The organism is Sphingobium sp. (assembly GCF_003248505.1).
In the GTDB taxonomy this organism is placed as follows: domain Bacteria; phylum Pseudomonadota; class Alphaproteobacteria; order Sphingomonadales; family Sphingomonadaceae; genus Sphingobium.
Genome location: NZ_QFOA01000007.1, coordinates 1 through 56,325, shown reverse-complemented (window position 1 = coordinate 56,325; position 56,325 = coordinate 1). Strand labels below are relative to the sequence as shown.

At 66.3% G+C, this 56,325-nt stretch carries 57 protein-coding genes (1 of these 57 only partly in view); 28 read left to right on the top strand and 29 right to left on the bottom strand.

What is annotated here, in order from left to right; all coding sequences use genetic code 11:
- From DI606_RS05070 to DI606_RS05045, 6 genes are all read right to left on the bottom strand, one after another.
- Positions 1–610, bottom strand: the 5' portion of a protein-coding gene (locus DI606_RS05070; protein ID WP_293980356.1) for an ROK family protein. It extends 281 nt beyond the left edge of the window; 610 of the gene's 891 nt are visible here — the first part of the coding sequence; the start codon lies at positions 608–610; its stop codon lies beyond the left edge, outside the window.
- Between the two features lie 11 nt (positions 611–621).
- Complete coding sequence (locus DI606_RS05065) at positions 622–816, bottom strand: hypothetical protein (protein ID WP_293980297.1); 195 nt, start codon at positions 814–816, stop codon at positions 622–624.
- Between the two features lie 69 nt (positions 817–885).
- Positions 886–1,503 carry an OmpA family protein gene (locus tag DI606_RS05060; RefSeq protein ID WP_293980295.1) on the bottom strand — a complete coding sequence of 206 codons (618 nt, stop codon included), beginning with the start codon at positions 1,501–1,503 and terminating at the stop codon, positions 886–888.
- Positions 1,500–3,335 carry a sodium:proton antiporter gene (locus tag DI606_RS05055; RefSeq protein ID WP_293980293.1) on the bottom strand — a complete coding sequence of 612 codons (1,836 nt, stop codon included), beginning with the start codon at positions 3,333–3,335 and terminating at the stop codon, positions 1,500–1,502. The genes DI606_RS05060 and DI606_RS05055 overlap by 4 nt, the downstream gene beginning before the upstream one ends.
- A 125-nt stretch (positions 3,336–3,460) precedes the next feature.
- A complete protein-coding gene (clpA, locus tag DI606_RS05050; protein ID WP_293980292.1) occupies positions 3,461–5,794 on the bottom strand; it encodes an ATP-dependent Clp protease ATP-binding subunit ClpA in 2,334 nt (777 codons plus the stop codon).
- 153 nt (positions 5,795–5,947) lie between these two features.
- Positions 5,948–6,145, bottom strand: a complete 198-nt coding sequence (locus tag DI606_RS05045) for a DUF1192 domain-containing protein (protein ID WP_293980354.1) — start codon at positions 6,143–6,145, stop codon at positions 5,948–5,950.
- A gap of 95 nt (positions 6,146–6,240) precedes the next feature.
- Here DI606_RS05045 and DI606_RS05040 point away from each other — a divergent pair, with 95 nt between their 5' ends.
- The 7 genes from DI606_RS05040 to DI606_RS05010 all read left to right on the top strand — a co-directional run bounded on the left by DI606_RS05040 (position 6,241) and on the right by DI606_RS05010 (position 12,865).
- Positions 6,241–7,245: an NAD(P)H-quinone oxidoreductase gene (locus DI606_RS05040; RefSeq protein ID WP_293980291.1), complete on the top strand. Its 1,005-nt coding sequence runs from the start codon at positions 6,241–6,243 to the stop codon at positions 7,243–7,245.
- A 111-nt stretch (positions 7,246–7,356) separates the two neighbouring features.
- The gene (locus tag DI606_RS05035; protein ID WP_293980289.1) at positions 7,357–8,229 is read left to right on the top strand and encodes a UDP-2,3-diacylglucosamine diphosphatase; all 873 of its coding nucleotides are present in this window, start codon (positions 7,357–7,359) and stop codon (positions 8,227–8,229) included.
- An 18-nt stretch (positions 8,230–8,247) separates the two neighbouring features.
- A complete protein-coding gene (locus DI606_RS05030; RefSeq protein WP_293980287.1) occupies positions 8,248–9,276 on the top strand; it encodes a glycosyltransferase family 1 protein in 1,029 nt (342 codons plus the stop codon).
- Positions 9,277–9,391: 115 nt separating this feature from the next.
- Positions 9,392–10,075 (top strand): DUF1013 domain-containing protein, encoded by a 684-nt coding sequence (locus tag DI606_RS05025; RefSeq protein WP_293980353.1) that lies wholly within the window; start codon positions 9,392–9,394, stop codon positions 10,073–10,075.
- A gap of 137 nt (positions 10,076–10,212) precedes the next feature.
- Positions 10,213–11,919 carry a long-chain fatty acid--CoA ligase gene (locus DI606_RS05020; protein WP_293980352.1) on the top strand — a complete coding sequence of 569 codons (1,707 nt, stop codon included), beginning with the start codon at positions 10,213–10,215 and terminating at the stop codon, positions 11,917–11,919.
- A 43-nt stretch (positions 11,920–11,962) separates the two neighbouring features.
- A complete protein-coding gene (gene msrA, locus DI606_RS05015; RefSeq protein ID WP_293980285.1) occupies positions 11,963–12,496 on the top strand; it encodes a peptide-methionine (S)-S-oxide reductase MsrA in 534 nt (177 codons plus the stop codon).
- Positions 12,497–12,601: 105 nt separating this feature from the next.
- Positions 12,602–12,865, top strand: a complete 264-nt coding sequence (locus DI606_RS05010; protein WP_293980284.1) for a hypothetical protein — start codon at positions 12,602–12,604, stop codon at positions 12,863–12,865.
- 31 nt (positions 12,866–12,896) lie between these two features.
- On the opposite strand, the gene DI606_RS05005 is transcribed toward DI606_RS05010, so the two are convergent.
- A complete protein-coding gene (locus DI606_RS05005; RefSeq protein WP_293980282.1) occupies positions 12,897–13,850 on the bottom strand; it encodes an L-threonylcarbamoyladenylate synthase in 954 nt (317 codons plus the stop codon).
- 110 nt (positions 13,851–13,960) lie between these two features.
- On the opposite strand from DI606_RS05005, the gene DI606_RS05000 reads away from it, so the two are divergent.
- Positions 13,961–14,779: a DUF815 domain-containing protein gene (locus DI606_RS05000; protein ID WP_293980281.1), complete on the top strand. Its 819-nt coding sequence runs from the start codon at positions 13,961–13,963 to the stop codon at positions 14,777–14,779.
- Here DI606_RS05000 and DI606_RS04995 read toward each other — a convergent pair.
- Positions 14,776–16,101 (bottom strand): sorbosone dehydrogenase family protein, encoded by a 1,326-nt coding sequence (locus DI606_RS04995; RefSeq protein ID WP_293980280.1) that lies wholly within the window; start codon positions 16,099–16,101, stop codon positions 14,776–14,778. The genes DI606_RS05000 and DI606_RS04995 overlap by 4 nt on opposite strands.
- A gap of 48 nt (positions 16,102–16,149) precedes the next feature.
- Positions 16,150–16,326 (bottom strand): hypothetical protein, encoded by a 177-nt coding sequence (locus tag DI606_RS04990; protein WP_293980278.1) that lies wholly within the window; start codon positions 16,324–16,326, stop codon positions 16,150–16,152.
- A gap of 232 nt (positions 16,327–16,558) precedes the next feature.
- Between DI606_RS04990 and DI606_RS04985 the strand changes: the two genes are divergently transcribed.
- A complete protein-coding gene (locus DI606_RS04985) occupies positions 16,559–16,768 on the top strand; it encodes a hypothetical protein (RefSeq protein WP_293980277.1) in 210 nt (69 codons plus the stop codon).
- 21 nt (positions 16,769–16,789) lie between these two features.
- Here the strand turns inward: DI606_RS04985 and DI606_RS04980 are convergent, their stop codons facing one another.
- The 5 genes from DI606_RS04980 to DI606_RS04960 form a co-directional block, all read right to left on the bottom strand.
- Complete coding sequence (locus DI606_RS04980; RefSeq protein ID WP_293980275.1) at positions 16,790–17,131, bottom strand: hypothetical protein; 342 nt, start codon at positions 17,129–17,131, stop codon at positions 16,790–16,792.
- 54 nt (positions 17,132–17,185) lie between these two features.
- The gene (argC, locus tag DI606_RS04975) at positions 17,186–18,130 is read right to left on the bottom strand and encodes an N-acetyl-gamma-glutamyl-phosphate reductase (protein ID WP_293980274.1); all 945 of its coding nucleotides are present in this window, start codon (positions 18,128–18,130) and stop codon (positions 17,186–17,188) included.
- Complete coding sequence (locus DI606_RS04970) at positions 18,127–19,035, bottom strand: C40 family peptidase (protein ID WP_293980272.1); 909 nt, start codon at positions 19,033–19,035, stop codon at positions 18,127–18,129. Before DI606_RS04970 ends, argC begins: the two co-directional genes overlap by 4 nt.
- Entirely contained in the window at positions 18,995–19,393 is a 399-nt protein-coding gene (locus DI606_RS04965) for a MarR family winged helix-turn-helix transcriptional regulator (RefSeq protein WP_293980270.1), read from the bottom strand. The genes DI606_RS04970 and DI606_RS04965 overlap by 41 nt, the downstream gene beginning before the upstream one ends.
- A gap of 61 nt (positions 19,394–19,454) precedes the next feature.
- The gene (locus DI606_RS04960) at positions 19,455–20,852 is read right to left on the bottom strand and encodes a M17 family metallopeptidase (RefSeq protein WP_293980268.1); all 1,398 of its coding nucleotides are present in this window, start codon (positions 20,850–20,852) and stop codon (positions 19,455–19,457) included.
- Positions 20,853–20,994: 142 nt separating this feature from the next.
- Here DI606_RS04960 and DI606_RS04955 point away from each other — a divergent pair, with 142 nt between their 5' ends.
- Entirely contained in the window at positions 20,995–21,195 is a 201-nt protein-coding gene (locus tag DI606_RS04955; RefSeq protein WP_293980267.1) for a hypothetical protein, read from the top strand.
- Positions 21,195–22,019: a DUF4163 domain-containing protein gene (locus tag DI606_RS04950; RefSeq protein ID WP_293980266.1), complete on the top strand. Its 825-nt coding sequence runs from the start codon at positions 21,195–21,197 to the stop codon at positions 22,017–22,019. The genes DI606_RS04955 and DI606_RS04950 overlap by 1 nt, the downstream gene beginning before the upstream one ends.
- Here DI606_RS04950 and rimO read toward each other — a convergent pair whose 3' ends face one another.
- The 4 genes from rimO to serS all read right to left on the bottom strand — a co-directional run bounded on the left by rimO (position 22,020) and on the right by serS (position 26,978).
- Positions 22,020–23,408, bottom strand: a complete 1,389-nt coding sequence (gene rimO / locus DI606_RS04945; protein ID WP_293980264.1) for a 30S ribosomal protein S12 methylthiotransferase RimO — start codon at positions 23,406–23,408, stop codon at positions 22,020–22,022. It abuts the gene before it with no gap.
- Positions 23,409–23,446: 38 nt separating this feature from the next.
- The gene (locus tag DI606_RS04940) at positions 23,447–24,460 is read right to left on the bottom strand and encodes a TrkA family potassium uptake protein (RefSeq protein WP_293980262.1); all 1,014 of its coding nucleotides are present in this window, start codon (positions 24,458–24,460) and stop codon (positions 23,447–23,449) included.
- A gap of 29 nt (positions 24,461–24,489) precedes the next feature.
- Complete coding sequence (locus tag DI606_RS04935; protein WP_293980260.1) at positions 24,490–25,590, bottom strand: M23 family metallopeptidase; 1,101 nt, start codon at positions 25,588–25,590, stop codon at positions 24,490–24,492.
- A 110-nt stretch (positions 25,591–25,700) separates the two neighbouring features.
- Positions 25,701–26,978, bottom strand: coding sequence for a serine--tRNA ligase (gene serS / locus DI606_RS04930; protein ID WP_293980258.1), 1,278 nt, complete (start codon positions 26,976–26,978; stop codon positions 25,701–25,703).
- A 94-nt stretch (positions 26,979–27,072) separates the two neighbouring features.
- Here serS and DI606_RS04925 point away from each other — a divergent pair, with 94 nt between their 5' ends.
- From DI606_RS04925 to DI606_RS04900, 6 genes are all read left to right on the top strand, one after another.
- On the top strand, positions 27,073–27,510 hold the full coding sequence (locus DI606_RS04925) for a host attachment family protein (protein WP_293980257.1): 438 nt from the start codon (positions 27,073–27,075) through the stop codon (positions 27,508–27,510).
- Positions 27,511–27,541: 31 nt separating this feature from the next.
- Positions 27,542–27,883 carry a hypothetical protein gene (locus tag DI606_RS04920; protein ID WP_293980256.1) on the top strand — a complete coding sequence of 114 codons (342 nt, stop codon included), beginning with the start codon at positions 27,542–27,544 and terminating at the stop codon, positions 27,881–27,883.
- 144 nt (positions 27,884–28,027) lie between these two features.
- Positions 28,028–28,417: a hypothetical protein gene (locus tag DI606_RS04915; RefSeq protein WP_293980255.1), complete on the top strand. Its 390-nt coding sequence runs from the start codon at positions 28,028–28,030 to the stop codon at positions 28,415–28,417.
- Positions 28,418–28,420: 3 nt separating this feature from the next.
- Positions 28,421–28,783, top strand: a complete 363-nt coding sequence (locus tag DI606_RS04910; protein ID WP_293980254.1) for a hypothetical protein — start codon at positions 28,421–28,423, stop codon at positions 28,781–28,783.
- Positions 28,784–28,948: 165 nt separating this feature from the next.
- A complete protein-coding gene (gene dksA / locus DI606_RS04905) occupies positions 28,949–29,413 on the top strand; it encodes an RNA polymerase-binding protein DksA (RefSeq protein ID WP_293980253.1) in 465 nt (154 codons plus the stop codon).
- Between the two features lie 68 nt (positions 29,414–29,481).
- A complete protein-coding gene (locus DI606_RS04900) occupies positions 29,482–29,853 on the top strand; it encodes a PilZ domain-containing protein (protein ID WP_293980252.1) in 372 nt (123 codons plus the stop codon).
- 145 nt (positions 29,854–29,998) lie between these two features.
- Here the strand turns inward: DI606_RS04900 and DI606_RS04895 are convergent, their stop codons facing one another.
- Complete coding sequence (locus DI606_RS04895) at positions 29,999–30,157, bottom strand: YdcH family protein (RefSeq protein WP_293980351.1); 159 nt, start codon at positions 30,155–30,157, stop codon at positions 29,999–30,001.
- Positions 30,158–30,326: 169 nt separating this feature from the next.
- Between DI606_RS04895 and DI606_RS04890 the strand changes: the two genes are divergently transcribed.
- From DI606_RS04890 to DI606_RS04860, 7 genes are all read left to right on the top strand, one after another.
- Positions 30,327–30,524 carry a DUF465 domain-containing protein gene (locus tag DI606_RS04890; RefSeq protein ID WP_293980250.1) on the top strand — a complete coding sequence of 66 codons (198 nt, stop codon included), beginning with the start codon at positions 30,327–30,329 and terminating at the stop codon, positions 30,522–30,524.
- Between the two features lie 110 nt (positions 30,525–30,634).
- Positions 30,635–31,114, top strand: coding sequence for a DUF1465 family protein (locus DI606_RS04885; RefSeq protein ID WP_293980248.1), 480 nt, complete (start codon positions 30,635–30,637; stop codon positions 31,112–31,114).
- A gap of 69 nt (positions 31,115–31,183) precedes the next feature.
- On the top strand, positions 31,184–33,277 hold the full coding sequence (locus tag DI606_RS04880) for an autotransporter assembly complex family protein (protein ID WP_293980246.1): 2,094 nt from the start codon (positions 31,184–31,186) through the stop codon (positions 33,275–33,277).
- Positions 33,277–37,473, top strand: coding sequence for a translocation/assembly module TamB domain-containing protein (locus DI606_RS04875; RefSeq protein ID WP_293980244.1), 4,197 nt, complete (start codon positions 33,277–33,279; stop codon positions 37,471–37,473). The genes DI606_RS04880 and DI606_RS04875 overlap by 1 nt, the downstream gene beginning before the upstream one ends.
- A gap of 1 nt (position 37,474) precedes the next feature.
- A complete protein-coding gene (locus DI606_RS04870) occupies positions 37,475–38,869 on the top strand; it encodes an L-serine ammonia-lyase (protein WP_293980243.1) in 1,395 nt (464 codons plus the stop codon).
- A gap of 172 nt (positions 38,870–39,041) precedes the next feature.
- A complete protein-coding gene (locus DI606_RS04865; protein ID WP_293980242.1) occupies positions 39,042–39,695 on the top strand; it encodes an outer membrane beta-barrel protein in 654 nt (217 codons plus the stop codon).
- A 101-nt stretch (positions 39,696–39,796) separates the two neighbouring features.
- Positions 39,797–40,219 carry a thioesterase family protein gene (locus DI606_RS04860; protein WP_293980241.1) on the top strand — a complete coding sequence of 141 codons (423 nt, stop codon included), beginning with the start codon at positions 39,797–39,799 and terminating at the stop codon, positions 40,217–40,219.
- Positions 40,220–40,232: 13 nt separating this feature from the next.
- Here DI606_RS04860 and ilvD read toward each other — a convergent pair whose 3' ends face one another.
- The gene (gene ilvD, locus DI606_RS04855) at positions 40,233–42,083 is read right to left on the bottom strand and encodes a dihydroxy-acid dehydratase (RefSeq protein ID WP_293980240.1); all 1,851 of its coding nucleotides are present in this window, start codon (positions 42,081–42,083) and stop codon (positions 40,233–40,235) included.
- Between the two features lie 215 nt (positions 42,084–42,298).
- Here ilvD and DI606_RS04850 point away from each other — a divergent pair, with 215 nt between their 5' ends.
- A complete protein-coding gene (locus tag DI606_RS04850; protein WP_293980239.1) occupies positions 42,299–42,961 on the top strand; it encodes a L,D-transpeptidase family protein in 663 nt (220 codons plus the stop codon).
- A gap of 34 nt (positions 42,962–42,995) precedes the next feature.
- On the opposite strand, the gene DI606_RS04845 is transcribed toward DI606_RS04850, so the two are convergent.
- The 5 genes from DI606_RS04845 to DI606_RS04825 form a co-directional block, all read right to left on the bottom strand.
- Positions 42,996–45,431: a TonB-dependent siderophore receptor gene (locus DI606_RS04845; RefSeq protein WP_293980238.1), complete on the bottom strand. Its 2,436-nt coding sequence runs from the start codon at positions 45,429–45,431 to the stop codon at positions 42,996–42,998.
- 165 nt (positions 45,432–45,596) lie between these two features.
- Positions 45,597–47,177 carry an alkyl hydroperoxide reductase subunit F gene (ahpF, locus tag DI606_RS04840; RefSeq protein WP_293980237.1) on the bottom strand — a complete coding sequence of 527 codons (1,581 nt, stop codon included), beginning with the start codon at positions 47,175–47,177 and terminating at the stop codon, positions 45,597–45,599.
- Positions 47,178–47,319: 142 nt separating this feature from the next.
- The gene (gene ahpC, locus DI606_RS04835; protein ID WP_293980236.1) at positions 47,320–47,883 is read right to left on the bottom strand and encodes an alkyl hydroperoxide reductase subunit C; all 564 of its coding nucleotides are present in this window, start codon (positions 47,881–47,883) and stop codon (positions 47,320–47,322) included.
- A gap of 187 nt (positions 47,884–48,070) precedes the next feature.
- Positions 48,071–48,280, bottom strand: coding sequence for a toxin-antitoxin system HicB family antitoxin (locus DI606_RS04830; protein ID WP_293980234.1), 210 nt, complete (start codon positions 48,278–48,280; stop codon positions 48,071–48,073).
- A gap of 8 nt (positions 48,281–48,288) precedes the next feature.
- Positions 48,289–49,173, bottom strand: a complete 885-nt coding sequence (locus tag DI606_RS04825; RefSeq protein ID WP_293980233.1) for an SPFH domain-containing protein — start codon at positions 49,171–49,173, stop codon at positions 48,289–48,291.
- 134 nt (positions 49,174–49,307) lie between these two features.
- Between DI606_RS04825 and DI606_RS04820 the strand changes: the two genes are divergently transcribed.
- On the top strand, positions 49,308–50,291 hold the full coding sequence (locus DI606_RS04820; RefSeq protein ID WP_293980232.1) for a threonine/serine dehydratase: 984 nt from the start codon (positions 49,308–49,310) through the stop codon (positions 50,289–50,291).
- Here DI606_RS04820 and DI606_RS04815 read toward each other — a convergent pair.
- The 4 genes from DI606_RS04815 to DI606_RS04800 are packed head-to-tail and all read right to left on the bottom strand — an operon-like array spanning position 50,288 to position 54,471.
- A complete protein-coding gene (locus DI606_RS04815) occupies positions 50,288–51,043 on the bottom strand; it encodes a TIGR02186 family protein (protein WP_293980230.1) in 756 nt (251 codons plus the stop codon). The genes DI606_RS04820 and DI606_RS04815 overlap by 4 nt on opposite strands.
- Positions 51,043–51,957, bottom strand: coding sequence for a sulfite exporter TauE/SafE family protein (locus DI606_RS04810; protein ID WP_293980228.1), 915 nt, complete (start codon positions 51,955–51,957; stop codon positions 51,043–51,045). Before DI606_RS04810 ends, DI606_RS04815 begins: the two co-directional genes overlap by 1 nt.
- Before the next feature lie 58 nt (positions 51,958–52,015).
- Positions 52,016–53,077 carry a hypothetical protein gene (locus DI606_RS04805; protein ID WP_293980226.1) on the bottom strand — a complete coding sequence of 354 codons (1,062 nt, stop codon included), beginning with the start codon at positions 53,075–53,077 and terminating at the stop codon, positions 52,016–52,018.
- Positions 53,074–54,471, bottom strand: a complete 1,398-nt coding sequence (locus DI606_RS04800) for a glycosyl transferase family protein (protein ID WP_293980224.1) — start codon at positions 54,469–54,471, stop codon at positions 53,074–53,076. Before DI606_RS04800 ends, DI606_RS04805 begins: the two co-directional genes overlap by 4 nt.
- Positions 54,472–54,737: 266 nt before the next feature.
- Between DI606_RS04800 and DI606_RS04795 the strand changes: the two genes are divergently transcribed.
- Together DI606_RS04795 and sucC are read left to right on the top strand one after the other, a co-directional pair.
- Positions 54,738–54,911 (top strand): hypothetical protein, encoded by a 174-nt coding sequence (locus DI606_RS04795; RefSeq protein WP_293980222.1) that lies wholly within the window; start codon positions 54,738–54,740, stop codon positions 54,909–54,911.
- A 531-nt stretch (positions 54,912–55,442) separates the two neighbouring features.
- The coding region (gene sucC, locus DI606_RS04790) for an ADP-forming succinate--CoA ligase subunit beta (RefSeq protein ID WP_293980220.1) at positions 55,443–56,325 on the top strand (883 nt) is incomplete at its 3' end.

Genomic DNA, 56,325 nt, shown 5'->3' with positions numbered 1-56,325 from the left:
CGGCGATCCGGTTGCCTGGCATCCCGAAGCGCGCGGCCAAAGCCGGGCCGCTCACCAGCCCCTCGATACAGTCGCCGTGAAAAGGGCAGGTTCCGGCAAAGCTGTCCCCCGGCGCGCGGCGCACCATGATATGGCCGATTTCGGGATGCATCGCCCCGTGCAGCGGTCGTCCGTTCACGACCAGACCGCCACCCACCCCGGTCCCGATGGTGATGTAGCAAAGCGAGTCGCTCGGTCGTTCCCCCTGCGCGCCCGCTCCCCAGCGCCATTCCGCCAGCGCCGCGCCGTTCACATCGGTGTCGACGGCGAACGGGCAGTCGAGCCCGTCGGTCAGCGCGCCGGCGATGTCCGCCCCGGACCAACCGGGTTTGGGCGTCGGGAGCATCACGCCGAAATCGGATGCCGCCGTGTCCAGCCGCAGCGGCCCGAACGACGCGATACCGAGCGCGGCGAACGGCTCCTCGGCATACCAGCGCTTGAGCGTCGATGCGGCCTCGCCCAGTGTTTCGTCCGGCCCCCTCGTCGGGATCGACACGCGGTCGACGATCGTGCGCCCCCGCGCCCGCAGAACGAACACCTTGGTGCCGCCCAGCTCCACACCGGCCAGCAAGGGTTCGGCGGTCACGACCGCACGATCCCGGCCCGGTCTTTGCCGAAGCGAGGGACGCCGAATGCCTCGTCGAAGGGGGAGGGCGATCCGGCGAAGGCAGGATAATGGCTGATGTCCGCAGCATCGCAGACATCGGAGGAATCGCGAGAGACCTTGACGGTGCCGCCGCCGCTTGTCTGCTTATCCCAAACAGGGTCGGACCTCACGACCTCATCACCCCTTGGCGGCACGGCACGGGGCTGAAAATAAAATAGTCGGACGCGGCACACGATGCGTCAGCGTTTTTCGATTTTGCCGTCCGGCGCTTTATCCTCGACCGGCGGCGGCGGCACATCGACACGAATTTCCACCCGGCGATTGCGTGCCTGACCTTCGGGATCTTCGGTGCCGTCGAGTTTGCGATTGGGCGCGATGGGCCGTGCTTCGCCCAGTGGGATCACGGTGATGCGCGACGCGGGGACGCCCTTTTCTTCCAGATAGGTTTTGACGGCTTCCGCCCGTCGGCGCGAGGCCGCCAGATTCTGCGCGTCGGAGCCGCGCGAATCGCTGTGGCCCCAGATGGTGATCGGCCCGCCCGCCCGGAAGAGTTCCCCGGCGATCAGCCCGTCGATCAGCGCTTTCCCGGCATCGTCGGGCTGCGCGCCGCTGGCCGGAAACGGCACCACGAGCGTGGTCGGCTCGGGCGTGGGCGCAGGTTCGGGGGCGACGTCCACGTCCGGGCGGATGATCGATTTCTTCTCCGGCTCCTTGTCGGCGGATGCGGCCGTGTTGGCGGCGTTGGCGACATTGTCGGGGGCCGCTACGGGCTGTTCGTCCGGTTTGCAGGCCGCCAGCGCAACCAGGCTCAGGCTCACGGTCGCCAACGTCGCTGCGCGATGGAACGGGACTTTCACAGGCTCGCCTCCTTCATGATGGCACGGCGCGATTGTTCCGCATCCGCGTGGCGCGAAGGGCCATAGGAAATAACCAGATCGCCCGGCTGCGGCGAGGGGCGCGACGCGTGCGTGAAGAAGCGGATGCGACCGTCCTTCTTCAGCACGAACAGCATGTCCGCCTCGTCGGGCAGGGCCGATTGCGCGTCGGCGAAATCGAACTGCTCGCTGATGCGCGTCTTGCGGAAGGTCCAGCCCGCCGCCTCACGTGCGCGAATGTCCTCCACGCCATGGCCGGACGTGAACAAAGCCCGCCCGCGCAATGCCTCGGGCAGGCTGCGATGATCCTCGTCGTCGCCATGGCCGCCCAGCTGGTAGACGAGGTCGCGGCCGATTTCCGGTGCGAATTCGCTGCACACCAGTGCGTTATAGGCTTCGTTCTCCGTCGTGGCGATCAGCACCTGGAACTGGGTCAGGTCCAGCCGGTCCTCGGTCGCTTCGGCCAGGATTTCGCCATGATAGGTTGCGATCCCCGCCTGCCGCGCCGCCGACAGCAGCTGCCAGCTCGTATCGGCAATCGTCACCGGCAGGTCGAGCGCCCGCACCTGCCGCGCCAGCGACAGGCTCCACGGCGTGCTGCCGACGATCAGCAGCCCCTTCTGCGTCGCGCCCGTGACCTTGAGCCATCGCGCCACATGGCGGATGCTGAACCCATGGGCGACGATGGTCGCCACCACCACCGCAAAGGACAGCGTGACAAGGATGCCGCCATCGCCATAACCCAGCTGGTCGAGGCGCAGCGCGAACAGCCCCGACACCGCAACCGCGACGACACCGCGCGGCGCGATCCACGCGACCAGCAGCCGTTCGTTCCACGGGATCTTGCTGAACGCCAGCGACACCAGCACCGTCGCGGGCCGCACGAGGAACAGCAACGCCAGCAGGAAAGCGAGGAAACGCCACTCGAACTGGCGCAACACGTCGAAATCCAGCGATGCGGACAGCAGCACGAACACGCCGGATATGAGCAGGACCGTCACATTCTCCTTGAACGGCTGGATGTCGCGGAGCGAATCCACCCGCATGTTGGCGATCGCGATTCCCATCACCGTGACCGCCAGCAGTCCGGTTTCCTGCTGGATGACGTTCGACAGCACGAAGGTACCGATCACCGCGACCAGCAGCACGGGGGCTTTCAGATATTCGGGCACATGCCCACGCGGGAAGGCCCAGGCTACCGCCCGCGCCGCGCCATAGCCGATGAGGCCCGCGACCACCGCCGCGCCCAGCAGCGACGCCACCACCGCGACCAGCGTCGCGCCTTCGTCGACACGCCGCAGATATTCATACGTGATGACCGCGCACAGCGCGCCGAAAGGATCGTTGACGATCGCTTCCCATTTCAGGATCGCGCGGGGGCGGGGGGCAACGTTGCTCTGGCGCAGCAGCGGGATGACGACCGTCGGCCCGGTGACGATCAGGATGCCCGCGAACAGGATCGCGACCGGCCACACCAAGCCCGCGACATAATAGCAGGCCATCGCGCCCAACACCCATCCCAGCGGAATGCCGATCAGCATCAGCCGCGCGACCGCGCCTTCGGTCTTGCGCAATTCCCGGAAATTGAGGCTGAGGCCGCCTTCGAACAGGATCAGCGCCACCGCGACCGATATCATCGGTTCGAGCAGTTCGCCGAACGTGTGTTCCGGTTCGATAAGGCCGGTAATGGGACCCGCGACCACGCCGGCGGCGAGCATCAGCGCGATGGCGGGCCAGCCCGTTCGCCAGGCGATCCATTGCGCGCCGATACCCAAAATGCCGATCAGCGCGAAGACGAGGGCGTGGTGCTCCATGGAGGAAGCCTAACCCGTCAAACCGGCAAAAGGTAGCGCGTTGCGCGGAAATTTTTGCCTGGCCTACGAAAAAGGGGCGACCCTTACGCAGGCCGCCCCTTTCGCAAAATGCAGTGAGCAAAGGCTTATTTGGTGCCTTCCGCCGCCTTCGCCTTGCCGCCCTTCTTGCCCTTTTTGGGCGCGGCGGGCGTGATTTCGAAGGCCAGCGCCGATCCGCCGCCGGCATCCTCCTTCATGTGGACATGGACTTCGCCGCCATGGACCAGCTTGCCGAAGAGCAGTTCCTCGGCCAGCGGCTGCTTGATCTTTTCCTGGATCAGGCGGCCCATCGGACGCGCGCCGTAAAGCTTGTCATAGCCCTTGGCGGTCAGCCATTCCTTCGCGGCATCGTCCAGCGTGATGTGTACGTCGCGGTCGGCCAGCTGCAGTTCCAGCTGGAGGACGAACTTGTCGATCACGCGCGCTACGATCTCGGTCGGCAGATAGCCGAACGGCACGATGGCGTCGAGGCGGTTGCGGAATTCCGGGGTGAAGAGCTTCTTCACCGCATCCTCCTGCACATCGTCGCGCGACAACTCGCCGAAACCGATGCTTTCCTTCGCCATGTCCGACGCACCGGCATTGGTGGTCATGATGACGATGGTGTTGCGGAAATCGACCGTCTTGCCGTGGTGATCGGTCAGGCGTCCGTTATCCATCACCTGCAACAGGATGTTGAACAGGTCGGGATGCGCCTTCTCGATCTCGTCCAGCAGCAGGACGCTGTGCGGGTTCTGGTCGACCGCATCGGTCAAAAGCCCGCCCTGGTCGTAACCGACATAGCCCGGAGGCGCGCCGATCAGGCGGCTGACCGAATGGCGCTCCATATATTCCGACATGTCGAACCGCTGGAGCGGAATGCCGAGCAACGTGGCCAGCTGGCGCGCGACTTCCGTCTTGCCGACGCCGGTGGGCCCGGAAAACAGGTAATTGCCGATGGGCTTGTCCGGATCGCGCAGGCCCGCCCGGCTCAGCTTGATCGCGCTGGACAGCACCTCGATTGCCTTGTCCTGGCCGAAGACGACGCGCTTGAGGTCGGTGGTCAGCGATTCCAGCACGCTCTTGTCGTCCGACGACACGGTCTTGGGCGGGATGCGCGCCATCGTCGCGATGACCTGTTCGATCTCCTTGGGGGTGATCGTCTTCTTGCGCTTGGACGGGATCACCAGCATCTGCATCGCGCCGACCTCGTCGATCACGTCGATCGCCTTGTCGGGCAGCTTGCGGTCGTTGATGTAACGGGCCGACAGTTCCACCGCGGCCTTGATCGCGTCGGGCGTGTATTTGACGTGGTGATGCTCCTCGAACGCGGAGCGCAGGCCCGCGAGGATCTTGATCGTATCCTCGACCGAAGGCTCGTTCACGTCGATCTTCTGGAACCGGCGCAGCAGTGCGCGGTCCTTTTCGAAATGATTGCGGAACTCCTTGTAGGTGGTGGAGCCGATGCAGCGGATCGTCCCGCCCGACAGGGCGGGTTTGAGCAGGTTGGACGCATCCATGGCCCCGCCGCTGGTCGCGCCAGCCCCGATCACCGTGTGGATTTCGTCGATGAACAGCACCGCGTGCGGCATCTTTTCCAGTTCGGTGACGACTGCCTTCAGCCGCTCCTCGAAATCGCCGCGATAGCGGGTGCCCGCCAGCAGAGCGCCCATGTCGAGCGAATAGATCACCGCTTCCTTGAGCACTTCGGGCACGTCGCCCTCGACGATCTTGCGCGCCAGACCTTCCGCAATCGCGGTCTTGCCCACGCCCGGATCGCCGACATAGAGCGGATTGTTCTTCGACCGGCGGCAGAGGATTTGGACGGTGCGGTCGACTTCGGCGGACCGGCCGATCAGCGGATCGACCTTGCCCCGGCCCGCCTTTTCGTTGAGGTTGACCGTAAACTGGTCGAGCGCGCTGTCCTTCTTGCCCTTGCCGTCCTGCACCTTCTTTTCCTCCTCGGCGGTGCCCTTGCTTTCCTGACGCTCGGGCTGGGGCGTGCCCTTGCCGACGCCGTGGCTGATGAAGCTGACGGCATCGAGACGGCTCATGTCCTGCTGTTGCAGGAAATAGACGGCATAGGATTCGCGCTCGGAAAACAGCGCGACCAGCACATTGGCGCCCGTGACCTCATCCTTGCCGGAGGATTGGACATGCAGGATCGCGCGCTGAACGACGCGCTGGAAACCGCTGGTGGGGGAGGGGTCGGACGCACCCTCCACCTTCAGGCTGTCGAGTTCGGTGTCGAGATAGTGGGTGACGGCATCGCCCAGTTCGCCCAGCTCGACGCCGCACGCCTGCATCACCTTCGATGCATGTTCGTCGTCGATCAGCGCCAGCAGCAGATGCTCCAGCGTCGCATATTCGTGCCTGCGCTCCGACGCATGGGTCAGCGCGTTGTGCAGCGTGGTTTCGAGAGCGGGTGCGAAAGATGGCATTGTCGTTCTACTCCTGGCCCCGGTGAGGGGCGGTACAGAACCGGATGTCGGCATTGCTCGACGCGGGATCAAGGGCCTGCCCCCGACCAGCGGAATTGCCTGACTGCCCAAGCCCGGAGAAGCCCTGACGGGCGACAGGGGCGGGGCGCGGGTTCATCGCCTGAATAGCGCCTCGGCACTTGCCTTATGGTTAACGGCGCTGTCTTTCTTCGCTCTGGTCCGCACGATCTCCGCTTCCAGGGCGGCGATGCGGGCGTCCAGTTCGGCAACGGACAATGGCCCCAGATCCTGTGTCATCAGGCGGGTCAGAGGATCGTCGCCCTTGCGCGGCAGATACTCGTCCATGTCCATGACGGGCAATGTTGACCCTGATCCCCACTCTGTCAATAAGGGCGCGCGTGCAGTCCGTCGATTTCTGACGCGGCGCAGCATAAGAGGGGCGGGCAATGGCAGACGGATTTACGATCCCGGATGAGATGACGGCGATCGGCATTGCGACGCCCGGCGGACCCGAAGCGCTGGTGCCGGAAACCCGTGCCGTTCCCGTGCCCGGCCCCGGCGAGGTGCTGATCCGCGTAACGGCGGCGGGGGTCAACCGGCCCGACGTGCTGCAACGGCAGGGGAAATATCCGCCACCGCCCGGCGCGTCCGACATTCCGGGCCTCGAAATATCGGGCGTCGTCGTCGCGCCGGGCAGCGGCGTGGACATGCCGATGGGGCAAAATGTCTGCGCGCTGGTCGCAGGCGGGGGCTATGCGCAATATGCCGTGGCGCCCGCGGGCCAGTGCCTGCCCGTGCCCGAAGGCTATGACATGGCGGAGGCCGCCGCGCTTCCCGAAACGCTCTTCACCGTGTGGACCAACCTGTTCGAACGGGCCTATGTGGTCGCGGGCGACACGGTGCTCGTCCATGGCGGAACCAGCGGCATCGGCACCATGGCGATCCGCCTCTGCAACCTGTTCGATATCCGGATCGCCGTCACCTGCGGGTCGGACGACAAATGTTCCCAGGCCCGCAGGTGGGGGGCGGACCATGCGATCAACTACCGCACGCAGGACTTCGTCGAGGAAGTGAAGCGCATCACCGACGGGCAGGGGGTGCAGGCGGTGCTCGATATGGTCGGCGGCGATTATCTGCCCCGCAACGTCGATTGCCTGGCCGAGGATGGCCGTCACGTCTCCATCGCGACGCTGGGGGGTGCGAAGGCGGAAGTCTTCATCCCCGCGATCATGCAGCGCCGCCTGACGCTGACCGGATCGACGCTGCGCGCGCGGTCGGTGGGGTTCAAGAGCCTGGTCGCCGACGAACTGATGCGCACCGTATGGCCGTTCGTCGGCGAAGGCCGGCTGCGCCCCGCGATGGACCGTCGCTTCGCCCTTGCCGACGCGGCGCAGGCCCATGCGCGCATGGACGCGGGCGAGCATTTCGGGAAGATCGTGCTGATCGTCTGACGCTCTTATGAGGGCGTGAAACCGTCGCATTTCCGTCATATCCGGCGCGGGATTGTAACATAGTCCGCGTAAGGAATCGTTCCCGAGGATGAAGGTCTTTGGGGACGACATATGAACGCCATCACGCGCCTGCCTTTCCTGAGCGATGTCGAGGATATCGCAGACGACCGCTTCCACATACCCGAACGCGAAGGGCAGCGCCGCCGCTATCGCAGCATCTGGATATCGGACATTCACCTTGGCACGCGCGGCTGCAACGCGACGATGCTGATCGACTTCCTCGATAGCGTGGACAGCGACACCATTTACCTCGTCGGCGACATCATCGACGGCTGGCGCCTGAAAAAGCGTTTCTACTGGCCCGCCAGTCACAACGACGTGGTCTGGCGCCTCATGAAACGCGCCAAGCGCGGCACCCGCGTCGTCTACATCCCTGGCAACCATGACGAAATGTTCCGCCAGTTCACCGGCATGAGCTTCGGCGGCGTGGAAATCCGGCGCAAGGCGATTCACGAGACGGCGGACGGGCGCAAGCTGCTGGTGCTGCACGGCGACGAATTCGACACCATCATGCTGGCCCATCGCTGGCTCGCCTTCGTGGGCGACGCCGCCTACACCATGCTGATGCGCCTCAACGTCGTGGTGAACGCGGTGCGCCGCCGCATGGGCCTGCCCTACTGGTCGCTGTCCAAGATGGCCAAGCACAAGGTCAAGAACGCGGTCTCCTTCATCTCCCGGTTCGAGGAGGTGGTGGCGCACGAAGCGGGCGCGCGCGGTGTCGACGGGGTGGTGTGCGGCCATATCCACAATGCCGAGATGCGCCGGATCGCGGGCGTCGATTATTATAACGACGGCGACTGGGTCGAAGGCTGCACCGCGCTGGTCGAGCATCGCGACGGCACGATGGAGGTGCTCCACTGGGCCGATGAGATCGCGAAGCGCGAAGCGGGCAAGGCGCCCTCGCGCGCGCAGCTCGCTGCCTGATCCGAAGGATCGCCCGTCATGCGCATCGCCATCGTCACCGACGCCTGGACCCCGCAGGTGAACGGCGTCGTCCGCACGCTCCAGACCATCCGCGCTGAGCTCGAAAACATGGGGCATCCGGTCGAGGTGATATCCCCCGATCTCTACGGCTCTATTCCCTGTCCGACCTATCCTGAAATCCGGCTGGCGCTGGTCCGTGCGAGCGTGGTGGGGCAGGCGATCGCCGCCTTCCGCCCGGACGCCGTGCATCTCGCGACCGAAGGGCCGCTGTGCCTCGCGGCGCGCCGCTGGTGCCTGCGCGCGAAGGTGCCCTTCACCACCGCCTATCACACCCATTTCCCCGATTATGTGGCGCAGCGCACCGGCCTGCCCGCCGCCTGGTTCTGGCGCTATATCCGCTGGTTCCACGGTCCTGCGCAGGCGGTGCTGGTTTCGACCCGGTCGGTGCGCGATCAACTGCGCGCCCACGGCCTTCCCAACGTGCGCCCATGGGGCCGGGGCGTCGACCTTGCCGCCTTCACGCCGCAGGCCCCCGCGCCCGCCGCCTTCGCGGGTCTTGCGCGCCCGATCCTGCTCTATGTCGGGCGGGTCGCGGTGGAAAAGAATATCGCCGCCTTCCTCGCCGCCGACCATCCCGGATCGAAGGTGGTGGTGGGCGACGGCCCCGCCCGCGCCGCGCTGGAGAAGGCGCATCCCGATGCGCGGTTCCTGGGGCCTCTGTTCGGCGCGGACCTGGCCGGGGCCTATGCCGGGGCGGACGCGTTCGTCTTCCCCAGCCGCACCGATACGTTCGGTCTCGTCATGATCGAGGCGCTCGCCTGCGGCACGCCGGTCGCGGCCTATCCCGTCACCGGGCCGGTCGACATCGTGACGCCCGAAACCGGCGCGCTGGGCGAAGACCTGTCCGCCGCCATCGCCTCTGCCCTGACGAAGGACCGGGGGGCCTGCGCCGCTTATGGCCGCAGCTTCAGCTGGGACCGCAGCGCGCGCGAATTTCTGTCCGGCCTCCACGCCATCGACCCCGATGTGATGGAAAGCGCGGCCTGACGCTTTTTCTTGCCGCTGGTGCAAGGATGTTCTATCTCTGATCCGCCGTGGCCGCCCTGCTTGGGCGGCCCTTATCGTTTTTACGCCGGAGAGAGTCCCCGTGTCCCAGCCCCTGATGCCCCACGCGACCGCCAGCTGGCTGGTCGACAATACCGCGCTCAGCTTCGACCAGATCGCGGAATTCTGCGGGCTCCACATCCTTGAGGTGCAGGCCATCGCCGACGATACCGCCAGCATCAAATATACCGGTCGCGATCCCGTCCGCGCACATGAAATCACGATGGACGAAATCCACAAGGGCGAAACCAACCCCGACTACAAGCTCAAGATGCTGAAGGGCCCCGAACCCGTCCGCCGCACGAAGGGGCCGCGCTACACGCCGGTCAGCAAGCGGCAGGACAAGCCCGACGGCATCGCCTGGATCCTGCGCAACCATCCCGAAGTCTCGGACGGCGCCATCGGCAAGCTCATCGGCACCACCCGCACCACCATCGCCGCGATCCGCGACCGCACGCACTGGAACATCTCCAACATCGTGCCCAAAGATCCGGTGACGCTCGGCCTTTGCTCGCAGCGGGAACTGGACGCGCTGGTCGTCCGCGCCGCGAAGAAGGCAGGCATCGAAGCGCCCACCGATTCGCGCCTGGACGGCGACCGCGAAGCGCTGATCGAGGAACTGCGCCGCGAGCGCGAGGACGCCACCCGCCGTGCGGAGGAAGCGCTCAAGACCGAGTCCGAATTCATTTCGGGCGCAGCCACGATCCTCGATCCGTTCAGCAGCAACAAGGGCGAGGTATAATGCCGTAGCGTCATCCGACGCTGCATCGAAAATTGCCATAAAGCGGCAATAATCCGGGGCCGCGCTACATGGGGGCGCGGCCTTTTTGCGTTTGTTGACGCTTGCGTAAAGTGCGACGCCCCCATACACTCGCCGCCATGGAGAGCGTAGAAAAAATCTGGCGAGAACGGTACCAGCACCCCACGGCCTGGGACCAGACATTCCCCCCCAAATCGATGGGCGAAATGGTGACGGAAAGCGCGACCGCGCATCCTGACGCCTTCATGGTCGATTTCCTGGGGCGCAAATTCACCTATGGCGATATGTTCGTCCAGATCCGCCGGATCGCCTGCGGGCTTCAGGCGATGGGCGTGGGGAAGGGCGACCGGGTCGGCCTCTACCTCCCCAACACGCCGCATTATGTCGCGGCCTATTATGGCGCGTTGATGGCGGGCGCCATCGTCGTCAACTTCTCCCCCCTCTACACCGCCGCCGAACTGGAGCATCAGGTCGAGGATAGCGGCACGAAGATCCTCTTTACCCTGTCGGCCAGGGCGCTGCTGCCCACCGCGCTCGAAGTGCTGGAACATAGCAGCCTCGAAAAGCTGGTCGTCGGGTCGGTGGCGGAGATGCTCTCGCCGGTCAAATCCCTGCTGTTCCGCTGGTTCAAGGCGAGCGAGAGCACGCCCATCCCGGACGATCCGCGCGTGCTGCGCTACGACCGGCTGGTCGCCAATCGCGGGGATTGCGTCGTGGCGGATATCGATCCTGTCAACGACATCGCGCTGCTGCAATATACCGGCGGCACTACCGGCACGCCCAAGGGCGCGATGCTGACCCACCAGAACCTGACCGCCAACGCGCGGCAGGCCCAGGCAATCGACCCGCACCAGCATGAACAGGACCGCATCATCGCGGTGCTGCCCTTCTTCCACGTCTTCGCCAATACCTGCACGCTCAATCGCACCGTGGTGAACGGGGGCGAGATGGTGATGCTGCCGCGCTTCGACGCGGCGCAGGTGCTGGCCGCCGTCCAGCGGGTGAAGGCGACCTCGCTGCCCGGCGTGCCGACGATGTTCCAGGCGCTGCTCGATCATCCCGCGATCCGCAACATCGACTTTTCCTGCCTGCGCGCCTGCATATCGGGCGGCGCGCCGCTCCCGCTCGAACTCAAGCAGCGGTTCGAGGCGGCAACGGGCGCGCAACTGATCGAAGGCTATGGCCTCACCGAAACCAGCCCGATCGTCTGCTCCAATCCCTATGAGGGGTTGAACAAGAGCGGCACCGTGGGACAGCCGGTTCCCGGCACGCGCGTCAGGCTCGTCGACCGGGACGACCCGACCAGGCCCCCGCCCGAAGGCGAGCCGGGCGAACTGCTCTTTGCCGGGCCGCAGATCATGAAGGGATACTGGAACCGCCCGGACGCCGATGCCGAAGTGTTCGTCGGCGACTATGTCCGCACGGGCGACGTCGGGATCGTCGACGAAGACGGTTATGTGAAGATCGTCGACCGGTTGAAGGACATGATCGCCGTCGGCGGTTTCAAGGTGTTTCCGAGCCAGGTCGAACAGGTCCTCTATCACAATCCCGCGGTCAAGGAGGCGCTCGTGATCGGCGTGCCCGACCGCTATCGCGGGGAACAGCCCAAGGCGTTCGTGACCCTGAACGAAGGGTTCGAAACGGACGGCGCGACGCTCAAGGACTGGCTCAATCCCCAACTCGGCAAGCATGAGCGGGTGTGCGATGTCGAAGTGCGCCTCAACCTGCCCCGGACGCTGGTGGGCAAGCTGTCGCGCAAGGAACTGGTGGCCGAGGAGCGCGCCAAGGCGGAAGCGGCGATGGCGGAGGCTGGAACCGTCGCCTGACCGTTCCTATCTGTGCGACAAGACCAGATATAAGGAGCCGATCATGGCGCAAGAAGTCGCAACCCTCGCCGGCGGATGTTTCTGGTGCACGGAGGCCGTGTACCAGAACCTGAAGGGTGTATCGTCCGTCGAGAGCGGCTATATCGGCGGGGCGCAGCCTGACCCCACCTATGAGCAGGTATGTTCGGGCAATACCGGCCATGCCGAAGCGATCCGCATCGCGTTCGATCCCGATGTGATTTCCTACGGCGACCTGCTCGACATCTTCTTCGCGACGCACGATCCGACGACGCTCAACCGTCAGGGCAACGATGTCGGCACGCAATATCGCTCGGCGATCTTCCCCCATTCGCCCGAGCAGGAGGCGCAGGCGCGTGCCGGGATCGATCGGGCGCAGGCGGATCGGTCGTCCCCCATCGTCACCGCGATCGAACCGGACGCTCCCTGGTATCCGGCGGAGGATTATCACCAGAAATATTGGGACCGGGTCGGCGACCGCAATCCCTATTGCATGGCTGTGATCCCGCCCAAACTCGCCAAGCTGCGCAAGGGCTTTGCAGACCGCATCGACGCCTAGCGTGCGGCCGGCCGACCGGATCCGCTCATATCATCGTTAGTGAGCGGTTCACGGTCGCTGTGCTAGGAATGGCCCCTGTTGCCACACGGTCGGGGGACCATGCCCATGAAGATGAAGCTCATTCTTGCCGCGCCGGTCCTGCTGCTGGCGCTGCCCGGCTGCGTCCGCACCGTCGCCAGTGTCGTCACCGCGCCCGTGCGCGCGACGGGCAAGGTGATCGACTGGACCACCACCAGCCAGGAAGAGGCCGATCGCAACTACGGACGCAAGATGCGCAAGCAGGAGGCGCGCGAGGGTCGTGAGATGAAGCGGCAGGCCAAGGAACGCCGCCGCCAGTGTCGCGAAGCGGGCTATCGCGACTGCGACTAGCGCGTCATGCGTCGCCGGACATAGCCATGGCTCAAGCCGCAGCCCGCCGCAGCCGGTCGTTGATCGCGACGCCGATCCCCTCCATAGGGACGGGCGCCACCGCGATGCGCGCCGCCGCGCTTGCGTCTGCCACATGGAGCGCCGCGAACAGCGCCGCCGCCGCTTCGCGCAAATCCGCCTCGACGCTCAGGTTCATGTGGCAGGGCATCAGGCCGAACCCGATCAGATATTCGTCCCGCTCCCCCCGCGTGGCGTTCAGCCGCACGGGCTTGGACGGGGCATAATGGCTTTCGAGCTGGCCGGGCGCCTCGATCCGTCCGCCTGCGCCCTCGACCACGGGCAGGCCGCTCGCCTCCTCCATCATCATCGCCGTGACAGGGCCAGGGCGCAACAGGCGCATGCGGTGGCTTTCGGGCGCGGCGATGGTGGATTCCAGCCCCTCGCTGGTCGGCCCTTCGTCCAGGATCATGCGGATCTTGCCGTTCAGGCTGGCAAGCACATGCTCGGCCCGTGTCGGGCTGATCGACCCGCTGCGGTTGGCGGAAGGCGCAGCGAGCGGGCAGCCGCTTTCGCGGATCAGAGCGCGCATCGCGGGATGTGCGGGCAGGCGCAGCGCGACGGTGGGCAGGCCCGCCGTCACCAGCGGCGACAGGCCGCTATCGTCCCGCACCGGCAGCACCAGCGTCAGCGGCCCCGGCCAGAACCGGTCGGCCAGCAGCGCCGCCGTCGGCGACACATGCGCCAGCCGCTCGGCCATCGCCCGGTCGGCGACATGCACGATCAGCGGGTTGAAACTGGGACGCCCCTTGGCGCTGTAGATCGCGGCGACCGCGCTGCTGTCGGTCGCGTCGGCGGCCAGGCCATAGACGGTTTCGGTGGGGACGGCGACGGGCTCTCCCGCCCGGATCAGCAGCGCCGCCTCGCGCAGCGCCTCGGCGCCATAGCGGCAGGATCTGGTGGAAAAGGTCGATTGAGCGATGGTCACGATCCTCGCGATATAGCCCCCGGTCGTCCGCAGTAAAAGTGCATTGCGTCACGACCGTGACAGGCGTGCGACCTTGCCGGGGCCGGGCGGCGGCCCTAAGCCCCTTTGCCATGACCGACGCTCTTCTCGCCCGCATCGCAGACGCTCTGGACCGTATCGCGCCGCCCCCGCCTGCGCCCGCCGATCTTGCCGCCGCGCCCGCCTATGTCTGGGACGGGCGCAGCGTGCGTGCGGTCGATCCGTTCGCGCCGGTCGACTATGCGCTGCTGTCGGGCATCGACGCGCAGAAACAGGCGCTGCTGGACAACACCCGCCGCCATGCCGCGGGCCACGCCGCCCATGACGCGCTGCTGTGGGGGGCGCGGGGCACGGGCAAGTCGGCGGCGGTGGCGGCGGTCGTCGGCCATGTGCAGGGGCAGGGGCAGGACATCGCGCTGATGCAGTGCGCGATCGACGAACTCGCCAGCCTGCCCGCGCTCTTCACCCTGCTGCGCACCACCGCGCGGCCTTTCATCCTCTTCCTCGACGATCTCGGTTTCGACGGGGAGGGCGGGGGGCAGGCGCGCGCGCTCCGTTCGCTGCTTCAGGGCGGCACGGCGGCGCGTCCGGCCAATGTCCGGCTCTACGTCACGTCCAACCGCCGTCACATCGTCCCCCGGAATCTGGCCGAACAGGACGATCCCATCAATCCGCGCGATGTAATCGACGACAAGATGGCGCTGTCCGACCGCTTCGGCCTCAGCCTCGGCTTCCACGCCATCGACCAGGACGCCTATGTCGCCATCGTGCGCGGCTATGCCGACCGCCTCGGTCTTGCCTTCGATCCGCTCGAGGCGATCCGATGGGCGACGCAGCGGGGCAGCCGCTCGGGCCGCGTCGCGTGGCAATATGTGGTCGAACTGGCGGGGCGGAACGGCCTTTCGGTCTAACGCGCTTTCGTCACGCGCCAGATCGTGTTGCCCACATCGTCGCTGACCAGCAGCGCGCCCTTCGCGTCGCCGGTTACGTCGACCGGGCGTCCCTGCGCGTTGCCGTCCTTGTCGAGGAAGCCGGTCAGGATGTCGACGGGCTTCGCCTTCCCGGTCTCGCCATCGGTAAAGCCGACATAGACGACCTTGTATCCCGCCGCGGGCTTGCGGTTCCAGCTGCCGTGCAGGCCGACGAACGCACCGTCGGTGTAGGGCGCGCCCAACTGCACCTTGTCGGTGAAGGCAAGGCCCAGCGCGGCGACATGGTTGCCCAGCGCATAGTCGGGCCGCTTGGTATATTCGCGGATTTCGGGGCGCTGCGGCTGGACCCGGCGATCCTCGTAACCGCCCCAGTAATTCCACGGCCATCCATAGAACGCGCCGAACTCCACCCGCGTCAGATAGTCGGGGACGAGGTCGCCGCCCAGCATGTCGCGTTCGTTGACCACGCCCCACAACGCGCCGCTCTTGGGTTCGAAGGCAAGGCCGACGGGATTGCGCAGCCCGGATGCGAAGATGCGTTTATACCCCGTCTTCGGATTGACTTCCAGCACCAGGGCGCGCCCGCGCTCCATCTCCAGCCCGTTTTCGGCGATGTTGCTGTTCGATCCGACCCCGACATAGAGCAGCCCCTCGGGGCTGGCCGCGAGGCTCTTGGTCCAGTGATAATTGGGTCCCTGCGCGGGCAGGTCGATGATCTTGCGGCCCTTGCCCTCAATCTTCGTCTCGCCCTCCTTATAGGGGAAGGCCATCAGCGAATCGGTGTTCGCGACGTAGAGCGTATCGCCGATCAGAGCCATGCCGTAAGGAGAGCGCAGTCCGGTGAGGAACACGCTCTTCACCTCCGCCCGGCCGTCGCCATCGGCATCGCGCAGCAGCGTGATGCGATTGGCTGACGGCACGCCTGCGCCCGCCTTCTTCATGAAATAGGCCATCACCCGGTCGACGATACCCTTTTCGGGCCGGGGCGGGCTGTTCGTTTCGGCGACGAGGATATCGCCGTTGGGCAGTTTCAGCATCGCGCGCGGATGCGCCAGCCCGTCGGCAAAGCGGGCGACGGTCAGCCCCTTGGCCGCTACCGGTTTGGCGTTCGCACCCCATGGCTTTACCTCGGCGATGTTGACCGTGGGCAGCATCTCGCTGCGCGGCGCGGTGAACACCGGCTCCGGCCCCGTGTCCGCGCCCGGCGGCAACTGGGCGGTGTCGCCCTGCGCCAGATAGAGGAAAGCGCCCCCGGCAAGGGCGATCGCAATGAGCGGCAGGGCGATGAAATGCTTCTTCATGCCGCCTATCTATGCGTCGCGGGGGCACGCGGCAAGCGGCAGCGCGCGCTACCCGTTGCGTTCGCGCAACCACAGCAGCACGGCGATGGCCACGCCCAGCGCAGTGCCGGTCAACAGGCCGATGCTCGGTTGTCCCATCAGGCCGCCGACGATGGTGCCCGCGATGATCGACAGCGCGATGATCGCGCCCGCGCCGGTGGGATTCTTGCTGTCTTTGCCCTTCATGCTGCGGCCTTGCCACGCCGCCCCGCGCGCGCGCAAGGGGCTTGCGCGCCGTGCCGGAGCGGGACGGGCGGTCCCGATGCAGGACAGTGCGTCCCTGCGCGGGACATGGCTAACCGCGCCTTCACTTTCGTATCCGGCTTTGGCCGCCAAACGCTTGATCTGGCATGAAAATTGATGCAGGTGCGGCGCTGGCAGGGTCGCGGTGGGGCGACGCCACGAGAGCGGGGTTTGCATGTATTTGCCTTATGTCGCGGATCGCCGCAGCTTCGAGGACGCTGCCGATCTCATGGCACAATTCGGTGCCAATGCGGGTTACGAGGCGGCGGCCCGTGCGGACAAAAGCCTCGACCTCGGCAACCACATCACCTTCTGCCACTGGCGCCAGATCGAGCGTCTGATCGTCGTGCTCGCGTGCCGGGAAGCGGTCGGCACGGTGCATTGATCGGTGGGCACGCGCCCGACGTTAGTCGTCGGTCTTGTCCCACGTCTTCCCGATCAGCCACAGGTGAAGCCATTGCGCCGCGACCAGCATCGTGCCGATGAGGACGGTGACAGGCAGCACCTGATTCTCCTGCCCCGGCCTTGGCCCCATCGTCAGCGCCATGACCGTGACGAACCCCATCATCCCGGCCGCCAGCACCGGCATCAAGCTGAGCGCCACGGCGCGCGGCGCGGTCCAGTTGACCTCGCCGCCGAGCGACCATTGCATCGGCAGGCTGTCGTGATGGCGCAGGCGCCGGTTGGCGCGCACCGCGAGGCCGGCTATCGTCAGGACGAACAGGGCGGAGAGGACGGCGACGATCATCGCGCCAGCCTTAGCACCGGACAGGCTTTGCAGCCAATCCCACCGCCCGGCGCGCTACAGGCGCAGTCCCGCCGTCTCCGGCAATCCCGCCAGAATGTTGAGGTTCTGTACCGCCGCGCCCGCCGCGCCCTTGCCCAGATTGTCGAGCGCCGCCACCAGCCGCACCTGGCCGCTCTGCGCGTTGCCGAACACGAAAAGCTCCAGCCGGTCGGTCGCGCCGACATGCTCGATGGCGACGCCGGTCATTGCGGCGCTATCCTCCATCGGGGCGACCGCAACTATGGGCGACCCGGCATAGGCCGCCGCCAGCGCGTCATGCACCTGTTCGACCGAAGGCGCGCCGGGCAGGGCGTGGAGGTGCAGCGGCACTTCGACGATCATCCCGCGATACGTGTTCGCGACCGCAGGGGCGAAGATCGGCGCATGGGCAAGGCCCGAATGACGCTGCATTTCGGGCAGATGCTTGTGAGCCAGCGTCAGGCCATAGGGGCGAAACGCGCTGGCATCGGCGTCGACCGCTTCATAATCGGCGATCATCGCCTTGCCGCCGCCCGAATAGCCCGATGCGCCGGATACCGTCACCGGCAGGTCTTCGGGCAGCAGGCCCGCCATCACCAGCGGGCGCACCAGCGCCAGGAAACCGGTGGGCCAACAGCCCGGATTGGCGACGAGGCGGCTCTGCGCCAGCCGTTCGCGATGGCCCGGCTCCAGTTCGGGAAAGCCATAGGTCCACCCCTCGCTTACCCGATGTGCGGTGGATGCGTCGATCACCCGCGTGGTGCCGTTGTCGATCAGCGCCACGGCTTCCCGCGCGGCATCGTCGGGCAGGCACAGGATGACGATATTCGCGCCGTTGAGCGCTTCGGCCCGCGCGCCCGCATCGCGGCGGCGCTCCTGCGGCACGGTGATGATCGACAGTTCGGGCCGCCCCGCCAGCCGCTCGGCAATTTCGATGCCGGTGGTTCCGTGCCCGCCGTCGATAAAGACCTTCGTCGTCATGCGCCTATCCTCCGCCGCGCAATGACCGGTTGCGCATGGGTGCCCGCCAGTCGCGCGACGACGTCGGCCAGAGATTCCTCGACCACCGCCATCCAGTGCGCGTTGGCGTGGAGCAGCGTCGCGCCGTCGATCATGATTCCGACATGGCCGGGGAAGAACAGGATGTCGCCCCGCTGCAACCCGGCTTCGCTGTCGATGGGCGATCCGATCCCTTCGCATTGCAGGTCGGTGTCGCGCGGCGCGGCGATGCCCGCGCTTGCCAGCGCGACCTGCACGAGGCCGGAGCAATCGATGCCGCGATGCCCGCGCCCGCCCCAGACATAGGGCATCCCGCCATAGGATTGCGCCACCGCTACCCAGTCCTTTGCGATGCTATCGACCGGCGCGATATGCCGCATGTGCAGCCATCCTTCGGCGCAGGCGAGGAAATCGCCCTCCGCTTCGCCCGATACCTGCGCACCGCGCGGCCAGTAGTCGGCGACGGGCGCCTTGATATCGGGCGCGCGGAACAGCGGCGCGGTCTGCGCGGTCACGCGGTGGGTCGTCGTCTCCCACACGTCCAGCGCCTCGCGCCGCACATAGCCCACATAGCCGTCATGACCGCAAAAGCCCCAGGCCCAGTCGGTCGTCACGTCGAGCGCGTGAAAGCTTTCCCCGCGCAGCAATTCGCTGACGGCTTCGGCGGTGGGCGATGTGGAGGACAATAGCGGCGTTCCTGCCGCGACGCAGGTCAGCGGGACGGCGCGCGCATAATGGGCGGAGAAAAGCGTGCCCGCGAGCGACAGGTCGGCAAGGTCGCCGCGCGCCGCATGAACCCGGCGGTCGAGCGCTACCGACCGGCCATCGAGGTGGAAACGGGTTCTTTCAGGCGGAGCGGTCCGCAGCGGGTCTTGATTGCCTTTCATCGCGCGCGGTTCCTGCGATGAAATGGTGAAAGGCGTCAAGGAATTCCGCCCCCTTGCTCGTCCGGGTGATGAAAATATTGCGGCGATCCGCCGCATCCCTTTCCCGTCGAAGATAGCCGAGCGCCGACAGCTTGTTCAGCGCTCGGGTGATGACCGGTTTGGATACATGCAGTTCCTCGGCCAGGCCACGCACGGTGTGCGGTCCGGAACCGATATAGACCGTCATCATGAGGGCCATCTGCCGGTTGGTAAGGTCGGGCTTGCCCGATCGGACATAATCGACCAGCGTACGCATCCACTGGCCCAGAGGCTGGATGCCCGGTCGCTCGATTTCGATGGTAGCGGTCTGCGCGTTCATGTGCGGCTTAACGCGCCATTGCCAATCCGGTTGCGTAACGGACAGGCGGTATTGCGACTGCTTATCCTTTTCTGCCGTAACGTTGCTGCAGCAATCTAAAAACGGCCCTCAGCCCCAACGCTTCGCCCCCCTTGGGCCGCCCCGGCTTCGCTGTCGGTCGCCATGCGAATGTGTCGAGGTGCAACCAGGGCGTTCCTTCGGGCACGAAGCGCTTCAGGAACAGCGCCGCCGTGATCGCGCCTGCGAACCCGCCTTCGCCTGCATTGCTGATGTCGGCGATGTCGGACTTCAGCATTTCGGCATAGCCGTCCCACAGCGGCAGCCGCCATGTCGGGTCGTCGACTTCGGTCCCCGCCGCCGCGACCTGCGCCGCGAGCGCGTCGTCGTTGGCGAAGAGGGCAGGCAGGTCCGGCCCCACCGCCACGCGCGCCGCGCCGGTCAGCGTCGCGAAATCGATCACCAGGTCGGGCGCATCCTCGCCCACTTTGGTCAGCGCGTCGCCCAGCACCAGCCGCCCTTCGGCATCGGTATTGCCGATCTCGACCGTGATCCCCTTGCGCGTGTGCAGCACGTCGCCGGGGCGGAAGGCGTTGCCGCTTATCGCATTTTCCGCCGCCGCGATGGCGAGGTGGAGCTGCACCGGCAGCCCCGCTGCCATGACGAGCTGGGCCAGCGCCAGCGCATGGGCCGCGCCGCCCATGTCCTTTTTCATGAGACGCATCCCGGCGGACGGCTTGATGTCCAGCCCGCCGCTGTCGAAACAGATGCCCTTGCCGACCAGGGCCAGGCGCGGATGGTCGTCCTCGCCCCAATGGAGTTCGATGAGGCGCGGGGCGAACGCCCGGTCGGCGGCCCGCCCGACGGCGTGGATCATGGGATAGCCCTGCTCCAGCGCATCGCCCTGCGTCACTGTGACGGTCGCGCCGAATGCGGCCGCCAGCTTTTCCACCGCCGCCTGCAAATCGGGCGGCCCCATGTCGGCGGCGGGCGTGTTGACGAGGTCGCGCACCGTCGCCACCGCCCGCGCCAGCTGCACGGTCGGGTCGATCCGCGCGACGTCCCCGGTCAGCAGCACGCGCGGCCCGACCGGGTGATCCTCCTTGCGGTAGCGCCCGAACCGATATTGCCCCGTCAGCCAGCCGAGCGCCGCCGCGCCGGGCGATCCTTCCGCCAGCCGATACGCACCCTCGGGCAGCGTTTCGGCCAGCCGCGCGAGGCACCATGGGCCGAGCGCTTCGCGATCCGCGACGCCTGCGACCACCGCCCAATGCTCCGCCGTGTCGCCCGGCAGGATCGCATGTTCATGCGCCTTGCCCCGGAATTTCTGCGCCGCGACCAGCGCGCGCACTCCGTCCGGCTGAGCGCCGATCCAAGCGTCGAGGTGCGTGGCATCGACGAGGTGGATCATATGGGCTGGTTGCTGGTTATCGGCTTTGAGCAGGTCGGCGGGATCGATCATGCCGACGGGTGTAGGAGCAAGCGGCTGCCCGTGGAAAGCGCAAAGTTTTTGTCTCGCGCGATGCACGGACAGCCAAATCTCCCTTTGCGCGCGGCGCCCCGCCGTCCTAGCTTGGCAACCATAAGACCCAAGGAGATGGACGATGATGACCGGTGACGATCGTAGCCTTCAGGCCGCTCGCGCGCGCGCCTATGCGCTCGCGGAAAGCGGCGCGTTCGATAACAGCCACGCGGTGCAGCAGGCGCTGATCGCGGAGGGCTGGTCCAATGTGGGCCGCGCGCTCGACAGCGACTATGCGCGCAAGGCGATTGCCGAGCGTTGCCGCGCGGCGCAGGCCCACTGATGCGTCTGGCGGGGTGCGCGGCGACCGCCGCACTGGCGCTGAGCGTCGCGGCCTGTTCGCAGAGGCAGGACGCGCCCACCGGCAACGCGGCGGACAACGCCGCCGCGCGGCATCTGGCGGAACGCATGACCGGCACCCCGCCGCCCGCGCCCCCGGCCAAGGCGTTCAAGGTCGAGGACAAGGGCGAATTCCTGGAATTTTCCTTCGCCTATCCCGCTTCCGCCGCCGCCATCCCGACGCTGGTGGACAAGTTCCGCCGGCAGATGGACAGCGCGAAGGCCGACGCGCTCAAGATGGCGAAGGAGGACAGCGCGGCAGCCAAATCCTCGGGCTTCCCGTTCCGCGGGCACGATCTCAGCATCATCTGGACCGCCTCTGCCGACACGCCCCGTTTCCTCGCGCTCCAGTCGCAAAACTACGCCTATACCGGCGGCGCGCACGGGATGACCGGCTATGACGTGCTGCTCTGGGACAAGGAGCGTCAGCGCGAAACGGCGGTCAAGGCGCTGATGACCTCGCCCCAGGCGTTCAAGGACGCCATCACCAAGCCCTTCTGCGCCGAACTCGACCGCCAGCGCGCCGAAAAGCGCGGAGCGCCGGTCGTGCCCAGCGACGACCCGTTCGACGCCTGCATCAATCCCATGGAGCAGGTGCTTGTCCCCACGTCGAAGGACGGCAAGCTGGTCGACAGCTTCACCGTAGTCGTCGGTCCCTATAATGCCGGGCCCTATTCGGAAGGGGCCTACGATGTCGTCGTCCCCATCGACGCTGCCCTGCGCAAGGCGATCAAGACCGAATATCAGGACGCCTTCGTCGGCGGATGATCAGGGCGCGACGGGCACGCCATAAAGGTCGTGCTCGTCCGCATCCTCGATCTCTACGTCGATCATGTCGCCCTGTTTCAGGCCCGCGCCGACATCGCGCAGGAAGACGTTGCCGTCGATCTCCGGCGCATCGGCCTGGCTGCGCGCGGTCGCGCCGACCGAACCGTCTTCCTCGTCCGGTTCGCCCACCTCGTCGACGATGACCGGCAGTACGCGGCCCACCTTGGCGGCGAGCTTGGCGGCGCTGATCGCGGCGGTCTTTTCCATGATACGCTGGTAGCGTTCTTCCTTGACCTCATCGGGCACCGCGCCATCGAGCAGGTTGGCCGCCGCGCCTTCCACCGGTTCGAAGCGGAACGCACCCACGCGGTCGAGCTGCGCTTCGTCCAGCCAGTCGAGCAGATACTGGAAGTCCGCTTCCGTTTCGCCGGGGAAGCCCACCACGAAGCTCGACCGGATCGCGATGTCGGGGCAGATGCCGCGCCATTTGCGGATGCGATCCAGCACCTTCGCCTCGTTCGCGGGCCGCTTCATCGCCTTGAGCACACTCGGCGCCGCGTGCTGGAACGGAATGTCGAGATAGGGGGTCAACAGCCCGTCGGCCATCAGCGGCACGACATGATCGACATGGGGGTAGGGGTAGACATAGTGCAGCCGCACCCATGGCGCGCGTCCCTCCGCCGTGCGCAATTGGCCCAGCGCGCGGGCAAGGTCGGTCATGTGCGTGCGCACCTCCTGCCCCTTCCACTGGCGCGGTTCGTGCCGCACGTCGACGCCGTAGGCAGACGTGTCCTGGCTGATGACCAGCAATTCCCGCGTGCCCGCCGCGACCAGCTTTTCCGCCTCGCGCAGCACCGCGTCGATGCGCCGCGACACCAGGTCGCCGCGGATCGAGGGGATGATGCAGAAGGAGCAACGATGGTTGCAGCCCTCGGAAATCTTGAGATAGCTGTAATGGCGCGGCGTCAGCTTCAGGCCCCCTTCGGGCACCAGGTCGACGAAGGCGTTGGGCACGGGCGGCGATGCGTCGTGCACCGCGTTGACCACCTGCTCATATTGATGCGCGCCGGTGACGGCCAGCACCTGCGGGAATTTCGCGCGGATCACGTCCGCCTCGTCCCCCATGCACCCGGTCACGATGACGCGGCCGTTCTCCGCGATGGCTTCGCCGATGGCTTCGAGCGATTCTTCCTTTGCCGAATCGAGGAAGCCGCAGGTGTTGACCAGCACCACGTCCGCGCCGGCATAATCGGCGGACATCTGGTAGCCGTCGGATCGCAGCTTGGTGAGGATGCGTTCGGAATCGACCAGATTCTTCGGACAGCCGAGCGACACCATGCCGACTTTCGGCGGTTCGGGGATTTTGGTTGCCATGATCGGCGCGCACATAGGGTTTTTTGCGCGCAATGTCACGGGGGCCGTTTGCGTCAGTCCCGTGGCGGCGGTTCCCCGTTCGCGATTTCGATGATGCAGTCGCCGGTGCGCAGCGTCTGCGCCTCCGGCTCCCAGAAGCCGATGGGCCGGTCCTCACGATAGATGCGCACGCCAAGTCCGGTGCGGATCGCCGACAGCGGCCCGCCGATCTCTTCGGGCAGGACCATCCGTTCGTTGAGCTTCACGCGCCCGCCCGACGCGGCCAGATCCGCCATATAGTCGGCGATATGCCGCCCGCTCGTGCTCCCGGCCAGCAGCAGCCCGGCAAAGCTGACGGGATTGATGACCGTGGTCGCGCCTGCCTGTCGCGCGGGCAGTTCGTTGTCCTCGTTGCGCACGACGATGCTGATGGGCAGGCGCGGCGCCAGATGCCGGGCGGTCAAGGTGATGAGGATCGACGTGTCGTCCCGTCCCGCCGATACGATCATGCTGTTCGCCCGGTGGATCGCCACGTCCTTGAGCGTGCGGTCCCGCGTCGAATCGCCGCACAGGATGTTGCAGCCCAGTTCCTCCGCGCGGGCGAGCGCCGTGTCGCTGCCGTCGATCACGACGATCTTGCGCGGGTCGGTGCCGCGCGCCAGCAATTCGCCCACCGCTTCCTGCCCGCTGGTGCCGAACCCGGTGACGACGATGTGATTTTGCAGATCGGCCTGAATACGCGCCATGCGCCACCTGTAAAAGATATTGCGGAAAAAGAGGTTATAGGCCGTGCCGAGGAAGATGATCCAGACGAACAGGCGGATCGGCGTCACGAAGATCGCCTCGAACAGCCGCGCTTCCGGCGTCACCGGCACGATGTCGCCATAGCCCACGGTGGTGACCGTCACGGTGGTGAAGTACAGCACGTCGATGAAGCTGATCTGGTCGTCGTAATTGTCCTTCAGCCCCGCGCGCCCGATCCAGTGCAGCGCCAGCACCAGCGTGATGAGCCCGGTGACCAGCGCCAGCCGCCAGGCGAGGTCCGCCCATAGCGGCAGCGAGGACCGCCGCCGCAGGAACCCGGCCATGTCGGGCCGCCTTTGGGCATCGTCGATCCTCACAGGGGCGGCAGCCGGGTGAGCGGATCGACCGGAACCCGGTCCTTGCGCAATTCGAAATGCAGCTTGGGCCGCGCGGCATAGCCGGTGTCGCCGGTCAGGCCGATCGCCTGCCCCTTGGTCACCTTCTGCCCGCGCACCACGTCGACGCGGCTCGCATGGCCGTAGGCGCTGACCCAGCCGCCGCCATGGTTGATGAGCACCAGCCCGCCGAACACCGCCACCCTGTCCCCGGCATAGGCGACCACCCCGTCCGCCGCCGCGCGGAACGGCGTGCCCTGCGTCACCGCGATGTCGATGCCGTTGTTCTTCGCCCCGCCTTCGCCCGGCCCGAAGCGCGACAGGATCGGCCCGCTCGCCGGCCAGCCGAAGCTCCCGGCGAAGCGCGCGGGTTCGACGATGGGCATATCGGCGGGCAGGGGCCGCGCGCTCGCCTTCGCTGCGATCCGGGGCGTCGCTTCGGACAGGGCGGGCTGCCCCCCGGTCAGCACATCGTCGATATCGATGCGGAAGGCGGCGGCGCGCTGCTCGATGCTCTGCGCTCGCCCGGTCGCCGCTTCGGGCAGCAACAGCCGCTGGCCCCGGCGCAGTATATAAGGTTCGGCCAACCCGTTCGCGTCCACGATGGCACGCCACGGCACGCCATAGGCTGCGGCTATGGCAATTCCCGTCTCGCCCGCCGCCACCGGATGATAGCGCCCGCCCGGAATGGCCAGTCGCTGACCGGGCCGCAGCGTGTAGGGCGGGGTTAGGCCATTGGCTCGCGCAATCGCCTCTAACCCCGCGCCCGTGCGCTCGGCGACGATGCGCACCGTTTCGCCTTGCTGCACGACATGCGTGGACGGCTCCACCCGCCGCGCGGTTCGTACCACCCTTTGCGCCTGCCACACCGGCTCCGGCTCCGCCAGCGTCGCGCCGGACGCGCCCACGGCCGGTGCGGAGACAGGAAGCGGAGCGGGGGCGGGGGCCGGAGCGGGGGCAGGAGCGACAGATCGCGGCGCCGGGGCAGGGGGCGGCGTCGCCCGCTCGGTTTCGGCGGGAATGCAGGCGGCCAGCATCAATGGCCCCACCGGCAATAACGAAAGGCGCAAGGACGGCATCGCGCTTCTTCTACCCCAACCGTCCCTGCATTCCAGCGCTTTCCCGAACCGTTAGTTAGCTAACTAAGAGTGCTTCCGCGAAACTGCGTTCAACTGTCTACTTCGCTGTCTCAGCGCGGCGTCAAGGCCGTCGCTCCACCCATATAGGGGACCAGTATTTCGGGCACGGCGACGCTGCCGTCGGCCTGCTGGTAATTCTCCAGCACCGCGACCAGCGTCCGCCCCACCGCAAGGCCCGATCCGTTAAGGGTGTGCAGGAACCGCGTCGCCTTCTCCCCCTCGGGCTTGTAGCGCGCATTCATCCGCCGCGCCTGGAAGTCGCCGCAGTTGGACACCGAACTGATCTCGCGATAGCAATTCTGGCTCGGCAGCCAGACTTCGAGGTCGTAGGTCTTGCGCGCGCCAAAGCCCATGTCGCCCGTGCACAGCAGCATCTTGCGATAGGGCAGCTTCAACGCCTGGAGGATGCCCTCCGCCGCCGCGCACATCCGCTCATGCTCGGCCTCCGACTGCTCGGGTGCGCAGATCGCGATCAGCTCGACCTTCTCGAACTGATGCTGCCGGATGAAGCCGCGCGTATCGCGCCCCGCCGATCCCGCTTCCGACCGGAAGCAGGGCGTCAGCGCCGTCAGCCGCATCGGCAGGCTCTCCGTCGCCACGATCTGCTGCGCAACGAGATTGGTGAGCGAGACTTCGGCGGTGGGGATCAGCCAGCGCCCGTCGGTGGTCCTGAACAGGTCGTCCGCGAACTTGGGCAACTGCCCCGTCCCGAACAGCGCTTCGTCCCGCACCAGCAGCGGCACGGCGGTTTCCTCATAGCCGTTCGTGCCGGTTTGCGTATCGAGCATAAATTGCGCCAATGCGCGGTGCAGCCGCGCCATCTGTCCGCGCAGCGCCGTAAAGCGCGCGCCCGACAGCGCGGCCCCGCCTTCGAAATCCAGTCCCAGCGCTGGGCCGAAATCGGCATGGTCCTGCGGCGTAAAATCGAACGTGCGCATCTCGCCCCAGCGGCTCAGCTCGACATTGCCCGCCTCGTCCGCGCCCTGCGGCACATCGTCGGCGGGCAGGTTGGGGATCGCCGCCAGCATCGCGGTCAGCGCTTCGCCCGTCTCCCGGTCCTCCGCCTCCAGCACGGGGAGCCGGTCCTTCAATGCCGCGACCTCAGCCTTCAGCGCGTCGGCGGTCGCGCTGTCCTTGGCCGCCATCGCCTGCCCGATCAGCTTGCTCGCCTCGTTCCGGCGTGCCTGACCCTGCTGCAATTCGGTCTTGATCCCCCGGCTCTTCTCATCGATCGCCAGGATTTCCACCGACAGCGGGTCGAGCCCCCGGCGAGCGAGGGCGGCATCGAAAGCGGCGGGGTTTTCCCGGATGAAACGGATGTCGTGCATGGTTGCGCCCTATGCCGTTCCGCACGATCCCACGCAACCCTGCGCCCGCTGGCCCGTTGGTCGCTTTCATCCCGCGATAACAAGGAGACGGACGATGCGGATCGATCATGACGCGATGGTGCTGGTGGCGGACGGGCGCAAGCTGTTGTTCTTCCGCAACAAGGGCGACGGCGACTATCCCAACCTCGAAGCCGAAGCGGTGCAGCAGCAGGATAATCCCTCCCATCTCGACCAGGCGTCGGACCGGGCGGGCCAATCCTCCAGCACCGGAACCCAGTCCGGTACGATGGGGGAAAACGACTTTCACGAACAGGCCGAACAGCGCTTCGCCGCGCAAGCCGCCGACCTGCTGAAACGCCGCGCCTTCGCCAACGACTATGAAAAGCTCATCATCGTCGCGCCGCCGACCGCGCTCGGCGAAATGCGCAAGCATCTGCACAAGGAAGTGCAGGCCCGGCTGGTGGGGGAGATCGCCAAGGACCTGACCAACCATCCGGTGCCCGAGATCGAGAAGCTGATCGCGGCCAGTTGATCGGCGTAACAACGAAAATGGGCGGCTCCTTTTGAAGGAAGCCGCCCTTTTTCATGCGCCTGCCATAACGCTTCAGGCGACGGACTTCGCCTTTCGCTCGGCAAAGCGGCGGCGTGCGACGAGCGCTGCGGCGGCTGCCCCGAACAGCAGCACCATCGGCGGCGCGGGAACGTCGGTGCCCCCCGTGCTCGTCGGAGGCCCGCCGCTCGAACTGCTGGACGATGAAGAGGAGGAGGAACTGCTCGACGAAGACGATGACGATGTGCTGCCCGTCGATCCGCTGCTGCCGAAGCTGGACGATCCGCCCGACGAGGAACTGCCGCTGGAGGATGACGAACTGCCGCTCGATCCGCTGCTACCGCTCGACCCGTGACCCGGCTTCCCGCCACCCGAACTGCTCGACGAAGAGGAACTGGAGGATGAGGACGAGCTGGAGCTGGAAGAGGACGAGGAACTGGAGCTGACGCCCGAAGAGGTCGACACATTGCCCGAGGATGTCGAGACGTTACCAGACGAGGTGGAGACGTTCCCGCTCGACGTCGACACGCCGCCGGTGGACGTGGAAACCCCGCCGGTGGATGTCGATACGCCGCCCGTGGTGGAACTGGTCGAACTGCTGATGCCGCCGGTCGAACTGCTGGTGGAGGAAATCACGACCGATCCGCCGCCGCTGCCCCCGCCGCCACCGAAGAAGCCGCCGACGAACCCGCCGCCGCCCAATCCGCCGAAGCCCCCGCCGCCCAGCACCACCGGCACTGCGCCGCCACCGGACACGACCGGCATTTCCGGGGCGGCCATGGGCGCGGGGAGGGGGACAGGGCCGGGCTGGCTGGTGACCGTCACCGTCTGCGGCGCGCAGGTCGCCACGGTCCTCACCACCTTGCGTTTCACGGTGCGGACGGCATAGCGCTTGCGCGGCGCCGCCTTGGTGCTGGCCTTCGAACTGTGGACCACTGCCGGTCGCGCGCTTTCCGCGACATGCACCGCCCCACCGCCGATGATCGCGCCGCCGCAGGTGCAGGCGCATAATTTTGCCAAGGCCATCCGTACCGACATAGGGTCCACTCTTGTCTTGTTGCCCCTCAGTAATCGCCACGTAAAAAGCGAAGCGATTACTGATAGGGATTTGCCTATGCGTAAGAACGCAAAAGAAAGCGTTAACTGCAATGCCGTTAACTCTGAATCGACGGTCGAAGTCGAGCGGTTTCGGCGTTTCTGCTCAAGCGATATGGTTAACGTCCCGTTATGGCACGGCGCGGTAGGACGGCGTTAAGCCTGTTGCCCGACGGGGGACTCGCCAGCATCCTGCGAACCCCTGTGCAAACAGTGGATTGCCCGCTTGTGTCGTCCCCCGGCGATGGCTATGAGGCGCGCACAATCAAGTCATGGGCGCCCGGACACATCAAGCGCCGGGAAGCCCTTCGAGTCGGAGAGCCAGATGGCATCGGTGCTGAATTCCGATAAAGACGGTGAAAAGCCGCCCAAATCGACCGTCACTCTTCCGGCTGATTACCGCCCGTCGGCTGACGAAGACTTCATGAACCCGTTGCAGCTGGAATATTTTCGCCAGCGTCTCTGGGACTGGAAGAAGCAGATCCTCGCAGAAGCGGAAGGCACGCTCGCCGTCCTCCAGAACGAGCCGCTGCGCGAACCCGATCTCAACGACCGCGCATCGAGCGAGACCGACTGGTCGATCGAACTGCGCACCCGCGACCGCCAGCGCAAGCTCATTTCCAAGATCGACGCCGCCCTGCGCCGCATCGACGAGGGCGAATATGGCTATTGCGAAGTGACCGGCGAGCCCATTTCGCTCGGTCGCCTCGAAGCCCGTCCCATCGCGACCATGACTGTCGAGGCGCAGGAACGGCACGAACGGCAGGAAAAGATTTCCCGCGACGATTAACCCTTTGTCGACATCGTCGTCCTAGATTGCGGCCCAAATATAATGGGTAGCAACGGCAGGCGACGTAAATGAGCGACGAGGACGATATTTCCGATCGGGGTCCGGCACGGTCCGCGCCGCGCGACAGCCTGTTTTTGCTGACCACCATTTCCACGCCCGAAGGCGTATCGCTGGGCAGGGCGCGGGTGCGCAACCTGTCCGCGACCGGCCTGATGGCCGATTGCGAACGGGCGATCCCCGCCGATGTCCGTATCCGCTGCGATCTGCGTGGCGTCGGGCAGGTGGCCGGAACCGTCGCCTGGGCGCGGGAGGAAAAGATCGGCGTCGCCTTCGACGAGCCCATCGACCCGCAACTCGCCCGCAAGCCGGTCGGCAACAGCACCCAGCCCATGATGCCGGATTATCTGAGAATATTGGACATGCGCGCCAGGCGCCGCTGAGCCCACTTTTCGTTCATTTCGTGAAAAAGCCCCGCCGATACGTTCGGTCCGGGGCTTTAATGCGTCCCGTATGGCGGGTCCGCGCCGCACGGACGGCGTCGGACCCCATCCGGTCCGATCGTCGCCGCGCTGTATCTGATGAGCGTCAGTGCTGCGCCGACATCTCTTCCTTAAGCCGCAATTTCTGCTTCTTGAGCGATGCGACCAACAGGGCGTCGGGCATGGGACGACTCGTCTCCGCCTTGATTCGGGCATCGAGGCCGGCATGCTTGGCTGAAAGGGCTGAAACGTGGCTGTTTTCCATGACATTCTCCTTACGAGGGTGATGGATGACGAAATAGATCATGATTCGCGCTCGCTGTCTCGCGACGAATCGCGCTTTGCGGCGGGCTGCCCTGAAATTTGCGATGGTCCGCTTGCGATCGCGCCGCTATCAACGGGACGGGCAAAGCCAAGCGACGTGAAGGGGCGCGATGAGCCAGGAAGAAATCATGCGCCGCCTCGAACTGCTGCGGGTCGAGCATCGCGACCTCGACAGCGCGATTGCCGCCCTCGCGGATGCGGGTTCCAGCGACCAGATGCAGATCGCCCGGCTCAAGAAGCGCAAGCTGCGGCTGCGCGACGAAATCGCCATGTTGGAAGACGCGCTGGTCCCGGACATCATCGCCTGAACGAAGCGTCATGGCAGTGGGTTGTCGATAGCGATCCCAAATGGGACAGCGCGTAAAAGGCTGGGCGCGCACACCTGACAGACGACGCGGACTGTGGCATCTGGACGATCATGCCCAACGCAGCCTTTCTCGATCGCGGCCTTCATCGTCGGCTTGTCGATAGCCTTTATGGCGAGGCGATGCTGATGGCGGAAGAAGCGCGGACCTATTTCGACAAGGGCAGCCGCGGTGACGAAGGAGCGGGGGACCCGCTGCGCCGTGTCGCCTTCGCTTGCGAATCCCTCAAGGTCACGACCCGTCTCATGCATGTCATCGCCTGGCTGCTCAGCCAGCGCGCCTGGCAGCGGGGCGAGATCGGCGATGCCGACCTGTCGTGCGAAAAATACCGGTTGGGCCGCGCGGCGCTGACCGAACCGGCCCAGTCCGAGGGATTTGCCTTTGCCGCCCGCGCCCTGATCGACGGCAGCCAGGATCTCTATGACCGGGTCGCGCGGCTTCAGGATCGCCTGGACCGGATGATGTGCGAGGGGGATGCGCCCGACGCCAGTCCCGCGCGCGCGCTGCTCGACCGTCTCAACCAGTCTTTCTGAGCGCGTTTTGCCGCGTTTGCCGTGTCGACAGATATTTCCTCCGGCCTCGATTCGCACTAGACCGGCGCGATGACCGATGGTGTGCGGACCCGACGCCGCTTCTCTGGCCGACCGCATCCCGCCCGGCTCCTGATCGCGCCGCTGCTGCTGGGCGTGCCCTGCGCTGCGTCCGCGCAACAGGCCCCGGTCTTGCAAAGCGGGGCGGTCCGGGGAGCCGCGCCGTCGACTGACCAGCCGCTCGACGCCATGCCCGACATCGGTGTCGACTGGCCCGACATGGGGCAGCCCGACACCGTTGCACCGCTGCCGCCCGATCCCGCCGACACGCAGGTTCAGGCCCCGTCCGCGCCCGATAGCGCCCCGGTCCAGCAGGCGGGCGCCGATCCGTTCTCGCCCGCCGAAGCGGCCCCTGCATCGACCGCCGATCCGGCCCCGACCGATGCCGGCGAGGAACGACGCTATGGCGTGCAGCTTGCCGGCATCGACGCCATCGCAGACGCGCAGTTTTCCTCGCGCTTCGACCAGCTTTCCGCGCTCAAGGCCGGGCAGGGCAAGACCGCCAACCTTGCCCAGATCAACCGCCGCGTCGCCGAAGACCGCGATCTGCTGGAGCGGTTGTTGCGGGCGAAGGGCTATTATGCCGCACGCATCCGCAGCGCGGTGACGCCGTCGGGCGACCGGCTGGCCGTCCGCTTCGACGTGGTGCCCGGTACGCAATATCTGCTCGAGTCCGTCGACATCATCGGGCTTGCCGAAACCGGGGATCGCGAAGCGGCTCTGCGCGCGGCCTTCCCGCCCAAGGTCGGCGATCCGGTCGATGCGGATGCGATCCTTGCGGGCCGCGATGCGCTTTCCGACAAGCTCGCCGACAGCGGTTTCCCCTTCGCCCGCGTCGACGAACCGGAAGTGCGCATCGACCATGAGGAGCGCAAGGGCGACCTCGATATGATCGTGGCCCCCGGCGGCTTCCGCCGGTTCGGCGCGATCCGACTGGCCGACGACCAGCTTTTCGACGCCCATCATGTGCAGGAAATCGCCCGTTTCAAATCGGGCGATACCTATACCGCCTCGGACGTGGAGGACCTGCGCCGCGCCATCGTCGCGACCGGGCTCGTGTCATCGGTCAGCCTCAAGCCTGTCGAGGCGGGCGATGGCGACCATGTCGACCTCGACGTGGCGATGCGCCCGGCTCCCCTGCGCACGGTGGCGGGCGAACTGGGCTATGGGACGGGCGAAGGCTACCGCGCGGCAGTCAGCTGGCAGCATCGCAACCTCTTCCCGCCCGAAGGCGCCGTGACCCTGCGCGGTGTCGTCGGCACGCAGGAGCAGACCGCTTCCTTCACCTACCGCCGCAGCAATTTCAAACGGCGCGACAATGTGTTGACCGGCCTGCTGTCGATCAGCAACATTCGCCGCGACGCCTATGACGCGCGGACCATCAACCTGTCGGGATTTCTGGAGCGGCAGACGAACATTCTCTTCCAGAAGAAGTGGGTGTGGCGCATCGGCGGCGAACTCATCGCCTCAGACGAAGCGGATGCCTTTTCGGGCGGCGCGCGCCGCACGTTCCTGATCGCCGCGGCGCCCGTCAGCCTGACCTACGACGGTAGCGACGACCTGCTCAACCCCAGCAGCGGCTTTCGCCTCGGCGGTCGCATCAGCCCCGAACTGTCATTCCAGAACAAGACATTCGGCTATACAAGAGTGCAACTCGACGGCAGCATCTACCAGCCGGTGAACGATCGCACCGTCATCGCCGCCCGTACCCGCTTCGGCACGATCCTGGGTTCGACCGTCGACCAGATCGCGCCGTCGCGGCGCTTCTACGCAGGGGGGGGCGCATCGGTGCGCGGCTACGGCTATCAGGCGATCGGCCCGCGCTTTGGCCCCAACGACAATCCGGTGGGCGGCAAGAGCCTCGCCGAATTCTCGCTGGAGGCGCGGGTCAAGTTCGGCAATTTCGGCGTCGTGCCTTTCATCGACGCGGGCAATATCTCCACCACCTTCCTGCCGCGCTTCAGGGATTTGCGCGTGGGCGCGGGGCTCGGCGTGCGCTATTACAGCAGCTTCGGCCCGATCCGCGTCGATGTGGGCACGCCGATCAATCCTCAGTCGGGCGATCCCAAGGTCGCGGTCTATGTTTCGCTGGGGCAGGCCTTCTGATGGACGAAGAGGTGAACCCGCCCGTCCCGCCGCCGCCCGCGCCCGTCGTAAAGCCGCGCCGCGCGTGGGATGGGCGCTGGCAACGCTGGGTGGCGGCGATCCTGGCGGCGTTGCTGGTCATCGTCGTCGGCGCGCTCGTCTGGCTCGACACCGCGCCGGGGCATCGCTTCCTCGCCAGCCGCGTCGCCACGATCAAGTCCCCCTCTGGCCTGCGCATCACGGTCGGCAGCATCGAAGGCAGCATCTATCGCCGGGCAGTGCTGCGCAACCTGACGCTTTCCGATCCCAAGGGGCTGTTCTTCGACGCCCCGCGTGTCGAGTTGGACTGGTTTCCCTTCGCCTGGGCGTCCAACCGGCTCGACATCGACCGGCTGGCCATACCGAGCGCCACGCTCCACAAACTGCCCAGGCTCAATCCCACGCAGCGGCGCGGGCCGATCCTGCCCGGATTCGACATCCGCCTGATGCAGTTTTCGGTCGGGCGGCTTAGCATCGCGCCTGCCATCACCGGCAGGGCACAGACCGTCACCATGGCGGGCGACGCGGACATTCGCGGCGGCAGGGCGGTCATCGACCTGACGGCTCGTACCGTGGGCGGAGGCGACCTGCTGGCCATAGCGCTCGACAGCCGCCCGGACGACGATCGCTTCTCGCTCGACGTGACGGTCAATGCCCCCAAGGGCGGCGTGCTGGGGACAATGGCGGGCCTTCGACAGGCCGCCAATCTGCGCATCGAGGGCAAGGGCAGCTGGACGCGCTGGGACGGTCGCCTTTCCGCCACGCTCGACGCCGTACCCGCCGCCGACTTCGTTCTGGCGGCCCGCAGCGGCGCCTATTCCGCGCGCGGATCGGTCGAGGGGAAGGCGATGGCGGGCAACGGCCTCCTGCGGCGCATGGCCGACCCGCGGCTTGCCGTGCGAGCGAGCGGGACGCTGGTGGATCGGGTGATCGACGGACGCGCCACGCTCCGCTCCGCTGCCTTCGACCTCGACGCGGACGGAGCCATCGATCTTCGCAACAACGCGCTCGACAACATGCTTCTGACGCTACGGCTCGCGCGGCCGCAGGCACTGGTCAAGACCATGCGCGGCCGGGACGTGACGGCAAAGCTTCGCCTCGACGGCGCGTTCGACGCGCTGGGATACGAATATCTGCTGACCGCCAAGGACATCGCCTTCGACAAGACGGTGATCCGGGACGTGCGCGCGCAGGGCAAGGGCCGCACCGGGCGCGGCCCCGTGCTCGTGCCACTCAGCCTGCGCGCCACGCGCCTCGACGGGCAGGGCGATCTGCTCGCCGGAATCGCGCGCAATTTCCAGATCGACGGCGTGCTGCAAATCAAGGGGCAGCAGATCGTCAGCAACCCCATGCCGTTCCGCTCCGACAAGCTGCGAGGGCGATTGACGATGATCGTCGACCTGGAGAGCGGACGATACGACCTTGGCCTCGACGGGCAGATCAATGGACTTTTCATCAAGGGGCTGGGCGTCGTCGACCTGACATCCCGCCTGCGCGCCGTCCCCCGCGCCGACCGGAGCTTCGGCCTCAGTGGAACCGCATTCGCGCGGCTGCGCCGGCTCGACAACAGCTTTCTCCTGTCGCTGGGCGGCGGCCTGCCCACGGCGCGGAGCGGGCTGGAACTGATGCCCAACGGCGAACTGGCGCTGACGAACATGCGGCTCAACGCGCCGCTGATGGCGATGACCGGGCGGGGCGTGCGGCATCGCGACGGCTCGGTCCACTTGGAGGGCAGCGGACGGCACGGTCGCTACGGGCCGCTCGTCCTGACGCTCGACGGGTTGATCGAAAAGCCCGAAATCGACGTGACGCTCGCCCGCCCGCTCGACGCGCTGGGTCTTCGCGAGGTGCGGGCGCACCTTGTCCCCGACGCGAGCGGATACAGCTACACCGCCAATGGCGGATCGACGCTGGGACCGTTCACCGGGCGCGGTGCCATCCTGTTGCCGCCGGGCGGGCAGGCGGTGGTGCATGTCGCCAACCTCACCGTTTCGGGTGTTACGGCGAGCGGAGACATTCGCCCCGTCACTGCCGGGCTGGATGGGCAGTTGAGCGTCATGGGGCCGGTCACCGGCTATATCGGCTTCCGCCCTGTCGAGGGCGTCCAGCAAATCCAGCTGAAACTCAACGCCAGCGACGCGAGCTTCGACGGCCCTACCGTCATCGCGGTGCGCCGCGGCAGCCTCGATGGCACGATCCTGCTCGACCCGTCTGGCACGACCGTCAATGCGACCGCGCAGGCGCGTGGGCTGCGGGTGGGCGGGGTCCTGCTCGGACGCTTTGCCGCCAATGCGCAGATGACCGACGGTAGCGGTACGATCAAGGGGAGCCTGTCCGGTCAGCGCGGGCGCATCTTCGACATACAGGGTGAGGCGCAGGTCGCGCCCGACCGTATCCGCCTGTCGGCGCAGGGCACCATCGACAATCGCGCGATAAGGCTGGATCGTCCCGCGCTGTTCACCCGCACGTCGGACGGGTGGCGGCTTTCGCCTGCGACCGTCGCCTATGCGGGCGGGTCGCTTCAATTGGGGGGCGAGCTGGGCGCTGCGTCCACCCATGTGGAAGCGCGGATGCAGCGGCTTCCGCTCTCTCTGCTCGATATCGGCTATGACAATCTGGGGCTGGGCGGCCTGGCCACCGGATCGCTCAGCTATGTGAAGCCGCGTGACGGCTCCATGCCTACCGGCAAGGCGGAACTGCGGATTCGGGGCCTGTCGCGCTCCGGCCTGTCGCTCAGCAGCCGTCCGGTGGATGTCGGCGTCAATGCGGTCCTGACGCCGGATCGTCTGGCGACGCGCATGGTCTTCGTTGCCAACGGCGCGACCATTGGGCGGGCGCAGGCGCTGATCCATCCTCTGCCCGCAGGCGCGAACCTCGTCGACCGGCTGAACCGCGCGCCGTTCCTCGCGCAACTGCGCTACAACGGCACCGCCGACACGCTCTGGCGCCTGACCGGGGTGGAGATCGTCGATATCGGCGGGCCGGTTGCGGTTTCCGCCGACATGCACGGCACGCTGGGCCAGCCTGTCATTACCGGCACGCTTTCGACCGACAGCGCCACCATCGTCAGCCCGGTGACGGGCATGAGGCTGCGCGACGTGCAGGCGCGCGGGCGTTTTTCGGGTGCGCAACTCGTCTTTTCCAGTTTCACGGCCACCGCGCGCAACGGTGGCGCGGTGACCGGCACGGGGCGCTTCACCTTCAACGGCATTGCGGGCGTCGGCATGGATCTTTCGCTTCAGGCGGACAATGCCGCGCTGCTCGAACGGGACGATATCGCCGCCACCGTCACCGGACCGATCGCCCTGCGGTCCGATGGCGTCGGCGGCAGCATCGCGGGCGATCTGGTCCTCAACCGCAGCCGCTTCACCATGGGCCGCGCCGCCGCCGTGGCGCAAATCCCCGAACTCAAGGTGATCGAAATCAACCGCCGGGGCGAGGAGATCGAGCGTCCCCGCACCGCCGTGCCCTGGACGCTCGCCGTCAAGGCGCGGGCGCGCAACCGCCTGATGGTGACGGGTCTCGGCCTCGACAGCGAATGGCGGGCTGACCTCGACATCGGCGGCAACGTCACTAACCCCGCCATCGCGGGTCGCGCGCAACTGGTGCGGGGCAATTATGAATTTGCCGGTCGCCGCTTCGACCTGCGCGAAGGCAATATCCTCTTCGATGGAAAGGTGCCGACCAACCCTACGCTGGACATCAGCGCCGAAGCCAATGTCAGCGAACTCAACGCCACCATTCATGTCGGCGGCACCGGCCTCAAGCCCGAGATCACCTTCACCAGCACGCCCGCTTTGCCGCAGGACGAACTTCTGTCCCGCATCCTGTTCGGCACGTCGATCACCAACCTGTCCGCGCCCGAAGCGCTGCAACTGGCGTCCGCCGTGGGATCGCTTCAAGGGCAGGGCGGCCTCGACCCGATCAATGCGGTGCGCAAGGCGGCGGGGCTGGACCGGCTGCGCATCATCGCCGCCGATCCCAGCCAGGGGCAGGGCACGTCTATCGCGGCGGGCAAATATCTGACGCGCAAGACCTATGTTGAACTCATCACCGATGGACAGGGCTATAGCGCCACTCGCATCGAATATCAGGTGACGCGCTGGCTTTCGCTGCTCGCCGCCATCTCCACCCTCGGCCGCGAAAGCGCGAACGTGCGGATTTCCAAGGATTATTGACGTGTCACATTGCCGTATCGACGCCGCCACGGCGATCAGCGTCACGGACCTTTTCACCATCGGTATCGGGCCTTCCAGTTCCCACACGGTCGGTCCGATGCGCGCCGCACTGATGTTCATGGACTCGCTCACCGCCGTGCCTGTCCGCGTCCGGTGCGAACTGTTCGGATCGCTGGCGCTGACGGGGCGGGGCCATGCGACCGACAGCGCCGTGCTGCTCGGCCTGTCGGGCTATCGCCCCGAAAGCGTCGACCCCGACGCTATCCCCGCGATCCTCGCCGCGATCCGCGCGGACGGACGCATCCGCTTCGGCAGCACGCCCGACAGCCATGTGCCTTTCACCGAGGAAAGCGATCTGCTGTTCCGCATGGGCGATTTTCTGGAAGCGCACAGCAACGGCATGCGCTTTTCCGCTTGGTATGACGGGCAGGCCGAACCGCTGGTGCGCGACTATTATTCCATCGGAGGCGGCGCGGTGTTACCGGGCGACGCGCCGGTCAGCGACGACGCGCCGCTCGGACACAATGTGGTCCAGCCGCACCCCTTCTCCTCCGGCGCGGAGCTGTTGGTGCAGGGGGAGGAGAGCGGCCTTTCCATCGCCACGCTTGTGCTGCGCAACGAAGGCGCATGGCGATCGCAGCAGGAAACCGACGCTTTTCTCGACGCAGTGATCGACGCCATGTCCGCCTCGATCGACCGGGGGCTGGAGCAGGAAGGCCTGCTGCCCGGCGGGCTGAAGGTCCGCCGTCGCGCCCGCGCCATTCACCAACGATTGCGGCTTCAGCAGGACGCGCTCGGCCCGGCGCAGATTTTCGAATGGGTCAGCCTTTTCGCGCTTGCCGTCAATGAGGAGAATGCGGCGGGCGGCCGCGTCGTCACCGCGCCTACCAACGGCGCTGCGGGCGTGATCCCTGCCGTGCTCCATTATTATCGCCGCTTCGTGCCCGGCGCGGACCGGGAGGGGGAGCGGCGCTTCCTCCTCACCGCCGCCGCCATCGGCTTTCTGTACAAGAAGCGCGCCTCGATCTCCGCTGCCGAAATGGGATGCCAGGGCGAAGTCGGCGTCGCCTGTTCGATGGCGGCGGCGGGACTGGCCGCGGTGCTGGGCGGAACCAACGGGCAGGTGGAAAACGCCGCCGAGATCGGGATGGAACATAATCTCGGCCTCACCTGCGATCCCATCGGCGGCCTCGTCCAGATCCCCTGTATCGAACGCAACACGATGGGCGCGGTCAAGGCGATCAACGCGGCCTATCTGGCGCTACAGGGCGACGGGCGGCACATCGTCAGCCTGGACGCGGTGATCGAGACGATGCGTCAGACGGGCGAGGACATGGCAAGCCGCTACAAGGAAACCTCGCTCGGCGGATTGGCGGTCAACGTGGTCGAATGCTGAGTCGGCTTGTCCCCTGAAACGCTCGATCCAGGGATGGGTCGAGTTTTGATCGTGCCATAACTGCAACAGTTTCAGACGTTTATCTGAGGTTCATGAAACAAAACGGCTCCGCTCCGGCTTTGGCGTCTCACCCCTGACAGGGGATATGAGAATGACAATTGGAGTATCCGTTATGCGTAAGTTGATGGCCGCAACCGTTTTGGCTGGCGCCACCTTCGCCGCTCCTGCGATGGCGCAGGATGTGAACCCTACCTTCACCGGCCCGCGCGTCGAAGCGATCCTGGGCTATGACCATGTCGGTGCCGGCAGCGATTTCGACAACGACAACGGTCGCGACGATCAGTCGATCGACGGGCTGCTCTATGGTATCGGGGCGGGCTATGACGTGAACCTCGGCAGCGCGGTCGTCGGCATCGAGGGCGAATGGACCGACTCCACCGCCAAGAGCAACCGTTACGACCCGACCGACCAGTTCGGCTTCGGACGCGTGAGCCAGGGCCGCGACCTTTATGTGGGTGCGCGGGCGGGTATCCTCGCCAATCCGATGACCCTCATCTACGTGAAGGGCGGCTATACCAACAGCAAGCTCAACGTGCTGGCGGGCAACACGAACGAAACGACCGACACCTCGTTCAAGCTCGACGGTTGGCGTATCGGCGCGGGTGTCGAGCGGGCGATCAACACCAATACCTTCGCCAAGCTGGAATATCGCTATTCCAACTATACCGACGGCAAGCTCGATTTCCCGAACGGCGCGACCAGCGAGCGTTTCGACATCGATACCGACCGGCATCAGGTGGTGGCGAGCGTGGGCGTGCGTTTCTAACGCGTTTGCTTTCCTGCGAGGAGGAAGGGGTCGGAGCCATCCGGCCCCTTTTTCTTTGGCCGCCCTATCGGAAGAGCTGCGGGAGTGGTATTTACAGCGATGTGAGTAACGCGATTCCCCACGATTATGCCATCGGCATCGATCCCGACGACATCGACTTCATGGGTCATGTCAATAACGCCAGCTATCTGAAGTGGGTGCAGAACGCCGTGCTGGACCACTGGCGCGCGCTTGCGCCGTCCGACGCGGTGGCCCAGCATCTCTGGGTCGCGCTCAAGCATGAGATCACCTATCGCAAGCCGACCTTCCTAGACGATGAGGTGATCGCGACCGTCCTGCTCGAAAAGGTGCAGGGCGCGCGCGCTTTCTATGAAACCGTCATCCGCAGGGGCGAGGACGTGCTGGCGGAGGTCAAGTCGAGTTGGTGCTGCATCGACGCGGGCACGCTACGCCCCGCGCGGCTGGCGCGCGAGGTGATCGAGCGCTTCTTCACCACCGGCGAGGGCGAAGCGCCCGCGCGCTGACCCGCGCCGCTTTTTAGCGTTCGATCTGGCTCACGTCCCGGACCGCGCCCTTGGCGGCGTTGGTGGTCATAGCGGCATAGGCGCGCAGCGCGGGCGACACGTCCCGCTTGCGCCCGAACGGTTTCCACGCCTTGGCCCCCCGCGCTTCCATCTCCGCCTTGCGCGCAGCGAGGAGCGCATCGTCCAGGTCGACCTTGATGACGCGTGCGGGGATGTCGATCACGATGGGGTCGCCCGTCTCGACGAGCGCGATGAGGCCACCCTCCGCCGCTTCTGGCGAGACATGGCCGATCGACAGGCCCGACGTGCCGCCCGAAAAGCGCCCGTCGGTGATGAGCGCGCACGCTTTGCCCAGCCCCTTGGACTTGAGGTAGCTGGTGGGATAGAGCATTTCCTGCATGCCCGGCCCGCCCTTGGGTCCTTCGTAACGGATGACGACGACGTCGCCTTCCTTGACTTCGTTGCCCAGGATACCCGCGACGGCTGCGTCCTGGCTTTCATAGACGCGTGCGGTTCCGTGGAAGACAAGGATGCTGTCGTCGACGCCCGCCGTCTTCACGATGCAGCCTTCGGGCGCGAGGTTGCCAAACAGCACTGCCAGGCCGCCATCCTTCGAGAAAGGATGTTCGGCGGACCGGATCACGCCCTGTTCGCGGTCGGTGTCCAGTTCCTCCCAGCGTTCGCTTTGCGAGAAGGCGACCTGCGTCGGGACGCCGCCGGGGGCCGCACGGTAGAAGTTGCGGACTTCCTCGCTGTTCGTCCGCCCGATGTCCCAGCGGGCGAGCGCGGCGGCGAGGGTGGGCGAATGGACGGTCGGCAGCGACGCGTCGACCAAGCCGGCACGCTCCAGTTCGCCCAGGATCGCCATGATGCCGCCTGCGCGATGGACATCCTCCATATGCACGTCCTGCTTGGCGGGCGCGACCTTGCACAGGCACGGCACGCGGCGGGACAGGCGGTCGATATCGGCCATCGTGAAATCGACCCCGCCTTCGTAAGCGGCGGCGAGCAGATGGAGCACCGTGTTGGTGGAACCGCCCATCGCGATGTCGAGGCTCATCGCATTTTCGAACGCGGTGAAGCTGGCGATGGAGCGGGGCAGGACGCTTTCGTCGTCCTGCTCGTAATAGCGCTTGGCAAGGTCGACGATGACATGGCCCGCTTCGCGGAACAGCCGCTCGCGGTCGGCGTGGGTGGCCAGCGTCGATCCGTTGCCCGGCAGCGACAGCCCCAGCGCTTCTGTCAGGCAATTCATCGAATTTGCGGTGAACATGCCCGAACAGCTGCCGCAGGTGGGGCAGGCGGACCGTTCGATGGTTTTGACTTCCTCGTCGGTGTAGCTTTCGTCGGCGGCGACCACCATCGCATCGACGAGGTCGAGCGCAACCTTCTTGCCGCGCACGACGGTCTTGCCCGCTTCCATCGGGCCGCCCGACACGAACACGACCGGGATGTTGAGCCGCATCGCAGCCATAAGCATCCCCGGCGTGATCTTGTCGCAATTGGAAATGCACACGATCGCGTCGGCGCAATGGGCGTTCACCATATATTCGACGCTGTCGGCGATAAGGTCGCGGCTGGGCAGCGAATAGAGCATGCCGCCATGGCCCATGGCGATTCCGTCATCGACCGCGATAGTATTGAATTCCTTGGCGACCCCGCCTGCCGCCTCGATTTCCCGTGCGACGAGCTGGCCAAGGTCCTTCAGGTGAACATGGCCGGGGACGAACTGGGTGAAGCTGTTGGCGATGGCGATGATCGGCTTACCGAAATCCTCGTCCTTCATGCCCGTCGCGCGCCATAGTCCCCGTGCGCCCGCCATGTTGCGGCCATGGGTGGTGGTGCGGGAACGGTAGGCGGGCATGACGCATATCCTTGCGGGCTGGGGTAAGCCGTCCCTCTACAGGCCCGGGCAGCGGGGGGAAACATATTATTCCTGTCGGGCGGCCTCATCGAGCTTGCGACAACGAAGTAGACAGCCGAAGCGTCATTTTGTTGCCGCAGAGCGGAGCCGTCCCGCTTCGGGACTGGCGGCGCGAGCGGGGTGGCGCTTGGCGGGGACATGGTTAAAAGACGGTTATGGATCGCCCCCGGCTTCGCCCCCTGTTGTTGCTGTCTACTTTGCTGTTCGCCAGCGCTGCGGCCAGTCCGACGCGGGCGTCGGGCGACCTGCCGCCGGTCGCGCCGGGCGCCTATCGGTGGATGGAGCAGGGACCGTGGAACGGCCCGATCTACATGGTCATCAGTATCGAGAAGCAGCGCATCCACGTCTATGACGGGGACCGGCTGATCGGCATTGCGGCGGTGTCCACCGGCATGAAGGGGCATCGCACCCCGACCGGCGACTATCCGATCCTCCAGAAGCGGCAATGGCACCGCTCCAACCTCTACAGCAACGCGCCCATGCCGTTCATGCAGCGGCTGACCTGGGACGGCATCGCGCTTCATGCCGGGCACAATCCGGGTTATCCCGCGAGCCATGGCTGCATCCGCCTGCCCTACGCCTTTGCGCGGCAGCTGTTCGCGATGACCCGGGTCGGCACGATGGTGGCGGTGACACAGGCGCGTCTGACGGCGGCGCTGAAGCTCGATCCGCTGGTGCTTGCCGATCCGGGGAGCCGGGTCGTGAGCTTCGGCCCGGCAACCGGGGCGCCCGCCGTTCTGCCCGCACCGGCGGACGCAGGCGCGCCGATGCTGGAGATCGATCCCGCCATTTTCGGGATGCGCCTCCAGCGGCCGTGAGCGGGGGGAGGAGGCGAGCCCCCTCCCGCCCCTGTCAATATTTGATGTTGAGCGTGGCGATCGCGGTGCGGCCCGGTGCCTGGCTGGCATAGTGGGATGCGAACGCCTTGTCGTAATAGCGCTTGTTCGCGACGTTCAGCACGTTGACCTGGAACTGGATCGCATCGGTCAGATTGATCGCGGCATTGGCGTCGAAACGCCAATAGCTGGGCGCGAAGCGGGCCAGTTGCTTGGTGATGACCACCGCATCGTTGGCGATGGTCCGGCTGTCGGCATAGCCGCCATAGACCTTGCCCATGTAGATCGCGCCACCGCCCACGGAAAGGGCTGGCGTCACCTTGTAGGTAGTGAACAGCGTGCCGCTGTGGCGGGGGGTGTTGGGGAACCAGCGACCGGTCGCCGCGGCAGGCGCGAAGCGGGTGACGCCCCCGACGGTGGTGGCGGTGAAACCGCCGTCCACAACCTTGGAGTCCATGAAGGTATAGCCGCCAAAGATGCTCCAGTCGGGCGTGATATTGCCGTTGAAGCTGAATTCGATCCCCTCGATCCGGCGCTCGCCGATGAAATCGACCACGCCGAAGGCATCGGTCACGCGCGCGTTCTTCGTTTCGGTGCGGAACGCCGCCAGCGTCAGGGCGAGGCTGTCGCCCAGCAGGTTCCACTTGGTCCCGACTTCGTAGGAGCGCGTCTTTTCGACCTTGAGCGCGTCGGTCAGCGCCTGCGACGTGACGTTGAGCGCATTGCTTTCGGTGCCGTTGGCGATGAAGGAGCCGGGGGGCGTCGCGGCGGTCGCGGTCGAGATGTAGAGGCTGCCGTTCTCCGCCGGCTTGAAGACCAGACCGACATTATAGGTCCAAAGGTCGTCGTTGCGGCGGAAGGTGGGGCGGCCGCCGGTCGTAACGGTTGCGGCAAGGCCCGGCGTCACGCGGGTTTCGTAGCGGTCGTAGCGCCCGCCGATGTTGAGCAGCAGCGCATCGCTGAAGTGGATCGTGTCGAAGAAGGACGCGGCCTTGGTCGAGGTGGCCGACCGGGTCCAGGTCTTGCCCGCGCTGCGGACGATGGGCGACACGGTGTTCGAAGCATCGCTGGCGTAGCTGACCCAGGGATCGTAGGGGTTGGGGTTCACGAGGCTGGTGCAGTTGAAGCGCGCCGTCGACGCCGGGCCGCAACGTCCGCCCACTGCGCTCGACCCCGTCTGCACCGCCGTGCCGGTCGCCGCGTTCGAGACATAATTGCCGTTGTGCGCGACTTCCTGGCTGAATTCGACGCTGGCGGCGAAGCTGTTGCGCACCCCGCCGATCTCGAAATCGCCCGACAGGTCGGTCTGGTTCAGCAGGCCCCAGGTCTTGCTGTAGCGGCTGTTGGCGCGCCGCCAGACAAGGCCGTTCAGGACATTGCCCTGGCTGTCGTCGGGCTGGGTCCAGAGATAGCCCTGGCTGCTGCTGCCGTAACGGGTGGTATTGCGCAGCTTTACTCCGCCGAAATCATGTTCGAAGCGGGCGGTCAAATTGTTGACGTTCGTCTTGCGGAAGTCGCGGTCGGCAAGGCCGTAATAGGCACCGCGCGGCACGGAGAAGGACTGTCCCGCCGGATTGGTGAAGCGGCGCGCGGGACCGGTTTCGGTGACGCCTGCAGGCGCGTTGGATATGGTGTAGAGGTAGGGAATGCCGCTGTCGGGCAGTTCGTCCGTTTCAAGATGATAATAGCTAACGGTCAGGCTGGTCGGGCCGGTGAGGCCGAGCTTGATCGACGGCGCGACGCCCCAGCGCTTCTGAAAAAGCGCGTCGCGGCCCGCAACGTCCTGATCGTGCCACATGGCGGCCAGGCGGACGCCCACGAAATCGTTGATCGGCTGGTTGATGTCGAGGGTCGCGCGCTTGTAGTCGGCGTTGCCCGCCGCCGCGCTCGCGGCGATGAAGCGGTCGGCGGTCGGCACCTTGCTGACCAGGTTGATCGAGCCGCCGGCATTGCCCCGGCCGCCCATGCTGCTGTCCGATCCCTTGACGACTTCGATCTGTTCGATGGCGAAGATCTCGCGGCTTTGCGCGCCCACGTCGCGCACGCCGTCGAGATAGGTGCTGGCCTGGCTGTCGAAGCCGCGAATGAACGGACGGTCGCCCAGCGGATTGCCGCCTTCGCCCGCGCCCAGAGTGATGCCCGGCACCGTACGCAGCGCTTCGACGAGCGAGGCGGACGCCGTATCGCGGATCAGTTGCGAGGGAATGATGCTGATGCTTTTGGGCGTGTCGAGCAGGGGGGCGGTATATTTGGGGGAGGAGGGGGCGTCGACCTTGTAGCCTTCCTCGTCGATGGCGGTATCGGTGACGGTCATCGAGCCGAGGCGCGGACCCTGCGACGCGGTGCCCTGATCCTGCGCGCTCGCGAAGGCTGGGGCGGAGAGGAGGCCAACGCAGCTCAGCGCGAGGAAAGTGGGCGCGAGCCTGGGCGCACGATCGGACTTCGGATTCATTTGCTTTTTTGCTCCCTGACGATTGTCGGCAGCGCTAATGCGAATGATTCCTATTTAAATCAAACTATAATTGCGACGCGTTATCAACGCCTCGCATATTTCTGGTTTCCGTGGCCTAAACGACACAGGGGGCGGCCAGTTCGGTCGACGCCGCCCCTGCTCCCGTCAGGCCGCCTCGGCCTGTTCTGCCGCAGCGGGCAGGCGGATCAGATAGTCGAAGGCCGACAGTGCGGCCGTCGATCCCGCGCCCATCGCGATCACGATCTGTTTGTAGGGCACGGTGGTGCAGTCGCCTGCAGCGAAGATACCAGGTTGGCTGGTTTCGCCCCGCGCGTCGATCTCGATCTCGCCGCGAGGGGAGAGGGCGATCGCGTCCTTCAGCCATTCGGTGTTGGGGACAAGGCCGATCTGGACGAAAATGCCCTCCAGCTCGACATCATGTTCGGTGCCGTGGTTGCGATCCTTGTAGCTGAGCCCCGTGACCTTTTCCCCGTCCCCGCTCACCTTGGTGGTGAGAGCCGAGGTGACGATCCTGACATTGGGCAGGCTGGCGAGCTTACGCTGGAGCACCGCGTCGGCGCGCAACTGGCTGTCATATTCGATCAGCGTCACATGAGCGACGATCCCGGCAAGGTCGATCGCCGCTTCGACGCCGCTGTTGCCGCCGCCGATAACCGCCACGCGCTTGCCCTTGAAGAGGGGGCCGTCGCAATGCGGGCAATAGGCCACGCCCTTGTTCTTATACTGGTCTTCGCCCGGAACACCCATCTGCCGCCAGCGCGCGCCGGTCGAAAGGATGAGCGTGCGCCCCTTGAGCGACGCGCCGTTTTCCAGCACGACCTCATGATAGCCGCCTTCGGTCCTTGCGGGGATGAGCTTCGCGGCGCGTTGCAGGTTCATGATCTCGACATCATAGTCGCGGACATGCTGCTCCAGCGCGGAGGCGAGCTTGGGGCCTTCGGTGCGGCTGACCGAAATGAAATTCTCGATATCCATCGTGTCGAGCACCTGGCCGCCGAAGCGTTCGGCAGCGACGCCGGTGCGGATGCCCTTGCGCGCCGCGTAGATCGCGGCGGCAGCGCCGGCGGGGCCGCCGCCGATCACCAGCACTTCGAACGGATCCTGCGCCTTGATCTTGTCAGCCGCGCGGGCTTCGGCGCCGCTGTCGATTTTGGCGACGATCTGTTCCAGTTCCATGCGGCCCGACGCGAACGGCTCCCCATTCAGATAGACGGTCGGTACGGCCATGATCTTGCGCGCGTCCACCTCTTCCTTGAAGAGCGCGCCGTCGATGGCGACGTGGCTGATGCGGGGATTGAGCACGCTCATGAGGTTCAGCGCCTGCACCACGTCGGGGCAATTCTGGCACGACAGAGAAAAATAGGTTTCGAAGGCATAGTCGCCCTCGATGTCCCTGATCTGCTGGATCAGGTCCTGCGCCGCCTTCGACGGGTGGCCGCCGACCTGGAGCAGCGCCAGCACGAGCGAGGTGAATTCATGGCCCATCGGCAGGCCCGCGAAAGTCACGCCGATGTCGGTGCCGACGCGGCGGATCATGAAGCTGGGCACGCGGTCGGCGTTGCCGGCGGTGACGCTCACCTTGTCCGACAATTCTGCGATTTCGTCCAGAAGATCGCGCATCTCGCGCGACTTTGCGCCATCGTCCAGCGACGCCACCAGCTCAATGGGCTGCGTGATGTTCGCCATATAGGTCTTGAGCTGACCCTTGAGGTTTGCGTCCAACATATCCGTAGCTCCGTTGATGGCGCCCGTACGCCGGGCGCGGTACTGCGATTGCCAACCGGTGCGACCCGAAGACTGGCCAATGCGCGATAGGAATGGGGAAGGCTATCCGCCGGGCGCGGCCCGGCGGATAGGATCGGGTATCTTAGATTTTGCCGACGAGGTCGAGCGAGGGGGCGAGGGTTTCTGCGCCCTCTTCCCACTTGGCCGGGCAGACTTCGCCCGGGTGGCTGACCCAATATTGCAGCGCCTTGATCTTGCGCAGCAGTTCGGCGGCATTGCGGCCAACGCCCTCGGGCGTGATTTCGACCAGCTGGATATTGCCTTCCGGATCGAGCACGAAGGTGCCGCGGTCGGCAAGGCCCACGCCCGGACGCAGGACGCCGAACTGGTTCGAGATGTCGTGGTTCTGGTCGCCGACCATGAAATAGTTGATCTTGCCGATGGCAGGCGAGGTGTCGTGCCATGCCTTGTGGCAGAAATGCGTGTCGGTCGACACCGAATAGACTTCCACGCCCATGTTCTGGAGCGTCGGGTAGATGTCGGCGAGGTCTTCCAGCTCGGTCGGGCAGACGAAAGTGAAGTCAGCCGGGTAGAAGAAGAATACAGCCCATTTGCCCTTCACGTCGGCGTCGGTGATGTCGACGAACTTGCCTTCCTTGAAAGCGGTGGCCTTGAAGGGCTGAAGGGGGGAGTTGATGAGAGCCATGGGCGGTCCAGTTCCTTTTGTGGAGTTGCTGTTGCGATGCACCATGTAGGGGGGCGGCAGGCGGGATGGAAATTGGTTTTCTCATATCCGGCAATCGAAAGAAGCGATCACAGCCCGCCCCGGTGATCGACCATTTCGCCTCAAGCGAGCATGGTAGAGAGTGTTCGCCTGTGACGAGACCCGGCCTTCAGTCCGCGATCGGTGGCCGCCCGCGCCTGCGCGGTGCCGGATCGCCGACCGAGACACCGCGCCGCTCCAACGCTTCGCGCAGCAGCATTTCGATCTGCGCGTTGACGCTGCGCAATTCCGCTGCGGCGCACCGTTCCAGCGCGCTGTGCAGGGCGGGGTCAAGGCGGAGGGCGAACGCCTTGCGCGGGAGGGGATCGGCGGGCGGCATGGGCGCGATTACTGATACAGCGTGCCTGCGTTCACGACCGGCTGCGCGTCCCGTTCGCCGCACAGGACGACCATGAGATTGCTGACCATGGCGGCGCGGCGTTCGTCGTCCAGTTCGACGACATTCTTGGCCGAAAGCTGCGTCAGCGCCAGTTCGACCATGGTGACGGCCCCTTCGACCAGCCGGGTGCGCGCGGCAATCACCGCTTCGGCCTGCTGGCGGCGGAGCATCGCCTGCGCGATTTCCGGCGCATAGGCGAGGTGGGTGAGGCGGCATTCGTCGATGCTCACCCCGGCAATGGCCACGCGATCCTGCAATTCCGCCTGCATTTCGTCCGCGACATGCGCGCCGTCGCCGCGCAGGGTCTTTTCCTCATGCTCGAAATCGTCATAGGGATAGCGTGACCCGATGGCGCGGACGGCGCTTTCGATCTGGATTTCGACGAAGGCCTTGTAATCGTCGACGTCGAACAGGGCCTGCGCCGTGTCGGTGACGCGCCAGACGACATTGGCGGCGATCTCCACCGGATTGCCGCGCTTATCGTTGATCTTGAGCTTTTCGGAGGTGACGTTGTGCGCCCGGACGCTGACTTTCTGGCGGGTGAGCCAGGGAAGCACCCAACGCAGCCCGGCTCGCCTGTCGGTACCCTTGTAATCGCCGAAGAGGAGGATGGCGGCAGCCTGGTTAGGCTGGATCAGATAGAAGCCGGGGACGGTAAAAACGAACAGCGATGTAGACAGCAGGACGAGCGTTGCGCCAGTGCCGCCCGCTTGCCCGACCAACAGCCCGAGGCCCGCCAGCGCGCCCAGAATGCAGAGCAGCAGGACAAGCAGCATGACATAGCCGCTCGCCGTCGACACGGGCCTTTCGCGGGTGGCCTGGAGCAGGGACATGATCCGATATCCTCAAAAAAATTACGATATCAAATTAATATCGTTTTTGCGGGCCGCAGGCAAGCCACTGTTCCGCGCGTGGCGCTTTGTCCGGGCGCATTGCGGGGTTAGGCCGCAGGAAGAGGAGAATTGCCATGACGCCCGATCTCGCCATTTCCATCGCGGACGTGCACGACGCCGCCCGCCGGATCGCCAGTGTCGCGGTGCGCACGCCGCTTCTGGAGAGCGCGGCTCTCAACGACCGGTGCGGGCGGCGCGTACTGCTGAAATTCGAGGGCGCGCAGCGGACGGGGTCGTTCAAGTTTCGGGGCGCCTACAACCGGCTCGTGCGGCTGGACGTCGAGCAGCGGCGCGCGGGCGTCGTCGCCTGGTCTTCGGGCAATCATGCGCAGGGCGTGGCAGCGGCGGCGCAACTGCTCGACATGCCCGCCATCATCGTGATGCCGGCGGATGCGCCCGCGATCAAGCTGGCCAATACGCGCGCGATGGGTGCCCATGTCGTGACCTATGACCGGCATCGCGAAAGCCGGGAGGCGATTGCGACGGCGCTGGCGCAGGAGCGCGGCGCGGTGCTGGTGCCATCGTTCGACGATCCTTTCGTCATCGCGGGGCAGGGGACGGCGGGGCTGGAAATCGTGGAGCAGGCGGCGAGGGTGGGCGCGGCGGTCGGTCAGGTGCTCATATGTTGCGGCGGCGGCGGCCTGAGCGCGGGGATCGCGACATCGGTGAAGGCAAGCCTGCCCGATGCGGCGATCCTGACGGTCGAGCCGCAGGGGTTCGACGATACGGCGCGTTCGCTCCGCAGCGGCGCGCGGGAGCAGGTTTCAGGCGACGCGCGCAGCATCTGCGACGCGCTGCTGTCGCCGAAGCCGGGGGCGCTGACCCTGCCGATCCTGCGGCACCTGGGGGCGAGCGGCGTTGTCGTCAGCGACGATCAGGTGCGCGAGGCGATGCGTTTTGCGTTCGGGACGCTCAAGCTGGTGGTCGAGCCGGGCGGGGCGGTGGCGCTGGCGGCGATGCTCGCGGACAGAGCGCCGCCGTGCGAGGGAGCGAGCGTGGTGGTGTTGTCGGGCAGCAATGTCGATCCGGCGGTCTATGCCGGGATCGTCGCGGGCTAGATACGTTTCGCGATGGCTCCGGCGGCCCAGCCCATGCCCACCGCCAGCGCAATGGCGGCAAGGCCGTAGAAGAAGGACCAGCGCTGCGCCGCGGTCGCCATGAACTGTTCGAAGCCCGATTTGCGCACGACGATGTCGCGCACCGCGCCGGCGACGACGCGACCGTCCTGCACCAGGAAGGTTTCGGCGGTATAGTCGCCCACGATCACGCGCGCCGACAAGGGCAGGCGGGCGCGATAGAGGACGCCATCGGTGATTTCCACCGTGCCGGGCTTTTCCACGAACAGCCCGGCGCGCGCGCGCAGGTCGACGAGGCCCGCCTGGAAACGGTCGAGTTCGGCCGTGTCGTTGAGCGAGGAGGGCGAAAGTTGCAGCTTGTCGAGGCCCAGTTCGTAGATCGCGGCGGTGCGATCGTCGACGATCTTGTAGATCGGGCGGGACGATGCCATCGCATAGAAACTGGGCGCCGAACGGAAGCGGGCGGTGTCGGCATTGACCCAGATGCCCGCCACTTTCTGTTTTTCGCGCATGACGATGGACTGCTCCGGCCCCTTGAGCACCACCACGATGTCGGCGGGCTTTTCGGGACGGCGACCGCCGGGATAGACGATCGCGCCGAACAGCAGCAGATCCGCGCCCGTGAAGCTGTACTGGATCACGACTTCGCGCTGCGACACATCCGGCACGAGCTGCGGCGCGGGGGCTGCGGCGATCAGGAGGGTTGCGGGCAGGAGGGCAAGCGCGCGGCGCATCAGTGCAGTTCGATCGTGTAGATTTCGTCGGGCCGCCAACCCAGTCCCAGCGCCATGCGGAACGCGACGAGCAACACGATTGCGGCCAGCAGGATGCGCAGATATTCCGGGCGGATCGACATCGACAGGCGCGTTCCGATCTGCGCGCCGGTCACGCTGCCCACGAGGAGCAGCATGGCAAGGACGAGGTCGACCGCCTTCGTCGTCATCGCGTGCATCATCGTCGTCGCCATGGTGACGAACAGGATCTGGAACAGCGACGTGCCGACGACCGACTGCGTCGTCATGCCGAGCAGATACAGCATCGCGGGCACGAGGATGAAGCCGCCGCCCACGCCCAGCAGCATCGTGAGGATGCCCGTCGCCATTCCCAGCAGCAGCGGCGCGAGCGGCGAGATGTAGAGCCCCGAGCCATAGAAGCGCCAGCGCATCGGCAGCGCGGCGACGAGGGGGTGATGGCGACGCTTGCGCGCGGGCGGGCGCTTGCCGGTCTTGAGGAAATAGAGCGCCTGGATCGATTCCTTGGCCATGAGGCCGCCGATGCCGCCGAGCATCAGGACGTAGAGGATGCCGATGACGGTGTCGATCTGCCCCAGTTGCTGGAGCAGGCGGAAAAGCAGGACGCCGATCCCCGCGCCCATGATGCCGCCTGCGATCAGGACGCCGCCCATGCGGAAATCGACCGTGCCGCGCGCCATGTGCGTCACGACGCCCGACACGCTGGCGCCTGTGACCTGGCTGGCGGCGGATGCGGCGGCGACGGTGGGCGGGATACCGTAGAAGATCAGCAGCGGCGTCGTCAGGAACCCGCCGCCCACGCCGAACATGCCCGACAGCAGGCCGACGACGCCGCCCAGCGCGATGATGACGAGCGCGTTCACCGACAGGTTGGCGATGGGCAGGTAAAGATCCATGCGCAGCCGGGTTAACGGCAAATGGCGACGGGATAAAGCGAAGAGGCGGCCATGCGGATCAAAAATCGGCGCCCAGGGTGAGGGCAAGGCCCGAACGGGGCCGCGCATCGCCCCCGACCCGATGCCGCCATTCGAGCGAAAGCTGCGTCGGAACGCGCGGGAGCGGCACGCGCAGCCGCGCTTCGGGACCGATGTCGAGGCTCGCGACGCCGGGCTGCGCGCCGCCGGAGACGGCAGCGCCGAGGCGCAGCTTCGTCCCCGCGACCGGTGCGGCGAGGGAAAGTTTGCCGTCGATGAATCCGTCCTTGCGACGCAGGCCGACGACGCCCGCCTGGGCATAGGCCAGCGCCTCCACGCCGGGGACGACGGGCGTCGGGCCGAAGCCGCCGACGGCCATCGCGGCGGTCGCATTGCGCGCTCCGTCGCCCAGCGCCGCGCGCCGCTCCACCGCAAGGCTGACGGGCAGCGTGCGGGTGGGCTGGAATGCAAGGCCGAGCGCCGCTTCGGGGGCGGCGGGGCGCTGGAGCGCGCTCGTCACGCGGGTGTAGGCGGCAAGGCGGCCGCGCGCCGAGGGCGTGAGGTCATAGTCGACCCGCACGCCCGCCTGCGATCCGCCGAGCCGCCCGGCGGGCACCGCGCCTTCGCCGCCGCCGCCATCGGGGCGCCACAGCATCCAGGCGCTGCCCCGCCAGCGGTCGGGCGCGGGCGCGCGGACCAGCGGGACAGGCAGCGGCGTCCAGGGCGTGGCTGCGATGCCGGTGCCGGTGCCGGGCGGAAAGCTGGCGAGGTCGTCCTCTTCCCCGGCACGATGGCGCGGGGCAAAGGCCGCCGCGAGATGGGTGAAGTCGAGCGGGTCGGCTTCGCTGCCGCCTGCGGGGGTGGGTGGAGGGGCGGTCTTCGGGCGCTTCGGTATCGGGGGCGGAGGGGGCTGCGTGGCGGCGGCGGGGGCGTTCGCCTCCAGCGCTTGCAACGGCGGTATCGCGGCGGCCGTGGCGATGAGGGCGGGCGGTGCGACCGGGCCGAACGGTGGCGTTCCGCCGGGGCTGCCCATCCGGATCGCGATCCATGCGAGCAGCACGAGGCTGAAGCAACGCAGCGGGCGACCGGGCGCGGATGTCACGGCAATGTCCCAAGATCGGGGAAGCGGTGCTGCGTCTTGTCCCAGGTCAGCGGCTGGCCCCAGAGCGAGCGGGCGTAGAGGAACAGCGCGCGCCGGGCGGCGAGGATCGCGATGTAATTGGCGACCATCGTGCGCGGGATCGCGCCCAGGCCGTAGCGCCAGCCATAGGACGCCCCCACGAACATCACCCGCACCGCCATGCGCCAGAGCATGAGGCCCAGATTGAGCCACAGCAGCGCGCGCAGGGCGGGAGAGACGGGAGGCGGAGCGATGTCCATGAAGAGGCCCGCCAGCATCAGCGCGGCCCAGACCGGCAAGGTCGCATAGGCGGCGAAGAGGATGAGCGCGGCAAGGGTCGAGCGGCGGTCGCGCACGCGCATCCACCATTCGGCAGGCCCCCCGCGCCAGCCGAGCCGATCCCATCCGGCGAGCGCGATGCCAACCATCCAGCGCGCTTTCTGGCGGACGGCGGCTTCCACCGTGTCGGGGAAATATTCGCGCGTGGCGACGAGTTGGCCGTCCGCATCGCGCATCCGCACGAACACGCCCCGTCCGCCCAGGTCGCCCAGGCGCAGCCCCGCCTCATAATCCTCCGTCAGCGACGACGGATCGAACGGGCCGCCATGCGCAGTGTCGTGCAGGCGGCCCAGCATCCGCCGGTCAAAGGCGCAGGCGACCCCGGCGGACGGGATCGACGCGCCCAACGCCTCGCGCACGGTCAGGAACTTGCCGTGGCTTTCGGCGAATTCGTCCGCATAATGATCGGCGATGGCGCGGCGCAGCCAGCTGCCGCGCCCCGGCAGCGGCAGCACCGGCAACTGGACGAGGTCGAATCGGTCGATCATGAAGTCGAACAGGCGGATTTCGTCGCGGTGGACGACATCTTCGGCGTCATGCAGCAGCACCGCCTTAAACGGCGATCCGTTCAGCGTCTCGCGCCGCAGCATCGCGCGCCACAGGGCATTGAGGCAATCGGCCTTCGTCGTCGGGCCGGGACGCGGGGTCACGCACAGTATGATGCGGTCGCTGGTTTCCGCCACCTCCGCCACCGCCTGCGCCGTTGCCGGATCGTTGGGATAGACGCCGACGAAGAGTGTGCAGGCCGCGCCATCCCATCGATGAAGCGCATGGCGCAGCATCGGGCCGATCACGTCGCTTTCCTGCCAGGCGGGGATGAATACGGCAACGGAACCCGGCGTCGGAGACGGCGGCAGGCGGTCGCTGGTCATGCGCGCATGGCGGGAATAAACGGTCGTGTCGCGCCAGAGCTTGCGGGCGAGGAACAGCAGATCGACCAGCAGATCGTCGATCCCACCGATGGCGAATCCCACCGCCGCGAAGAGCAGCAGTTCGTGATAGGCGGCGGCCAGAGCGGTCGCCACAAATTCCCCCAAAAGCCCCGTCTCCCTGCCCTCAGACGCAGGACGATGACAGCTTATTCCTCATATTCCAAGAGCTTTGCTGCAATCCCGGCACCGGGGCGTGCGCGCGGCCGATTTTAACGCTGGCGACCGGGCGCCCTTTCGGCAGGACGAAATGGGACGGGGCGGGTGAACGCGCATCGTCCTTGCTGCACGGACATGCTATACCGGGACCACGGGCTATGACGACAGACCCGATTATCGACCACACTCTTGCATGGCAACGGGAGGAGGGCGACATGGAGAAGGACGTGAACTACCTGCTGCATCGGCAGCAGATCGCAATGGCGCTGGCGCAGGCCAGCCGATCCGTGGAAGTGCGTGCCGCCTATAGCGGGCTGGCGAAGGGCTATACCGATCAGATCGTCGCCTATCGCCGCGAAAATGAAAGATTGATGGCCCGCGCCTTTTGAACGGTGCGGAACGGCATCGGCGGCGGGCGGTCCAGCGCCCGTCGCGATGGGATCGCGGCATCGTTGCGGAGGCCGGGGCGACGGTCGATTTTTGTGATCGTCGGGGTGCCTGGCGCCGCTGCATGTGTCGGCTCGATAGCCGAATCGCGGGTGCTTGCCGAGCCAGTCGATACCGGATCGTCCGACGCGACGGCGGGTTGCATCGCAAAACCGACAAACGGCCCAGTCGGCATCGCGCAGCTGGGTAAGCCCCGGTCGGAGGGTCAAGTCCGCAACCCCCAAAACGGGCCGCTTTCGGCAAGACAATTCCTTCGGAAGGTCCGCGCTTTGCAGGATTTGCGCATTGCCGAGAGCACCGGGTGGGCGGCGTCGGGCTGCGCTTTCTGAGCCGAAACCGGGCGCTGTCGGGGTGGCCACACCCTTTTCGTTTTGCAATTTTGCAAAGTGATTTTGCGAAATCTGCTGGCGCGGCTCGGCCCGCTATGCTTATCGATGCTTATCCGCTTCAAAGCACAAGGACGGGCAAGCCCCATGAATATTCACGAATATCAGGCCAAGGAACTGCTGGCGAAATACGGTGCGCCGATTGCCGCCGGCCATGCCGCCTTCACCGTCGAGGAAGCGGTCGAAGCCGCCAAGCAACTGCCCGGCCCGCTCTATGTCGTGAAGTCGCAGATCCACGCCGGTGGCCGTGGCAAGGGCAAGTTCAAGGAACTCGGCCCCGACGCCAAGGGCGGCGTGCGTCTCGCCTTCAACCTCGACGAGGTGAAGGCCCATGCGACCGACATGCTGGGCAACACGCTGGTCACTATCCAGACCGGCGATGCTGGCAAGCAGGTCAACCGCCTCTACGTCACCGACGGCGCGGACATCGCCAAGGAATTCTACCTCGCGCTGCTGGTCGACCGCGCCACCAGCCGGATCGCCTTCGTCGTGTCGACCGAAGGCGGCATGGACATCGAGGAAGTCGCGCATTCGACTCCTGAAAAGATCCACAGCTTCTCGGTCGATCCCGCTTCGGGCTTCCAGCCGCATCATGGCCGCGCCGTGGCCGCCGCGCTGGGCCTTACCGGCGACCAGGCGAAGCAGGCGGCAAAGGTCGCTTCCTCGCTCTACGCCGCGTTCCTCGACACCGACGCCGAACAGATCGAAGTCAACCCGCTGGCGCTGACCGAGCAGGGCAACCTCCTCGTCCTCGACGCCAAGGTCGGCTTCGACGGCAACGCCATGTTCCGTCACAAGGACATCGCCGAACTGCGCGACCTGACCGAAGAGGATGCGGCTGAAGTCGAAGCGTCGAAGTACGACCTCGCCTACATCAAGCTGGACGGCAACATCGGTTGCATGGTGAACGGCGCTGGCCTGGCCATGGCCACCATGGACATCATCAAGCTGAACGGCGAATTCCCCGCCA

Coding starts and splice junctions, on each gene's coding strand:
- DI606_RS05055 (WP_293980293.1), bottom strand. CDS start 3,335: ATGGAGCACCACGCCCTCGTCTTCGCGCTGATCGGCATTTTGGGTATC.
- clpA (WP_293980292.1), bottom strand. CDS start 5,794: ATGCCATCTTTCGCACCCGCTCTCGAAACCACGCTGCACAACGCGCTG.
- DI606_RS05045 (WP_293980354.1), bottom strand. CDS start 6,145: ATGGACATGGACGAGTATCTGCCGCGCAAGGGCGACGATCCTCTGACC.
- DI606_RS05040 (WP_293980291.1), top strand. CDS start 6,241: ATGGCAGACGGATTTACGATCCCGGATGAGATGACGGCGATCGGCATT.
- DI606_RS05035 (WP_293980289.1), top strand. CDS start 7,357: ATGAACGCCATCACGCGCCTGCCTTTCCTGAGCGATGTCGAGGATATC.
- DI606_RS05030 (WP_293980287.1), top strand. CDS start 8,248: ATGCGCATCGCCATCGTCACCGACGCCTGGACCCCGCAGGTGAACGGC.
- DI606_RS05025 (WP_293980353.1), top strand. CDS start 9,392: ATGCCCCACGCGACCGCCAGCTGGCTGGTCGACAATACCGCGCTCAGC.
- DI606_RS05020 (WP_293980352.1), top strand. CDS start 10,213: ATGGAGAGCGTAGAAAAAATCTGGCGAGAACGGTACCAGCACCCCACG.
- msrA (WP_293980285.1), top strand. CDS start 11,963: ATGGCGCAAGAAGTCGCAACCCTCGCCGGCGGATGTTTCTGGTGCACG.
- DI606_RS05010 (WP_293980284.1), top strand. CDS start 12,602: ATGAAGATGAAGCTCATTCTTGCCGCGCCGGTCCTGCTGCTGGCGCTG.
- DI606_RS05000 (WP_293980281.1), top strand. CDS start 13,961: ATGACCGACGCTCTTCTCGCCCGCATCGCAGACGCTCTGGACCGTATC.
- DI606_RS04995 (WP_293980280.1), bottom strand. CDS start 16,101: ATGAAGAAGCATTTCATCGCCCTGCCGCTCATTGCGATCGCCCTTGCC.
- DI606_RS04990 (WP_293980278.1), bottom strand. CDS start 16,326: ATGAAGGGCAAAGACAGCAAGAATCCCACCGGCGCGGGCGCGATCATC.
- DI606_RS04985 (WP_293980277.1), top strand. CDS start 16,559: ATGTATTTGCCTTATGTCGCGGATCGCCGCAGCTTCGAGGACGCTGCC.
- DI606_RS04980 (WP_293980275.1), bottom strand. CDS start 17,131: ATGATCGTCGCCGTCCTCTCCGCCCTGTTCGTCCTGACGATAGCCGGC.
- argC (WP_293980274.1), bottom strand. CDS start 18,130: ATGACGACGAAGGTCTTTATCGACGGCGGGCACGGAACCACCGGCATC.
- DI606_RS04970 (WP_293980272.1), bottom strand. CDS start 19,035: ATGAAAGGCAATCAAGACCCGCTGCGGACCGCTCCGCCTGAAAGAACC.
- DI606_RS04965 (WP_293980270.1), bottom strand. CDS start 19,393: ATGAACGCGCAGACCGCTACCATCGAAATCGAGCGACCGGGCATCCAG.
- DI606_RS04960 (WP_293980268.1), bottom strand. CDS start 20,852: ATGATCGATCCCGCCGACCTGCTCAAAGCCGATAACCAGCAACCAGCC.
- DI606_RS04955 (WP_293980267.1), top strand. CDS start 20,995: ATGATGACCGGTGACGATCGTAGCCTTCAGGCCGCTCGCGCGCGCGCC.
- DI606_RS04950 (WP_293980266.1), top strand. CDS start 21,195: ATGCGTCTGGCGGGGTGCGCGGCGACCGCCGCACTGGCGCTGAGCGTC.
- rimO (WP_293980264.1), bottom strand. CDS start 23,408: ATGTGCGCGCCGATCATGGCAACCAAAATCCCCGAACCGCCGAAAGTC.
- DI606_RS04940 (WP_293980262.1), bottom strand. CDS start 24,460: ATGGCCGGGTTCCTGCGGCGGCGGTCCTCGCTGCCGCTATGGGCGGAC.
- DI606_RS04935 (WP_293980260.1), bottom strand. CDS start 25,590: ATGCCGTCCTTGCGCCTTTCGTTATTGCCGGTGGGGCCATTGATGCTG.
- serS (WP_293980258.1), bottom strand. CDS start 26,978: ATGCACGACATCCGTTTCATCCGGGAAAACCCCGCCGCTTTCGATGCC.
- DI606_RS04925 (WP_293980257.1), top strand. CDS start 27,073: ATGCGGATCGATCATGACGCGATGGTGCTGGTGGCGGACGGGCGCAAG.
- dksA (WP_293980253.1), top strand. CDS start 28,949: ATGGCATCGGTGCTGAATTCCGATAAAGACGGTGAAAAGCCGCCCAAA.
- DI606_RS04900 (WP_293980252.1), top strand. CDS start 29,482: ATGAGCGACGAGGACGATATTTCCGATCGGGGTCCGGCACGGTCCGCG.
- DI606_RS04895 (WP_293980351.1), bottom strand. CDS start 30,157: ATGGAAAACAGCCACGTTTCAGCCCTTTCAGCCAAGCATGCCGGCCTC.
- DI606_RS04890 (WP_293980250.1), top strand. CDS start 30,327: ATGAGCCAGGAAGAAATCATGCGCCGCCTCGAACTGCTGCGGGTCGAG.
- DI606_RS04885 (WP_293980248.1), top strand. CDS start 30,635: ATGCCCAACGCAGCCTTTCTCGATCGCGGCCTTCATCGTCGGCTTGTC.
- DI606_RS04880 (WP_293980246.1), top strand. CDS start 31,184: ATGACCGATGGTGTGCGGACCCGACGCCGCTTCTCTGGCCGACCGCAT.
- DI606_RS04875 (WP_293980244.1), top strand. CDS start 33,277: ATGGACGAAGAGGTGAACCCGCCCGTCCCGCCGCCGCCCGCGCCCGTC.
- DI606_RS04865 (WP_293980242.1), top strand. CDS start 39,042: ATGCGTAAGTTGATGGCCGCAACCGTTTTGGCTGGCGCCACCTTCGCC.
- ilvD (WP_293980240.1), bottom strand. CDS start 42,083: ATGCCCGCCTACCGTTCCCGCACCACCACCCATGGCCGCAACATGGCG.
- DI606_RS04850 (WP_293980239.1), top strand. CDS start 42,299: ATGGATCGCCCCCGGCTTCGCCCCCTGTTGTTGCTGTCTACTTTGCTG.
- DI606_RS04845 (WP_293980238.1), bottom strand. CDS start 45,431: ATGAATCCGAAGTCCGATCGTGCGCCCAGGCTCGCGCCCACTTTCCTC.
- ahpF (WP_293980237.1), bottom strand. CDS start 47,177: ATGTTGGACGCAAACCTCAAGGGTCAGCTCAAGACCTATATGGCGAAC.
- ahpC (WP_293980236.1), bottom strand. CDS start 47,883: ATGGCTCTCATCAACTCCCCCCTTCAGCCCTTCAAGGCCACCGCTTTC.
- DI606_RS04830 (WP_293980234.1), bottom strand. CDS start 48,280: ATGCCGCCCGCCGATCCCCTCCCGCGCAAGGCGTTCGCCCTCCGCCTT.
- DI606_RS04825 (WP_293980233.1), bottom strand. CDS start 49,173: ATGTCCCTGCTCCAGGCCACCCGCGAAAGGCCCGTGTCGACGGCGAGC.
- DI606_RS04820 (WP_293980232.1), top strand. CDS start 49,308: ATGACGCCCGATCTCGCCATTTCCATCGCGGACGTGCACGACGCCGCC.
- DI606_RS04815 (WP_293980230.1), bottom strand. CDS start 51,043: ATGCGCCGCGCGCTTGCCCTCCTGCCCGCAACCCTCCTGATCGCCGCA.
- DI606_RS04810 (WP_293980228.1), bottom strand. CDS start 51,957: ATGGATCTTTACCTGCCCATCGCCAACCTGTCGGTGAACGCGCTCGTC.
- DI606_RS04795 (WP_293980222.1), top strand. CDS start 54,738: ATGGAGAAGGACGTGAACTACCTGCTGCATCGGCAGCAGATCGCAATG.